This is a genomic window from Brevibacterium salitolerans (assembly GCF_039531405.1).
Classification (GTDB): Bacteria; Actinomycetota; Actinomycetes; order Actinomycetales; family Brevibacteriaceae; genus Brevibacterium; species Brevibacterium salitolerans.
This window is the reverse complement of record NZ_BAAAPZ010000004.1, coordinates 187,575-245,245: the sequence shown is the minus strand read 5'-3', so window position 1 is coordinate 245,245 and position 57,671 is coordinate 187,575. Positions and strand designations below refer to the sequence as shown.

Below are 57,671 nucleotides of genomic sequence, written 5' to 3'. Positions count from 1 at the left end.
CTGGCTCCGCGTGGCGAACCGTCCGTGTGAGCGCACTGCGATGGTGCGACCGGAGCCGTCCGCCACATGGGCGAAGAGCTGCAGGGCATGGGACCAGCCGGCGAGCTGCTCCTGAGTGGTGACTCCGCCCGTCTGCGTGAAGAGGGGGCGCCTGGCGTGGGCGAGGTCGCGCGGATGCGCAGAGACGACGAGGGCATGGTCCGCCCCGTGAAGCACTCGTTCCCGGCTGAGGCAGCGCAGCAGGAAGGACAGGCGGTCATGGCGATGTCTGCCGGGTGAGTGCGAATCCGGTTCGGGCAGAACTGTGCTGCGCGAGCCGTCCTCGCACACACCGGGGTTGCGTGTCCCGACCTGAACCGGTTGGAGCGCTCTGTCATCCGGAGGCCTGGATGATTCCGGGGGCGGATGCGTCGCTGTCGGCATCCTCTCTGGCGGTGTTCTCTCTGGTGGTCCTTCGGTTCCGCCGGGAGTGCCGGTGCTCCTGCGGCCGCCGTCCTGCGGTTCGCCGGGGCAGGCCGTGCGTCCCAGCGTCTTCTCCCACAGCACGGTTGTGGCCGAACCGGACTCGGATTCCCCGGCTTCCTCGAAGAGCGCGAACGCCGCGTGAGAGATGCGGGGGCTGATGGGGACGGGCCAGCCGTCTTCGCGCATGAGGAACAGCGGGTCGTCCTCCACGAGTGCGCCTTCACCCTGAGCGCCGCCGCTCACCGTTGTCCAGCCCTCTGCATCCACCGTCACGTCCGTGCGCTCCCACACGGCCTCCTCGGGGGAGGCGGGCCGCGGAGACGGTCCAGCGTGGCGGGCGGCCTCGGCCGCATCCGCAGGAGGAGCGGCCGCGGGTTCGTCTGCAGAGGGAGGGCTCGCGGAGGCAGAGGCCGCGGAGGCGTCGGTTGCGGTGCCGGCAGTGCAGGTTCCGTTCTCGTCCTGAGCGGTATCCGTGTCTGTGAGGGAGGATTCAGGCGCGCGGGTGTCCTCAGGCTCGCCGGTGTTCGCAGACATGCGGGTGTTCCCCGGTGCGCGGGGATGAGGCCTGAGGGTCACCTCTGCGTCCGTATCACGCATGCGTGCGTAGAGCAGTGAGTACAGGGTGGTCCCCGTGGGGCAGTCGAGCAGACCGGACAGTCGCCAGTCGCCGTTGACCTTCTGATTGACCGTGACGTGGTATCTGTGCGGTTCCGGGGTGAACTGCGGCGGAGTGCCGTCCGGATCGACGGTCTGGACGATGCGGCCCACGAGCTTGGGGATGTCAGCCAGCCGCAGTCCGGGCGCGAGTTCGACGAGCGTCTGCTCGATCTGCTCCTCGTACCTGTCCTTCACCTGAGGCGGAAGGTCCTCCACGGCATCGCAGAGGGTGCGTGCCTCATCCGTGGAGATGCGCCCTTCTGCGTAGTTCTCCGCGATCCGGGGATGCGCAGGTGCCTGCTTCTCGCCCAGCAGGGTGATGCGCTCACCCAGCTGCCTGCTCAGCCGTGCACGTCTCCGGGCTTCGTGCACCGATATGCGGAATTCGCCCTGCAGGAGTGCTTCCGTGGTGCGATAGCCGTGGTCCGTGCTGGTCCCGCTGCGGTCGAATGCGGCCAGGATGTCAGCGCTCATTGCGTCGATGCGTCTCCGGGCCAGTTCGAGCGCACGCAGTGCTGAGAGCTGCTCCTGCGGTGTCAGGGGGGTCGCGTCGATCTGCTCCTGTGTGCCTTCCGCGGCCTCGAGAAGTGTGAGGACTGCGGTGCCCGCGCCCTCCCGGGCGATGAGGGAGCCCCTGTCGTGGTCTGTGAATGGCGCTCTGAACACGGGATTCTCATATCCCTCCGGCGGATTGTCACCGGGCAGAGGCCCCTGTGGAACGTGGTCGACCGTCACTGCTTTCACCTCCCTGCGCGACGCTGCGTATGGAGCTGGAACGTGCTGTGCGTGTACGAACAGCATACACGTTCTAATCAGTGTGCGATAGAGGTGGGAGTAATGAGTTTGTGTGTGATTCTTTGAGCATATTCCGTAGCCTGATGCAGAATGCTGTCATAGCATGACGGTGAAGGCAGTCGCGCGCCTTTGCGGGCGGGAGCGCGTGGGGGAACGGCACAGACTTGCTGCGCGATGTCGAGTGCCGTGCCGCATGCGCTGCATCGGAGACCGCTCGGCGCGCCGGCCCCGTCCGCCCGGCCCAGCCTGCTCAGTCCAGCCGGCCCCGCCAACCCGGCCCGGCCCTGTCGGCTCAGCCCGGCCCGCCACGCCAGCCCGGTCCACGCAGCTCAGCGTGCCCGCCCAGCCGGCCCGACCCACACAGCTCAGCGCGCCGGCTCCGCCCAGCCGACCGCGCCGGCCCGACCTCTCAGTGCAAGCCGAGCACCACCGTCGCGATCGTGAAGTAGAGGATGAGGCCGGTGGCATCGCAGAAGGTGGAGATGAAGGGGTTGGAGAAGACCGCAGGATCCGCCCCCACCTTCTTGGCGACGATGGGCATGAGGCCGCCCACGCAGGCCGCCATGACGCAGATGGACAGCAGCGTCAGCCCCATGACGGTGCCGATGGGCCAGCCGTAGACCAGCCCCGCGACCACGAAGCCCAGAGAGCCCAGCACCGATCCCAGCACGAGGCCCACCCGGAGCTCCCGCCAGATCACCTTGCCGAGGTCCCGGACCCGCACCTCGCCCACGGCCAGCGCCCGGGTGACGGTGGTGGCGGCCTGATTGCCGGTGTTCCCGCCGGTGCCGGTGAGGAGGGGGATGAAGAGGGCGAGGATCACCACCTGGTCGAGCTTGGACTCGAAGACCTCCAGCACCTGCACGGTGAGGATCGCGGAGACGGCGAGTACGAGCAGCCAGACGATGCGGCTGCGCACGATCCGGAGGATGGAGCTGGAGAGGTAGGAGCGGTCCAGGGGCTCCGCACCACCGGAGCGCGCGGCGTCCTCGGCGTCCTCCTCGTCCATGATGTCGAGGACGTCGTCCATCGTGAGGATGCCCAGCAGGCGGTCCTCCTCGTCCGTCACCGGCATCGCTATGAGCCGGTGCGAGAGGAACTCGCGGGCCGCCTCCTCACGATCCGTGAGCGCATGGACGCTGGTCGCCTCGCGAGTGAGCGCGCTCAGCGGCAGATCCGGGTCCGCCGCCAGGAGCGAGCGGAGGGAGACGACGCCCTCGAGCACCTTTCCAGGGCCCACGACCGGCAGGAGGTAGACGGTCTCCGGCTCGTCGATGCGGGCACGGACGGATTCCAGCGCGGTGCGGGCGTCCCAGTCGTTCCGCAGACTGAGCACCTCCGGGGACATGTACCGGCCGATCGCCTCCTTGGGGTACCCCAGGACGGTGGCAGTCATCTCCCGCTCGTCCGGGTCGAGACCCAGCATGAGCTTCTTCGCCAGCGAGGCGGGCAGCTCCCCGAACACCTCGGCGCGATCGTCCGGGTCGAGCTCCTCGATGATCGCCGCGATCTCCGGCCCCCGGAGTGTGCGGATCAGTTCAGCCTGATAGCCGGGAGGCAGCGCCTCGAAGACCGCGAGCGAGGTGTCCTTGCGGAGCGCCCGGAACAGGACCGCGGCGCGCACCGGGGGGACCGCGCCGATCACGCGGGTGAGTTCGGGCCGCGGGGTGCTCTCCGCCAGGTGCGCGATCTCGTCGAGGCTGTGGGCGTTGAGCGGCCCTTCGAGCAGGGCCTCGAGCTGGTCGGCCGGGGTGCTGACCTGTGTGTTCTCGGCCATCGGATCCTGCCTCCTCGACTCGTGCGGACATCCCGGACGAGCCTAGCCGGTGCGGGGCCCGGGGGAGCGGCCGGTGGGACCGTGCGGTTCCGTCGCGGTGCTGCCGGACGGGGCCGAGGCGTCTGCGCCGGAGATGGTCTTCGCTCCGGCCCCGGCCTCGGGTGCGGTTCCAACACCGGCTTTGGGAACGGTTCCAACCCCGGCCTCGGCTCCTGCCCCAGCGCTGCCCCCGGCCCCGGTCAGATCCTGGCGGGTGCTCCCGTAGTAGGTGGACAGGCCGCGGTACTGCGGGGTGAGGAAGGCGAGCAGCACCACCACCAGCATGATGAGGCCGGCACCCACGAACATGAGTGCCATGCCGCGTGCGTTGCCCGCACCCAGCAGCCAGCCCAGCGCCTCCCTGCCTGCCGGGGAGTCGACCCAGGGGATGACCGTCTGCTGCGCGATGATGCCCACGAAGAAGGCGCTGACGGGGCTGGCGGCGGTCTCGACGCTCTGCGCCAGCCCGAACACCCGGCCCTGGCGGTGGAACGGGACCACGCGCTGGAGGATGGTCTGTTCGGCGGCCTCGGCGGCGGGCATGAGCGCCATGAAGACGAACATGCCCACGGCGAACAGCCACCACCACTCGCGCAGCGTGAAGGTCATGCCGATGCCGGCGACGAGCAGGTTGAGGAGCAGGAGCGTCCGCACCGGGTTCCCGCCGAGGCCGGTCCTGGCGACCACGCCGCCGCCCACCACGAACCCCAGGCTGGTCACACCCAGCACGATGCCCCAGACCTGCGGTGAGAAGAGCTCGAGGCCGTACGGATCCATGAGCGCCATGAACGTGCCGCCGACGAAGTTGTTGAAGCACGCGAACAGGATCAGCGCGGTGAGGCCCGGGATCGCGCGGATCGTGCGTATGGAGCCGGCGAGGTCCATCTTGGAGACCTTCCGGTGACCGGCAGGGGATGTGGGCGCGAGCGGAGCCGCGGGACTCGCCTGGGCCGCGGGGCTCACCTGGGCCGCGGCCGAGGCGCCGGCAGCGCTCGCCTCAATGGCACCTGGCGAAGCGGCACCTGGCCCGGCGGCACCAGCACCTGTTCCACCCGCACCGGCCTCGGCATCCCTGCCGGCGGCACCGCCCTCAGCAGGCCCGGCCCCCGTGGCTCCTGGCGGAGCAGTACCGGCACCCGCCTCGCGAGCATCCGCTCCACCGGACCCGGCGCCGGCTTCCGTAGCACCTGCCTGGCCAGTACCGGCACCCGCCTCGCGGGCACCCGCCTCACCGGCACCGGCCTCACCCGCACCGGCCTCGGCCGCGATGGCCTCCTGGGCCTCGGCGGCGGTGACGATCCTGTCCTCGGGGATGCGGATGGGCAGGAGATGCAGGAAGGCGAGTGCGGTGAGTCCCGTGGCGATCCACAGGGTGGGCCCCATGCCCAGGAAGCCGATGCTGAGGCCGGAGAACACGCTGGTGACGAAGAAGGCGAGGCCCTGGACCATTCCCACGAGGCCGTTGGCCCTGTCGCGCTCGCCCTCCGGCACCAGCAGGGTGACGGTGGTGGAGAGCGCGATGTTGCGCATCTGCTCCACGACGGAACCGGCGAGGATGATGACGGCGAAGAGCCAGAAGGCGGGGCTGGAGAGGCTGACGAGCGCGGAGCGGTCGGAGACCAGCCACACGCCGCAGGCCAGGAGATAGGCGAGCAGCGTGGCGACCGCGGCCATCACCATGACCTTCTTCTTGCGGTTGTGGTCCACGATCGTCCCGAAGACCAGTGAGAACACGGAGACGAATCCCATGTACCCCGCGCCGATCACGGCGGAGACCGCCACGTTGCGGGTCTCCAGATAGACCCAGAACGTCAGCGCGAACCAGAGGTAGGACGTGGTCATGTTCGCCAGAGCGGTGTTGACGACGACGTGGTGGAAGGGCTTCACGGCAGTCCTCGGGTGAAGGCGCGTCCTGATCAGTGCGGCATGAGCGGCGAGGCGGGTCGCCGGCGCAGGAGAGCGAGGGGAGGGGCCCGCGGGCGTCATCGCCTGTGCGGGGTGGGCACGATCATACCCGGAGGAGCAGTGGTTCCGCTCTCGTGGAGTCATGCTTCTGTGCAGGCGTGCCCGCACTGGCGCGCTCCCGCGCTGGTGTGCGCCCGCACTGGTTGGTGTGCGCCCGTGGAGGCACGCCACCGTGGCGGCATGAAGGCGGCCTCGCACGCGGAACGTGTCCGCGCCCGAGGCCGCCTTCATGCCTGAGGCAGTGCCCTCCCGCCCGAGGCCGGCCCACCTTCTCCCGAGCCGGTCTCACTCCAGTGCTCCGGAAGCAGCCCCTGCTTCAGCCCCTCCCGCCCGAGGCCGACTCAGCTCTGGTGCTGTGTCTCCGGGCCTGCGGCGGACTCCTGGGCGAGCTTCGCACGGCGGTTCCCGAAGCTCAGGATGACGGAGCCGATCACGGCGGCGACGAAGGAGCCGCCCAGCACGCCGATCTTCACGTGCTCGTCCGCCACGCTCGCCGCACCGAAGGCGAGTTCGCCCACGAGGAGAGAGACCGTGAAGCCGATGCCGGCCACGAAGGACATGCCCGTGAGGTCCGCCCAGCGCAGCTCCGAGTCGAGCCGCATGGAGGGAAGCCGGCTGAGGAGGAAGGTGGCGCCGAGGATGCCGATGGGCTTGCCCAGCACCAGTCCCAGGACGATGCCCAGCGTGATGGGGTCCGCGAAGGCGCTGCGCAGGCCCTCGAGCCCGCCCACTGTGACGCCGGCGGAGAAGAAGGCGAAGATCGGCACGGCGACGAGCGTGGAGATGATGCCCACCTGGTCCGCGAAGTGGGCGGCGAGGCCCTCGTACTCCGGTATTCCGTGCTTGTCGGTACCGACCCGGACGCGCGTGCGGGGCGTGGGGCGCACCGGGACCGTGAAGCCCAGCATCACACCCGCGACGGTGGCGTGGATGCCGGCGGCGTGCACCAGGCCCCAGGTGAGGATGCCCAGTGGCACGAGGATCCACCAGGAGCGCACGCCGCGCTGCACGAGGACGGCGAAGATCGCGAGCGGGACGAAGGCGAGGGCGAACCACAGGAGGTGGAGGTCCGAGGAGTAGAAGATCGCGATGATCGTGATGGCGATGAGGTCGTCGACGATCGCCAGGGTGAGGAGGAAGACGCGCAGCGCCGGCGGGAGGAAGCGGCCCACGACGGCCAGCACCGCGACCGCGAAGGCGATGTCCGTCGCGGTGGGGATGGCCCAGCCGTGCAGGGCCTCGCCGCCGGAGCGCAGGTTGATCACCGTGAAGATGATCGCGGGGACGGCCACGCCTCCCACGGCGGCGGTGATGGGAAGTGCCGCCCGCAGGGGGTTCCGCAGCCGTCCCGCGACGAACTCCTCCTTGAGCTCGAGGCCCACGACGAAGAAGAAGATCGCGAGGAGCCCGTCGGCCGCCCAGGTGCCCACGCTGAGGTCGAGGTGGAGGGCGGACGGGCCGAACACCGTGTCACGGATCCCGGTGTACCAGTCCGCCAGCGGAGTGTTCGCGAGGATCAGCGCCGCTGCGGTGGCCGCCAGCAGGAGTGCGCCGCCGAACGCGTCGGAGTTGAGCGTCTTGCGCACGCCCAGCCACATCTGCGGCGGGGCGTAGCGGACAGGGTTCGACCGGCCCGCGGACTGTGCTGCGGGACCGCCCGCGGGGTCTGAGGGACTGGGCGCCGGAGTGTTCTGCGGCTGTGAAGCTGAGGGGTTCGACACGGGTGAGCCTTTGCGAGAGCTGAGCACGGAATGAGGGATGTGATCCTGGCGCGGTGCATCCGGCACGCCGCTCGGTCGCTGAGAAGCGGTGCGGACACGCGGAGCGGCGGCTGCCGGCGTCGTCGGCGTGAGAGGTTCTCCGCGGCCGGGCCGGTGAGGACGCGGGCGGAACACGCCGGACGGGTGCGCCGGGACGGAGGGACTGCGCCTCAGTGCGCTCTCGGGGGGCAGCCTGCGATCTCGCCGTGGGCGTTGGTGCCCCAGGAGCTGATCCACCCGTTGGTGCCCGGGTGCCGCAGCTGCAGCAGCGGGCGCATGGCGGCCGCCGAGGCGAGCATGCGCGGCAGCCGCTCATGGCGCGGGAGGTTCACAGGCATGGGCCGAGTCTAGGTGACGGCGGTCTCGTTCGCGAAGCGGTGCGGACTCACTCGTCCAGCCTGTGCTCGCGGTCCGCCAGCGCCTCGACCTCCTCGGGGCTGTGGCTCACGAGGACGCAGGTGCGATCCGCGAGGAGTTCGGCGAGGAGCCCGCGCACCAGGGGTGCCGACTGCCTGTCCAGGGCGGCGCCCGGTTCGTCGAGGAGGACCACCTCCGGGTCCGAGGCCAGCGCCCGGGCGATCGCCACGCGCGCCTTCTGCCCGCCGGACAGCGAGGCCGGCCGCATACGGGAGAGGTGCGCGATGCCCAGCTCCCCCAGCAGCGCGTGCGCCCGTTCCCTCGCCTCCGCACCGGTGATACCCGCGTTCCGCAGGCCGAAGGCGACGTTCCCCGCCGCCGTCATGTGCGGGAACAGCCGCGGCTCCTGCATGAGCAGGGTGATGGCCCGCCTGTGCGGAGGCAGGGCCACGGGTCTCTCGCCCTCCCGCAGCAGCGCGCCCGAGGCGGTGAGGAGCCGCGGGCGCTCGCCCGCCGGGCGCGGTGTCGCATCAGCCGGCGGATGCAGCTCGACCCGGGCGTGCGCGGGGACGAGGAGGCCGGCGAGGACCGCAAGTGTCGTGGACTTCCCGGAGCCGTTGGGGCCGGTGAGGGCGAGGGTCTCCCCGCGTCGCACGGCGAGTGAGACGCTGACGCCGCGCTCCGGCACGCTGAACTCGGCGCGGAGGTGGACTCCGTCCGGCCGTCGTCCGGCCGCTGTGTCCTCATGCTCCATGGTCACGTGCGGCCTGCCGTCCCTTGTCGTGTGATCTCCGGCTCTGAGGCAGCGAGTACACCGTGACCACCACCAGCAGGGCGATCGCGACGAGCAGCATGGAGATCGCGGCGGCGGCGTCCGGGTCCGTCTCGCGGGCGAGGTAGATCTCCAGCGGCAGCGTGCGGGTGGTGCCGGCGAGGGAGCCGGCGAAGGTGAGGGTGGCGCCGAACTCGCCCAGCGCACGGGCGAAGGCCAGCACCGCCGCCGAGGCGATCGCGGGGGCCAGCAGGGGCAGGGTCACCGTGGCGAAGGTGCGCCAGGGGCCCGCTCCCAGCACTGCCGCCGCCGTCTCGTAGTCGGTCCCGTGCGTGCGGACCGCACCCTCGACGCTCATCACCGCGAAGGGGAGTGAGACGAAGGTCTGGGCGCAGATCACCGCGGTGGTGGTGAAGGCGATGTCGATGCCGGTGGCCTCCATGGGGGTGGCCAGGAGCCCGGTCCGCCCGAACGTGGCGAGCAGCGCGAGGCCGCCCACCACCGGGGGCAGCACGACGGGCAGCAGGACGAGCGCGCGGAGCACACGGTGGCCCGGGAACGAACGGCGTGCCAGCAGCATGCCCAGCGGGACGCCCAGGAGGACGCAGATCGCTGCGGCTGCGGCCGCCGTCTGGGCGGAGAGGCGCAGTGCGGTGAGCGAATCCTCACGGGTGATGAGTGCGAGGAATTCGCCCCAGGGCACGCGGGCGGCCAGGCCCGCCACGGGCACGAGGATCACCAGTGCGCCCAGGGCCGCCAGCGGCAGGAGGGCGGACGGCACGCCCGGTCGATGCTCACGGGAGCGGGTGCGTGCGCGGGAGCGGATGTGGGTGGGGGCCGAAGGGGGTCCGGGGATCACTGCGCTCCTCTCCGTCGGGATGGGCCGGGGTCCGGCTGTGCGGTGTGCGGGATGTGGTGCTCAGAGTGCGGGGTGCTGGGTGCTCAGGGAGCGGTGAAGCCGGCCTCCTCGAAGATCCTCCAGCCCTCCTCGGAGAGCACGAAGTCGACGAACTCCTGCGCGAGCGCGGGTGAGGCGGAATCCGCGACCGGCGCGATCGGGTAGGTGTTGACGGCGTCCTGGGCCTCCGGGAAGGCGATCCCCTCGACGGCGTCCGAGCCGGCCGCGTCCGTCCGATAGACGAGGCCCGCGTCCGCCTGCCCGCCGGCGACCTTTCCCAGGACATCGGTGACCTGCGGTTCCTCGCTCACGGGGCTGAGCCGGACGCCGGAGGCCTCCTCCACCTTCTCCGTGGCGGCGCCGCAGGGCACCTGCGGCGCGCAGACCACGACGTCCAGGTCCGGGTTGGCCAGATCCGTGAGTGAGGAGACGCCCTCCGGGTTGCCCTCCGGCACCGCGATCTCCAGCACGTTCGTCACGAACGGCGTCGGCTCTCCCGTGAGCAGCGAGTCGTCGACGAGCTGCTGCATCGTCCGCTCATCCGCGGTGGCGACGACATCCGCCGGAGCGCCCTCCGTGATCTGCGCGACGAGGTCGGAGGAGCCCGCGAAGCTCAGCTGCACGTCCACGCCGTCGTGCTGCTCGGAGAAGGCGTCCGTGAGCTGCTCGAAGGTGTCCGTGAGCGAGGCCGCGGCGAAGACCGTGAGGGTGCGGGGCTCCTCGGCCTCCCCGCCCTCCGAGTCCCCGCCTCCGGAGCTGTCCGGGCCGGAGGCGCAGCCGGCCGGCGCGATGAGGAGGCCGGCGGCGAGAGCCGCCGCAGCGATGCGGACGGTGCGGCGAGGGGGCCGGTGGGAGAAGTGCATGAACGTGCTCCTGGTGGGCGGAGTGGCACAGCGGCCGGGGGCAGGGGGCGGAGGCCGATCAGTCCCGGCGAGCGGCCTCGACGATGACCTGAGTGGCCTTGATGACGGCCGTCGCGCGTGAGCCGACCTGAAGATCGAGCTCCTCCCGGGCCTCGGCGGTCATGAGGGACACCACCCGGTTCGGTCCGCACTGCAGCTCGACCTGGGCGACCAGTCCGGAGACCTCGACGCGGGTGACGATGCCGGTGAAGCGGTTGCGGGCGCTGCGCAGCACGGGGTCGTCGTCGTTCTCCGGAGCACGCTGCTTCGCTCTCTCTGCGAGTGAGCGTCCCGTGACCACCTGCACTCCGGCACTGTCGACATCGGCCTGCAGGATCCCGTCGGCGGCCCAGCGGCGGATGGTGTCATCGCTGACCCCGACGAGCCTGGCTGCTTCAGCGATCCGAAAATGCGTCATGAAACTCACATTACACCCGCATGTGCGGGTGGGGACGTCTGCGATGTGCGGATCTGAGGGTCTCGTCCTGTGGCTCGCGGGCGCATCGCCCTGGGCGGGTGCCTCCTCACGCGAGTGATGGGAGCCCACTCCTCGAGAGGCAGCCTCCTCGCGTGAGCGGCGGCCTCACCTCTAGGGCAGCGGCCTCACCACTCGAGAGGCAGCCTCACCATTCGAGAGGCAGGAAGAGGACCCGCTCTCCTGTCCGGACGGAATGCGCGGGCAGCACGATCCATCCCTGTGCACGGGTGAGGCCGCGCATCATGTTCGGCCCGGAGTGTGTGCAGGGCTCCCAGGCGGGTTCGTCCGTGCCGTCGCGAACGGAGGCTGCGTGAGGGCGGGCAGGGACGAGGCGTTCGGCCTTCTGCCGGGGGGAGCCGGCGGCGAGCGGCACGGTGAGGGGCACCTCGGCGGGGGCGCCCCTCATGCCGCGGATCAGCGCACGCCCGGCCACACGCATGGCCGCCATGGCCGCCAGGGGGTTGCCCGGGAGGCCGAGCACCGGGACGGTCCGCCCGTCGGCGCGCACGAGCGCGGCGAGGAGGGTGGGGTGGCCCGGTCGCATGTCCAGCTCCGGGAAGACGATCCGGCCGCCGGTGGACTTCGCGAGCGCGGTGAGCGTCGACCGGATGTGGTCTGCGGCCGAGCGTCCGGTCCCGCCCGTCGTGACGATGAGGTCCGGCGCTTCAGGCGGGTGTGCGTCCGCTGCTGTGGTCATCTCCTCAGAGGTGTGCGCGTTCTCCGCCGTATGCGTGGCCTCCGCCGGGTCCGCGTCCTCAGCAGCGTGGCAGGAGCCTGTGTCCGTGCCGGGTGCGAGCATGTGCGTGAGCGCGTCCCAGGTGTGCGCCGGGTCATCGCCGATCCGGCTCTGGCTCACGATCTGCGCGCCGGAGAGGCCGAGGAGGTGGGGCAGCTGGACGGAGAAGACGTCGCGCACCGTGCCGCGCGCGGGCAGGCCGGCTGAGATGACCTCGTCCCCCGTGTAGAGCAGTGCGGCCCGGGGCGCGGGCAGGACGGGGACGACGTCGTGCCCGCAGACGGCGGCCATCGCGAGTAGGGGAGGGGTGAGGGCGGTGCCGGCAGGGGCGAGGAGATCGCCGGCAGAGGCCTCGTTCCCGGCGGGGCGGATGTGCCTGCCCGGCTCCAGCTCGGAGAGCGGAGCGTCGGGCGCGAGGCCGAGGCGCGCTGACCCGTGCGCTGCGCCGGGCGCTGACCCGTGCGCTGGCGTGGGTGCCGTGCCGCCGGCCGGCGCAGGTTCCGTGCCGTGAGCTGACTCAGGTGCCGCGCCGTGTGCCGAGGAGGCGGTGACCTGGGCGTACTCGCTGCGGATGATGCCGGTGGTGCCGTGGGGCACTGCGCGACCAGTCACCACCGGGCAGGCGCGGCCGGGTGCGAGGACGTGGTCCACTCCGGTCCAGTCCTCGAGGAGCCACGTCTGTGGGGGAGCGGCGGCGGTGGGAGAGGCGGCGTAGGCGTAGCCGTCCATGGCGGAGGAGGGGTAGTGCGGCACCGGGATGGAGGTGCGCAGCTCCTGCGCGAGGATCCGGCCTGCGGCGTCGTGCAGGGGCAGCCACTCCATGCCGTCCGTCATGTCCGCGGCGTCTCGACGACGGCGGGTTGCGAGGGCCTCGCGGCCGAGCGCGTGGGCGAGCGCCATCGCGGTGCGCCAGTCGGGTCGCTCGGCCTGCACGGGTGGTGTGACGTGAACAGGCGACGCAGCCGGAGGAGCAGGGGGCTCGGAGTTCATCGCAGTGACAGTCCGCTCGGCGGCTCAGCCGCCGGCGAAGGGCGGGAGCACGTCCACGCGCATGCCGGGGCGCACCCGGTCCTCGTCGGAGGCCAGGGCCGTGCCGTCGGCGAGGAGGGTGCTCTGGGCGAGGACCTGTTCGAGGCTCGGCTCACCTGCAGGAGGCTCCGGGTGGAGCGAGACGAGCAGTGCGGCGAACTGCTCGCGGGTGGCCTCCTCGAAGGGAAGGATCACCCGCTCCTCCTTGACCTGTCCCGCGGCGGCGCGGGCGGCCGCGAAGTAGCGGACCTCCACGGATCCGCCGGGACCGCGCTTCGCTGCGGACATGCGACTCATGGGCGGGTCTCCTCTCCTGAGCGGTGCTGTGCTGAACGGTGCTCGCCATTCTGCCCTGCGGTGGGAACCGGCGGGAACTCGGGCGCTGCTTCGGCAGAATGCGGGGGAACTGTGCCCTGCCTGCGGGCGGTGGTGGAACTGTGCCCGGCGGTCATAGGCGGCGAGACCGCGCACTGCGGGGACCGCGCACTGCGGGGACCGCGCACTGCGGCGGGAACCGGCAGCACCTCCGACTCATCCCCCGATCGCGCTCATGCTCCGCTCCGGCTGCACGTAGTCCTCGCTGTCCAGACCCACGTGGTCCATGCCGTGCGCCTTGGGCTTGAGCCACATCGCCTGCTGCCAGAGCCGGCCGATCTCCTCGTCGCTCGCGCCCGTCCGCAGCGCGGCGGCCAGATCGAACTCCTCGTGGGAGAAGAGACAGGAGCGGACCCTCCCCTCTGCTGTCACCCGGGTGCGGGTGCATGCCGCGCAGAACGGCTCGGTCACGGAGGCGATGACGCCCACGCGGCCCAGCGGCTGCGCCGTGCCGGCCCCTGGTTCAGCAGCGCGGGCCCTTGGTTCCGCGGCACCCGCAGGCCGGGCCGTGCCGGGCCCCGGCCCGGCACCTCGGGCGAACACCCGCCAGCGTTCGGCAGGCGCACCCGCACGCGGCTCGTCGTCCGGCACCAGGTCCCAGTGCTCTGCCAGCTGTGCCCGCACCTCGGCGGCGGTGACCATGCCCTCCCGGGTCCAGCCGTGGTCCCCGTCCAGCGGCATCTGCTCGATGAAGCGCAGCTGCAGACCGCGTTCCAGGCAGAAGGCGAGCAGCTCCGGCGCCTGATCGTCGTTGACGCCGCGCATGAGCACCGCGTTGATCTTCACGGGGTGGAGGCCGGCGGCCAGCGCGGCCTCCACTCCGGCGAGCACATCGGCGAGCCGGTTCCGCCGCGCCATCGCGGCGAAGGTGTCCGCGTCGATGGTGTCGAGGGAGACGTTGATGCGGGTCAGCCCCGCGTCGCGGAGCGCCTGCGCGCGGCGGGTGAGGCCGATCCCGTTGGTCGTCAGCGCGATGGGCAGCTCCGGGTGCCGCGCGCGCACCCCCGCGATGAGGGACTCGAGGTCCGGCCGGATGAGCGGTTCGCCGCCGGTGAGCCGGAGGTCGCGCACGCCGTGGACGTCCACGGCGATGTCGACGAGGCGGATGACCTCCTCCGCGGTGAGGAGGGAGGACTGCGGCATCCAGTCCATGCCCTCGGCCGGCATGCAGTAGGTGCAGCGCAGATTGCACTTGTCCGTCAGGGAGATGCGGAGGTCCGTGCCGCGCCGGCCGAACCGGTCGTGGAGCCCGGGGGCGGTGGGTGCCGAGGCGGCGCGTCGTCCCAGTTCAGCACGGGTGCGGTCTGCGGCTCGGGTGAGCTGCGCGGCATCGCCGGACATGGCGGCACCGGCCGCATCGCCGGCATCTGCGGCGCCCGGCTCCGCGGTCCTGAGCGTGGGCATTCCGAGTGAGACCTCCATCCCCTCGAGTGTACGGGGGCTGTGGGTGTGTGGGGAGGGGCAGGCGGACGCAGGCGGGGCGGACGCGGGGAGGCATCGGGAGCAGTCGGCAGAGCCGCACGATCCCGCCGGCCCGGTGGTCAGGTCGTCTGCTCCCGGATGTGACCGGCGTGACAAGGCGTTGTGTCTTCCGTATGGTCGAGCCCGCACCTGCCCCCTACGACAGAACTGTTGGCTATGGACCTCACCTTCAAGATCATCGCCGTCGCGATCTACTTCGCGGCCATGATCGTCATCGGCCTCTACGCGTACCGCAAGACGACCGACGGCGACGACTACATGCTCGGTGGGAGGCAGCTGCACCCCTTCACCGCGGCCCTGTCCGCCGGTGCCTCCGACATGTCCGGCTGGCTCATGATGGGCCTCCCCGGCGCCCTCTACCTCTCCGGCATGGTCGAGGCGTGGATGGCCATCGGCCTCACGGTGGGCGCAGCGGTGAACTGGTGGCTGGTCGCACCGCGCCTGCGCCAGTACACGCAGATCGCACGGAACTCGATCACCGTGCCCAGCTTCTTCGAGAACCGCCTGTTTGACCGCACCCGCCTCCTGCGCATCGCCGCCGGTGTGGTCATCCTCGTGTTCTTCACGTTCTACGTCTCCTCCGGCATGGTGGCCGGCGGTGTCTTCTTCCAGTCCACCTTCGGCGGCTCCTACGTGGTGGGCATGCTGCTGGTGGGCGGCGTGACCGTGCTCTACACGCTGTTCGGCGGCTTCCTCGGTGCCAGCTACACGGACGTGGTGCAGGGACTCATCATGCTGGTGTCCCTCATCATCGTCCCCGTCGTCGCGTGCTTCGCCGTGGGCGGTCCGGCGGAGATGTTCTCCAGCGTCGCGCAGGTGAACCCGGACTTCGCGAGCATGACCACCGGCACCAGTGCCATCGCGATCATCTCCGGTCTGGCCTGGGGCGTGGGCTACTTCGGCCAGCCGCACATCATCGTGCGCTTCATGGCGCTGCGGTCCTCACGTGACGCCAAGTACGGTATGGGTGTGGGCGTGGGCTGGATGGCCCTGTGCGTGCTGGGCGCGATCTTCACCGCCATCGCCGGTGTGGCCTACTTCCAGCAGAACCCGGACATGTCGCTCTCCGATCCGGAGGCCGTGTTCCTCGACCTCGCGCAGATCATGTTCCACCCGCTGCTGGGCGGCTTCGTCCTCGCCGCGGTCCTGGCCGCGATCATGTCGACGGTGTCCTCCCAGCTCATCGTCACGAGCTCGGCGCTCGTGGAGGACCTGGTGGGCGTGTCCGGGAAGAAGTTCAGCGCGAACACCGAGCTGTGGCTGGGCCGCACCGGCGTCCTCGTCGTCGCAGTGGTCGCCGGTGCCCTCGCGGTGCAGCGCAATGACACGATCCTCGACCTCGTGGGCTTCGCGTGGGCCGGGTTCGGCGCCGCTTTCGGGCCCATCGTCCTGCTCTCGCTCTTCTGGCGCCGGCTCACCGCGATGGGTGCGCTCGTGGGCATGGTCGCGGGTGCGGTCGTCGCCTTCGTCTGGGGCCAGTGGCAGCCGGACGTGGCGCTGGGCTGGCTGCCCGAACACCTCTACGAGATCGTTCCCGGCTTCCTCGTCTGCCTGCTGCTCGCGGTGCTCGTCAGCCTCGTGACGCCGCAGCCGCCGGCGCAGGCGATGGAGGAGTTCGAGCGGACCGTCCGCGCCGTGAAGCACGGCGAGGAGACGGAGGAGGCGCCGGTCGCCTCAGGTACGGCAGGCACCGCCGGCGCTGCTCGGGGAGGAGCTGCCGCGCCCGAGGCCGGCTGAGGTTCCGGGGCGGCAAGGGCGCCGCGGCCGACTGGGCAGCGCACGAAGGCGGTACGGGAACTCCCGTACCGCCCTCGTGTGCTGGGTACAGTGACCGGCATGACGACTGAGCCTGCCGCCTTCGCCGACTGGGCCTCGGCCCGCACCCTCAGCGAGCACATCGCCGTGCTCGCCCGTGCGCTGTCCACCCGGAGCCTGGGCTGTGAGAGCGTGCCCGTGCAGGCGGCGCTGGGCCGTGTGCTCGCCTCCGACCTGCGCGCACCGCTGAGCCTGCCCGCGTTCGACAACTCGCAGATGGACGGGTTCGCCCTCGCGTCCGCACAGACCCCCGGGCGCTTCACCGTGGAGGGGATGATCCCGGCGGGTGCAGGTGCAGATGCTTCTCGTTCCCCCTCCGTGTCCTCGCCGAGCTCCTCCCTGCCCCTCGTCGTCCCGATCATGACGGGTGCCCCGGTGCCCCCGGGCGCGGATGCGGTGGTGCCCGTGGAGGAGACGGAGGGCTTCGACGCGCCCAGCATCACGGTGGACGCGGTGGAGGCCGGAAGGTTCGTGCGTCCGGCGGGCAGTGACATCGAGGTAGGTGAGACGGCGCTGCCGGCAGACACGGTCCTTCACCCGGCTGCTCTGGGGCTGGTCTCCGCGCTGGGTCTCACCGAGGTGAGGGTGCGCCGGCGGCCTCGCGTGCTGCTCGTGACCGGCGGCGATGAGGTGGTGGCACCGGGCGGCGAGTTGCGCGCCGGACAGATCTTCGACGCGAACACCACCCTGCTCCGCGCGGTCCTCGCGGAGAGCGGCGCACAGGAGGCCGGCAGCCTCACCGTGGACGACACGGTCGACGATTTCCGCACCGCGCTCGCCCGCGCCGTGCGCGAGTGCGCGCCGGATCTCATCCTCACGAGCGGGGGCATCAGCGCCGGCCGGTTCGAGGTGGTGCGTCAGGCCTTTGCACCTGGTGCGCAGGTGGGCGAGGGCGTCACTGCAGATGAGGGTATCGACGCACAGGTGGGCTTCGGTTCGGTGGCGATGCAGCCCGGCGGTCCGCAGGGTGTGGGCGTGGTGCATGCAGCGGATGCCGTCATCCCCGTGGTGTGCTTCCCCGGCAACCCCGTGAGCACGTGGACCAGCGCGCAGCTGCTGCTGCGCCGGGCTTTCAAGGACGCGTGGGGAGTGGGCCGGCCGCTGCCGCAGGTGCAGGCCATGCTCACCGAGGACATCCCCTCGCTGCCTGGCAAGACGCAGGTGCGCCGGGTGCGCCTGTCGCAGGAAGGTGCGCAGCTGCAGGTGCGGGCGCTGCCCGGGACCAGTTCCCACCTGCTGGCCCGTGCCGTGGACGCGAACGCCTTCCTCCTGGTCCCGGCCGGCCGCGGCACGATCCCCGCCGGTGAGGAGCTCACGGCAGTCGTACTGCAGGAGGAGTGACCCGCTGCGCTGCCGCGGCCATCGGGGAGGGGCGGCCCGCGGCCCACAACGACGACGCCCGCTTTCCGTCCTGGACACCCGTCTGTTCGCGGAGAGAAGCGGGTGTCCAGGAAGGAAAGCGGGCGTCATGCAGGCGGGACCCGGGGGAGAACCTCAGCCCGTGAAGAGGCCTGCGGCGGTGGTGGCGGTCTGGATGACGCCGTACGCCAGCGCCCCCACGACGATCACCGCGAGCACCACCGCGACGACGGTGTGCGCCCGCCCGGCGGCAGCGGCGGCCGTGCCGTTCTCGCGAGTCGCGGAGGCCTCGGCGGCGGATTCCCGGTCCGCTTCCGCCTTGGCGGCCACGACCTCCGGGTCCTCGAAGTGGTCCGGGTTCATCCTGTGGATGAGGAGGTTCGCGATGAGGCCCACCGCCAGCACTCCCACCATGATGAAGAGCGAGAGGCGATAGAGGTCGAAGCCCTCCTGCCCGGCAGCGCGCTGGGACTCCACCACGGAGTTGACGATGAGCGGACCGGCGATGCCCGCCGCGGACCAGGCGGTGAGGAGGCGACCGTGGATGGCGCCCACCTGGTACACCCCGAACAGGTCCTTGAGGTAGGCCGGGATCGTGGCGAACCCGCCGCCGTAGAACGAGAGGATGACGAGGGCGGAGATCACGAACAGCGCCAGCGACTGCGAGCCCATCGTGGCCAGGAGCAGGTACAGGAGCAGGCCCACGCCCAGGTAGAGGATGTAGGTGTTCTTGCGGCCGATGTAGTCCGAGACCGTGGACCAGACGAAGCGCCCGCCCATGTTGAAGATGGAGAGCAGGCCCACGAACCCGCCTGCGGCCACGGCGGTGATGGCGAACGAGGACTGGATCATGGGCGAGGCGGACTCGAGGATGCCGATGCCGGCCGTGACATTGGTGAAGAGGACGACCCACAGCAGCCAGAACTGCGGTGTGCGCATGGCCTGCTTCACGGAGACGTCGCCCTTCGACTGCATGGGCTTGGCGGTGGCCTGGGCGGGATCGAAGCCGGCCGGGCGCCAGTCCGGGTGGGGGAGGCGGATGACGTAGGCGCCCAGCGCGATCACCACGAGGTAGATGACGGCGAGGGTGAGGAAGGTCTGCGAGACGCCGTCGGCCAGATTCTCCTCACCGCCGCCGAAGAACGCCATGAGCGCGTTCGAGGCCGGGCTGGCGATGAGCGCACCGCCGCCGAACCCCATGATCGCCAGACCCGTGGCCAGGCCCGGACGGTCCGGGAACCACTTCATGAGCGTGGAGACGGGGGAGATGTAGCCGATCCCCAGTCCGATGCCGCCGATGAAGCCGTAGCCGGCGTAGACCAGCCAGAGCTGGCCGGTCGCGATGCCGAGCGTGGCGACGAAGAAGCCCACGACCCAGAAGGCGCCGGCGGTCACCATCGACTTCCGCGGCCCCACCTTCTCCACCCAGGGACCTGCGATGGCGGACGAGATGCCGAGCATGGCGATGGCGAGCGAGAAGATCCAGCCGATCGCCACATCGCCTCCCTCGCCCATCCGGAAGTGCTCCGCCAGCGGGTTCTTGAAGACGGAGAACGCGTAGGCCTGGCCGATGCTGAGGTGGATCGCCAGGGCCGCCGGCGGGATGAGCCAGCGGTTGAATGTCACCGGTGCGATGATCGCGTCGCGGTCGAGAACGGACATGGAGGGTGGCTCCTCGGGTTCGGTGTGCGGGCTTCTCCGCGGATGTTCGGAATCGCGGAGGACTCTACCCGCACGTGTGCCGTTCGCCTAGGGGGCTCGGCCCGGCGGGATCCGAGGGCTGCGCTCCGCGGAATCCCAGGGCTCCGCCCGGCGGGGTCCGAGGGCTGCGCAGGACGGAATCGAGGGAACCCGCCTTGGGTCTCCCGCCGGACGCGCCCACCGGCGTGAGCATGCGCGGGCCCGCACGGCGGACCATGCGGATCCGCCGGGGGAATCCGTGCGGAGGATGGGGCTGATCGCGCCGCGGCCGTGGGCGGTGAGACTGCTAATCTGAGACGCATGGTGAGGTTCAGTCCTTTGGAGTGGCCGGTCTTCCGGCAGCTGCGCTCCGGCGACGTCACGGGCCGCGGCCCGGCGGTGACGTCCGCGAAGACGCGGGCGACGGCGCCGCGCACCACGACGGCGGACCGGGTCGTGCAGTCGGTGTGCCCGTACTGTGCAGTGGGATGCGGCCAGAACGTCTTCGTGCGCGACGAGAAGGTCGTGCAGATCGAGGGGGACAAGGACTCGCCCGTCTCGCGAGGCCGTCTCTGCCCCAAGGGCTCCGCGAGTGAGCAGCTCGTCAACGCCTCCGGCCGTGCCACGGAGATGCTCTACCGCGCGCCGCGGTCCACACAGTGGCAGAAGCTCGACCTCGACACCGCCATGGACATGATCGCGGAGCGCTTCGTCGAAGCTCGCCGGAAGCACTGGCAGGACACGGACGAGGCGGGGCGGAGGCTCAACCGCACCATGGGCATCGTGAGCCTGGGCGGCGCCACCATCGACAACGAGGAGAACTACCTCCTCAAGAAGCTCTTCACCGCAGCCGGCGCCATACAGATCGAGAACCAGGCGCGCATTTGACACTCCGCCACGGTTCCCAGTCTGGGAACCTCATTCGGGCGGGGCGGCGCGACGCAGTCTCTCCAGGACATGGCGAATGCGGACTGCATCGTCATCCAGGGCTCCAACATGGCCGAGTGCCACCCTGTGGGCTTCCAGTGGGTCACTGAGGCCAAGGCTCGGGGAGCTCGGGTCATCCACGTGGACCCCCGCTTCACGCGCACCACCGCGCTCGCGGACAAGCACGTCCCCATCCGGGCGGGCTCCGACGTGGTGCTCCTGGGCGCGCTCATCAGCCGTGTGCTGGACGAGGGCCTCTACTTCGAGGAGTACGTGCGCGCCTACACGAACGCCGCGACGCTCGTGAGCGAGGACTTCCTCGACTCCGAGGACCTCGACGGGCTGTTCTCCGGCTACGACCCGGAGACCCACAGCTACGACGATGCGACGTGGGGCTATCAGCGCGACGCGGACGGCAGGCCCGTGCGGGACGAGACGCTCACGCACCCGCGCTCGGTCTTCCAGATCCTCAAGCGGCACTACTCGCGCTACACGGCGGAGATGGTCGAGGAGGTCTGCGGGATCTCGCGTGAGGACTTCGAGTACCTGCTCGCCTCCATCACGGAGAACTCCGGCCGTGAGCGCACCACCTGCTGGGCCTACGCGGTGGGCTGGACCCAGCACACCCTGGGTGCCCAGTTCATCCGCACCTCGGCGATCCTGCAGCTGCTGCTGGGCAACATGGGACGGCCGGGCGGAGGAGTCATGGCCCTGCGCGGCCATGCGACGATCCAGGGCGCCTCGGACATCCCCACGCTGTTCAACCTGCTCCCGGGATACATCCCCATGCCGGTGGCCGGGAAGCACGACACCTACGAGCAGTGGATCCAGGCGGTGGGCACGCCGGAGCAGCACAAGGGCTACTGGGCAAACGGCGAGTCCTATGCGGTGAGCCTGCTCAAGGCCTGGTGGGGTGACGCCGCGACCCGGGAGAACGACTGGGCCTACGACTACCTGCCGCGGATCAACGGCGCGCACGGCACCTACCAGTCCATGATGCTCATGCTCGAGGACAAGGTGGACGGGTTCTTCGTGTTCGGGCAGAACCCGGCCGTGGGCAGTGCGAACGGCCGCATGCAGCGGCTGGCCATGAGCCATCTCAAGTGGCTGGTGGTGCGCGACTTCCAGCAGATCGAGACGGCGACCTGGTGGAAGGACGGCCCGGAGATCGAGTCCGGTGAGCTGCGCACGGAGGACATCGAGACCGAGGTCTTCTTCATGCCCGCGGCCAACCACACGGAGAAGGCCGGCAGCTTCACGCAGACGCAGCGGATGGTGCAGTGGCGCCACCAGGCCGTGCGGCCGCCCGGCGACGCGCGCAGCGATCTCGAGTTCCTCAACGACCTGGGTCTGCGCGTGCGCGCCCTGCTGCAGGACTCCGACGATCCGCGCGACCGTCCGCTGCTGGACCTCACCTGGGACTATCCGGTGGATGAGCACGGGGAGCCGGACGCCGAGGCCGTGCTCAAGGAGATCAACGGCTACCGCGTGCCCGAGGCCGGTGCGACAGCCGGATCTGAGGCCGCTCGTGCAGATGACGCCGGTGCTGCGGAGAGCGCGGGTCCGTCCCGGAACGCACTGGTCGACGGTGAGCCGCTGAACGGCTTCACGGAGATGAGGGCGGACGGCAGCACTGCCGGCGGCTGCTGGATCTACTCCGGCGTGTACGCCGGCGGGGTGAACCAGGCCGCGCGCAGGAAGCCGGGCCAGGAGCAGGACGAGACGGCCGCCGAATGGGGCTGGGCCTGGCCGGCGAACCGCCGCATCCTCTACAACCGCGCCTCCGCGGACCTCGAGGGGAAGCCGTGGTCGGAGCGGAAGAAGCTCATCTGGTGGGACGAGGACGCCGGCCGCTGGGTGGGCAACGACGTGCCGGACTTCCCGGTCGACCGTGCGCCGTCCGCGCGTTCCGGTGTGGCCGCGGGCGGGCCTGCGAACCTCGACGGCGACGACCCGTTCATCATGCAGGCCGACGGCAAGGGATGGCTGTTCGCACCCACCGGCATGGTCGACGGCCCGTTGCCCACGCACTACGAGCCGCAGGAGTCCGCGGTCCCCAACCTGCTGTACAAGCAGCAGAACAGCCCCTCCCGGCTGACCCTGCCCGCGCAGGACAACATGTCCGCACCGGGGCCGGGCGTCCCGGGCTCCGAGGTGTACCCCTACGTCTTCACGACGTACCGGCTCACCGAGCACCACACCGCCGGCGGCATGTCGCGGTGGCTGCCGTACCTGGCGGAGCTGCAGCCGGAGATGTTCTGCGAGGTCTCCCCGGAGCTCGCGGCGGAGGTGGGGCTCGAGCCCTACGGCTGGGCGACGATCGTCTCCCCGCGTGCCGCGATCGAGGCGCGGGTGCTGGTGACCCGGCGCATGACGCCCCTGACCATCGCGGGGCGGACCGTCCACCAGATCGGGCTGCCGTACCACTGGGGCGTGGGCGGAGAGGCAGTCGTCGAGGGCGACTCCACGAACGACCTGCTGGGCATCGCGATGGATCCCAACGTGAGCATCCAGGCGGCGAAGTACGTGGCCGGCACGATCATGCCCGGACGCCGGCCGCGCGGGCCGGAGCGGCTGGACCTCGTGGAGAAGCTGCGGAGCGAGGCGGGGCTCACGCTGGACTCCGGCAACCGGCATGCGACGGTGCCCGTGGAGGATCTGGAGCGGTCCGCCGAGGGCCTCCGTGCGGGTCTTCGGACGGACGCGGGCGTCGACGAGGACCCGGCCTCGGGCGCGGGCTCCGGGGACGGTGCTTCCCAGGAGGCCGCCTCCCACGACTCCGCGGCGATGTCCGCAGCCGCCTCCGGGGTGAGCGCCGAGGGTCATGAGGGCGCCGCGCTCCACATGGACGCCCATGAGCGCAGCGGCGCGGCGGACATCAGACCGGGCCGCGGGGCGGAGAACCCGGGCGGCCGGGCGGAGAACGGTGAGGCCGAGGACAGTGCCGGAACCGGAGCTGAGACCGCGGGCGGCGCTGATGCCGGAGCCAGTTCCGGTGATGGTGCTGATCCCGGTGCCGAGGACGACGAGCAGGGAGAGGACGAGCGCGGATGACGGAGCAGCTGACGGCGGCACCCGCTGGCGCGACTGCGCGCGGTGGGGCGGTGAACGGGGGAGACGACCCCATCGCCGCTGTGCACTGGGGTGCGCAGGCGCAGGAGCGCAAGGGCTTCTTCACCGACACCTCCATCTGCATCGGCTGCAAGGCGTGCGAGGTCGCCTGCAAGGAGTGGAACCGGAACCCGCAGGACGGCACGTTCGAGCTGCTGGGCTCCTCCTACGACAACACCGGCGGTCTGGGCGCCAACACCTGGCGGCACGTCGCCTTCATCGAGCAGGACGGCGAGAGGATCGCCCAGGCGCGCGAGTCCGGCCGCAGGCTGGTGGGGCTCGGCATGCCGACGGTGCGGCCACCGGACGGCGCGGCTCCGGACGGCACTGCGGTGGGCGGCACGCCTGCGGCCGCTGCGCGTGCAGGCGGGTGCGGGTCGCATTCCGCGCAGGCCGCGGGCGGCTGCGGCTCCGGGACGGGCGGCTGCGCATGCGGCGGGCCCGCCGGTGCGGCCTCGGCGGCAGGCCCGGCAGCGAGTCCGGGCGTCTCCGGCGGCGCTGACCAGAACCTCGGCGGCCCCCTGGGCGAGCTGCTCGACGATTCCGGGGCGGGCCCCGTGGGCCTGGCGGGTTCGCTGGCCTCGAACGGGCTGGCGGCGCACTCACCGGCCTCGGACGGCTCACCCGCACCGGCCTCGGGCGGGGTGGATGTGCTGGATCCGGGTGGCGAGGGCTCCCTCGCCGGTGTGGACACGACCCCGCCGGACACGGCTGACTTCCGCTGGCTCATGTCCTCCGACGTGTGCAAGCACTGCACGCATGCCGGCTGCCTCGACGTCTGCCCCACGGGCGCGCTGTTCCGCACGGAGTTCGGCACCGTGGTGGTGCAGAACGACGTGTGCAACGGCTGCGGCACGTGCGTGGCCGGCTGCCCGTTCGGCGTGATCGAGCGGCGCGACGACGGCACCATCAACACGCCCACGCAGCGTGATCGCAAGGCCGCGGAGATGGACGTGCCGGACGCCGGGACGGCCAACAAGTGCACCCTCTGCTACGACCGCCTCGTGGACGGGCAGACGCCGGCCTGCGCGCAGACCTGCCCGACGACGTCGATCAAGTTCGGCGACCGTGACGACATGGTCGACAAGGCGCGCACACGGGTGAAGCAGCTCCACGCGCAGGGGCTCACCGAGGCCCGTCTCTACGGTGCCAACCCGCACGACGGAGTGGGCGGCACGGGCTCCGTGTTCCTCCTGCTCGACGAGCCCGAGGTCTACGGTCTGCCGCCGGACCCGCGGGTCGCCACCAAGGATCTGCCGGGGATGTTCGCCACCGCCGGCATCGCCGCACTCGGCATGGTCGCAGCCGCCGGACTCGCTTTCCTGGGAGGGCGTCGCTGAATGAGCGTCTCCGAATTCGATGCGTACCGTCCGCCGGAGCCCGCCGGCGGGAGGAGGAAGCGCCGCCGAGGCGGGGGCCGGGGTCAGGGCTGGCGGAACCGCGGGGCCGAGGGCAACCGCGAGATGCCGATGGTCGAGGACGTCGAGTTCACCTCGTACTACGGCCGCCCCATCGTCAAGGCGCCGCCGTGGGGCGACGAGATCTCGACCTACCTGTTCCTGGGAGGCCTGGCCGGGGGGTCCACGCTGCTGGCGCTGGGCGCACAGCTCACGGACCGCCCCGTCATGCGGGTGTCCTCGCGGTTCATCGCGCTGGGAGCGACCATGCTGGGCGGTCTGGCGCTCGTGGAGGACCTGGGCCGTCCTGAGCGCTTCCTCAACATGATGCGCACGGTGAAGGTCACCTCGCCCATGAGCCTGGGCACGTGGATCCTGTCCGGGTTCGGCGTGGGTGCGGGGACGACCGCGGCGATCGAGGTGGACCGTCTCACGGGAGAGAGGCTCCCCCTGGGCCCGCTGCGCCCGGTGCTGCACGCGCTGGAGACCCCTGCCGCGGTGGAGTCCGCCGTGTTCGCGGCACCGCTGGCCGCCTACACGGGCGTGCTGCTGGGCGCGACGGCTGTGCCCACGTGGAACGCCGCTGGGCGGAACGGGCTGCCGCTCGTGTTCGTCTCCTCGGCCGCGATGGCCGCAGGAGGTGCTGCGCTGGTCGCCTCACCCGTGCGGGAGGCCGGCCCCGCCCGGCTCATGGCGCTCGCGGGCGCTGCCGGCGATGTCGCCGCGATGTCCGCGATGAAGAAGCGCATGCACCCGGCGGAGGTGGAGCCGATGGAGACCGGCGAGCCCGGCCGCAAGCTCCACCGTTCGGAGAAGCTGCTGGTGGCGGGTGCAGCGGGCGTCGCGGCCGTGGAGGCGGGAGTGCGGCTCCTGCGTCCGGGCCGGAAGACGCGTGCGGTGCTGCGCGCCGCGTCCGTGGTGAGCGGAGCGGCGCTGGCCGCGGCCTCGGCGTACACGCGGTTCGGGGTGCTGGAAGCGGGCCTCGAGTCCGTGAAGGATCCGCGTCACGTGGTCGAACCGCAGCGCGCCCGCCTGGAGGAGCGTCGTGCACGCGGCATCACGCACGACTCGATTACGACGGCGGAGTGAACAGAGCGGATGCCGTCCGCGGCACACGGTGCCGGACGGACTACCCGCTCTTGAGCTGGGCGCCTGTTGCCGAACCTGAACCGTTGCCCATGGGGCCGAGGTGAGGACGCGTTCCACGCGCTAGAGGAAAGACCAGGGGCCCTGGTTTTTCCTCTACTGCTGGGTTGCCCTGCTGCCGGTCCTGCTCGGCCACCAGCTGCTTCCGAGGAGCGGCGGCATTCTGCCGTCCGTGATCGGCTGCCGGTCCTGCATATGCTGGAGGCCCGGGCGCGAGTGTCCGCGCCTGCAGTCGAGCGAGGCGGGAACGCGCATGTCCGAAGATGAACTCCGGCCGGTAGATGCCTCCCGGAAGCCCGGCGAGCCTGTGATCGTAGAGGTGTGGGCGGGCAGGCTGATGTCAGGCACCTGGATGTTCCGGGTCCCCGGGGTCCTCGTGCCGCGTCCGGAGGAACCCCTCACCGATTCCGAGGGCGTGATCTGTGAGCTGGACGGCCCGTGTGGCAGCTGGGCCGGGCCCAGCGCTGCGGATGACCACTCGGTGCCGGCCTGGGGATTTGCGCGGAAGGCCGTGGCGATCGAGTCGGAGGCCCGGTATGTGGTGGGGACCCTGACCGGGGTCTCGGAAGATGAGATCGACATACGGCTGCAGTTCGATCTCCCGGACCGCATGGCTGAGGCGCTCCAGGCGGCTGCAGCGCGGGAGCGCCAAGGCCGCGAGCTGCTGGCCGAATCCGCACGCATACGCAGGGAGTGCGCCGGGGAGATGTACCGCGACGGCCTCACTCACGCTGAGATCGGGTTGGTGATGGGCATCTCCCCGCAACGGGTGCAGCAGCTGTCGCCGTCGAAGCGTGCGCTCGCAGAGGAGCAGACGCGTGAACGCACGCGGCTCGAACGCGTCCGTGTGGACGCCGCGCGGCGGAACTGGGCAGCCTCACGGAAAGGGGTGCGCAGTGACGATGCGGAGCTCGGGCGCGGGGCCTTCGATCCTTCCGCACGCGACTGCTGACCGCGTGCCGGTCGCGTTCGGCCGCTCTCAGCGCACTGTGAGGCCCTCGCCCGCCACCGTCTCGCCGATGACGGGGTAGCCCGGCACCTCGCCCACGACGAGGAGACCGCCGGAGGTCTGGGCGTCGGCGAGGAAGAGGAGATCGTCCTCGCCGACGCCGGCCCCAGCCGTGAGGTGCGGACGCACCCAGTCCAGATTCCGCCGCGTGCCGCCGGAGACGAAGCCGTCGCGCAGGGCCTCGGCGGCGCCCTCGACCATGGGAACGGCGGCACGGTCGATCACGGCCCCCACGCCCGAGGCACGCACCATCTTGTGGAGGTGGCCCAGCAGGCCGAAGCCGGTGACGTCCGTGGCCGCGCGAGCTCCCGCCTCGAGCGCGGCGAGGGAAGCGTTGCGGTTGAGCTGCGTCATCGTCGTGACTGCGGCCTCGAACACCTCCCCGGTGGCCTTGTGGCGGTTGTTGAGGAGGCCCACGCCCAGCGGCTTGGTGAGCGTGAGCGGGAGACCGGCCTCGGCGGCGTCATTGCGCAGCAGCCGGTGGGGTTCGGCCGTGCCGGTCACGGCCATGCCGTACTTGGGCTCCGGATCGTCGACCGAGTGCCCGCCGATCACGGGACACCCAGCCTCCTGTGCAACCGCGAGCCCGCCGCGCAGCACCTCGGTGAGGAGCTCCATGGGCAGGGTGTCGCGGGGCCATCCCACCAGATTGATCGCGACGACGGGTGTGCCGCCCATCGCGTAGACGTCGGAGAGGGCGTTCGCTGCGGCGATCCGCCCCCAGTCGTAGGCGTCGTCGACGACGGGGGTGAAGAAGTCGGCGGTGGAGAGGACCGCGAGGTCGTCGCGCACCTGCACCGCGGCGGCATCGTCGCCGTCGTCCAGTCCCACCAGCACCGAACCGTACTGCTGGCCGGTGAGCGCCGCGACGGCGTCCTCGAGCTCGCCCGGCGGGATCTTGCAGGCGCAGCCGCCGCCGTGGGCCAGGGTGGTGAGGCGGGGTGCGGGGGAGGAGTTCGCGGGCCGGTCTGCGGGGGCCGAGGCTGCGGCGGCGGGAACGGTGCTCATGCCGCCGAGTCTAGGAGGTGGAGCCGCAACGGGCTACGGTCTTCCGGCGAGCAGATTTCGGTCCCGCGATTCGTAGACTCGGAGGATGGAACCAGCTGACCCCGCCGCCTCGCGGCGACCGCCCAGGTACACCCCCGTCCTCCCGGCGCGGGCGGCTCTGCCGCTGAGGCCTCGGCGGGTGCTTGTGGCAGGGGTGTCCGGTGCCGGCAAGACCACGTTCGCTGGGCGCCTCGCGGCGCTCGCCGGGTTGCCGCACACGGAGATCGATGCGCTCTTCCACGGCCCGGACTGGACGCCGAGGCCGGAGTTCCAGGACGACGTCCGCGCTCTCGTCGCGCAGCCCGAGTGGGTGACCGAATGGCAGTACAGCGAGGTCCGTCCTCTGCTCGCGGCGCACGCCGATCTGCTGGTGTGGCTCGACCACCCCTTCTGGCGCGTGACGTTCCCCCGCGTGGTGCGCCGGACGGTGCGGCGCCGGCTCCTGCACGAGGAGCTGTGGAACGGCAACCGCGAGGGTTCGCTCGCGGGCGTGCTCACGGATCAGGAACACATCATCCGCTGGGCGGTGCGCACCCGCCGCAAGTATCGCGACCTCGTCCAGCGCGCGGCACGGAAGAACCCAGGACTGGTCATCGTGCGTCTGGGCACGCCCGCCGAGGCCGAGGCCTGGCTCACCGGTTCGTTCCGGGAGGCGGTCCGGCTGTGACGAAGTCTGGCCTGCAGCCGGCCCGTAGTGATGTTGAGCCCGTACCGGCTGACGTTTCGCACCTTTCAACCGTGTTCGCACGTGCCCGCATATGAACACAGTCAGAAGATGCGAAACGTCCGGTGCGCGCTCCCGGCTCAGAGCCCCAGCTCAGCTCCGCGGTCCGAGCTCCTCCGTGAAGCAGTCCTCGAGCGTCGGATGGGCGAATTCGTGGCCGACGGCGTCCAGGACGGTGGGGACCACGTGCTGTCCGGCCAGGGCGAGCTCGTCCGCGCCCTCGTCGCCCAGCAGCAGAGCGGGCCCCACGCGCGGGACGGAGAGCACGGCCGGCCGGTGCAGGTGGTGGCCCAGCGCAGCGGCGAACTCCTTCTGGGTGACGGCGCCCGGTGCCACGGCGTTGACCGGCCCGGAGAGCGCCGAGTCCGCCACAGCACGGGCATAGACGCGGACCAGATCGTCATGGCTGATCCAGGGGAACCACTGCTCGCCGGAGCCCAGCGGTCCGCCCGCCGCCGCGAGATAGAGGGGGAGCTGCAGTCTGAGCAGACCGCCGAGGCCGCTCATCACCAGGCCCGTGCGCACCGAGACCCGGCGCACCCCCGCAGCCTCCACGCGGGCGGCCTCGGCCTCCCAGCGGCGGCAGACCTCGGCGAGGAAGCCGCTGCCCGGCCCCGCCTCCTCCGTGACCGGAGCGCGCACGTCCGTCCCGTAGTAGCCCACGGCGGAGGCGCACACGAATGCCTCGGGCCGCTGCTCGGCGGGCAGGTCTGCGATGGTGTCGACCAGCAGCCGGGTCGAATCGATACGGGAGGACTCGATCTCGGCCTTGGCAGCCGGGGTGAGCCTGCCGCCTATGCTGCGGCCCGCCAGGTGCACCACCACGTCCGCCCAGGCGAGGTCCTCCGCGTTCAGGAGCCCCAGCGTCGGGTCCCAGGGGGATTCGGTGCGGAGGCGTGCGTCGAATGCGGAGGTGCTGGTGCCGTCGTCGCGGCCGAGTCCCGGACGCGGCTTCCTGCGGACCAGCGTCCGCACACGGTGACCGGCGGTGGTCAGCATCGCGGTGAGCTGCGTGCCGACCAGTCCGGAGGCGCCGGTGACCAGCACATTCAGTATGCGCTCGCCGCCGGTTGTGGGTGCGTCGAGCTGGTCGAGGAATGCGAGGTCGCTGCGGATGCGGTGGGTGCGCGCCGCGAAGGTCCGCTCGAGGGTGGTGCGGATGCGGTCGTCCACGCCCACCGCCTGCGCCGCCTGCGAGACGCCGGGGATGCGAGAGGCGAAGCGTCCGAACTCCTCGGCGAAGCGGTCGAAGCCCTGCGCCGCGCGGTTCCTCCGACTCTCCCGGTCGTCTCGTGCAGTCCGCTCGCCTCCTGCAGTCCAGGGCCGGTCCGCGTGCGGACCGTAGGTGCGGGGGACGTCCGCCGGCGGCTCCGCGGCCCCGGAATCTCCCGCAGCCGCCGCGTCCTCCGCATGCGGGGCGCCTGCGCCGCGGAGGGAGTAGTCGAGGGTGTCGTCGATCCGTGTGCCGCCCTCGGCGGAGCGGAACACATGACGGTGCTCCAGCCGGGAGAAGGGCGAGAGCGCACCCGGCACCAGACGGTCCCCGAAGCCCGCGATCGTCTCTGCGGCCGTCGTCGCCTCACCTGAGCCGCTCGCCGCGCCAGCGGTTTCGGTCCTGTCTGCGGTTTCGGTCCTGTCTGCGGCCTCGGCCGTGGTGCCGAAGGGCGGAAGGCCCTCGAGGGCGAAGTGCTCCGCCGTCCACGGGATCCGCACCGCGCCCGAGGTGCCGGGCGTGCCGATCCGCAGACGCGCGCGGCTGCCCGGGCGGCCCGGGTCACCCTCCTCGACCACCTCCTGCGCCCAGTGCGGGGAGAGGCGCGTGAGTGCGCCGGGCAGGCTGTGCCAGCGCACCACCTGGTCGAACGGGACGTCGAGGAACTCCTCGGAGTGGAAGCGGGTCATCGCGGGCACCTCCGTGCGGCGGCAGGGGCGGGTGGGCGTGGAAACTACTGTGACAGCAGACTAGGCGGCGGGCCGCCGTGTGTCTGCCCCGCCAGCGTGCCGTTGCCCTGCTGGTACGCCGTTGCCCTGCCGGGACGCCGTTGTCGCGCGCCGGGGCAGACGACCTTTCGCAGCTTGTAACGGTGTGCGCGTGCAGGCTCATGCGCACACCGTCACAAGCTGCGAAAGGTGCGGGCGGCGGGCGGCCGTTGTGGGAGGCGGGCGATGTGAGTGGCGGGCTCCCGGACCTCCGCTCCTGGTAGATTCTCCGGCGGAGGCGTCCGGGTCCTGGTGGGCCCCCCGGTCTTCAAAACCGGTGAAGCCCAGCATCTGGGCTTGGCGGGTTCGATTCCCGTCCGCCTCCGCCACACATCCGAGACAGGGGCCGCACAGCCGACTCCGGGATGCTGCGCCCCGGCGACGGGGAACCGGCTCCCGGGAAGCGGGAGTGAGGTCCCTGACAGCGACGCCCCCGGATGCGGGGGCCGGACCACTCGCAGGGGAGACCGAGATGGACGATGCAGTGCACCCCCTCGACGACCCCCGCCGGCGCATTCCGCGCACGGATGCGCTGCTGGCCCATCCCCGGGTGGCCGCAGCGGTCTCCTCGCTGAGCGCCGGTGTGGTGAAGAAGGTCATCCGCGCGGTCCAGGCGCGTGCTCGCCGGGGGGAGATCGCGCCCGAGGCCGTGGTGCCGGAGCTCCTCGCCTCCCTCGACTCCCGCCGTCCGGCCTCCCTCACCCCCGTGCTCAACGCCACGGGCGTCATCGTGCACACGAACCTGGGCCGCGCGCCGCTCTCGGAGTCCGCGCGCGCCGCCGTGGCAGAGGCCTCGGGGTACACGGACCTCGAGTTCGACCTGGCGACGGGGGCGCGTTCGCGGCGCGGTGCGGGTGCGCGGTCGGCGCTGCTGGAGGCGTGCCCGGCCGCAGAGGACGCGCTCGTCGTCAACAACGGCGCCGCCGCCCTGCTGCTGGCGGCGACCGCCTTCGCCGGGCACTCTGCGGGGGACCTCGAGGCGGTCTCCGTGCCGGATGGCGCGCCCTTCGCGCATGCGGCCGAAGGTATGACACCCGCTTCTCGCCCAGACACCCGCGTTTCGCTCCAGGAAAGTGGGTGTGTAGGCGAGAGGCGGGTGCCTACGCCGCCGCCCGCCGCATCATCGCCGCCCGGCCCGCGTGAGATCCTGCTCTCGCGCGGTGAGTTCGTGGAGATCGGCGCGGGCTTCCGGCTCAGCGACCTCATGGAGTCTGCCGGCGCGCGCATCCGCGAGGTCGGCACCACCAACCGCACGCACCTGGACGACTACGCGCGCGCCCTCACCCCGGCCACCGGCTGCATCCTCAAGGTGCACACCTCGAACTTCCGGGTGGAGGGCTTCACCGCCGAGGCCGATCTCTCAGCCCTCGCAGACCTCGCCCACGCGCACGGCGTGCCTCTGGTCGTGGACCTGGGCAGCGGCCTGCTGGAGCCGGAACCGCTCCTGCCGGACGAGCCGGACGCCGCCACCGCTCTGGCCGCCGGCGCCGACGTCGTCATCGCCTCCGGGGACAAGCTGCTGGGCGGCCCCCAGGCGGGCATCCTGCTGGGCCGCGCCCCGGTGATCGCCGCGCTGAGCCGCCATCCGCTGGCACGCGCGGTCCGCGCGGACAAGCTCGCGCTCGCCGCACTCGAGGCCACCCTCACCGCCGCCGGCGCTCCCGTCCGCAGCGCCCTGCACACGGATCCGGACGCCCTGCGCGCCCGAACTCAGCGCCTCGCGGAGACGCTTGCGCAGCGGCTGAGCGCCGGTCCTCACGCGCCGGCCGGGCAGGGCACAGGTGCATACGTGCCGGTCAGGCAGGGCACAGGTGCGCACGGGACACACGTGCTCGGCGCGGACGTGCAGCGCGCGGGGGCCGGGGCGACCCCTCAGCCGCAGCCCGCTGCGCCCGAGGCGGATGTTCCGGAGCAGCTGACGCTCGCCGTGGTGCCCCACGACGGTCGCGTGGGCGGGGGAGGCGGCACCGGCGTGCCTCTTCCGGGCTGGGCGCTCGCCCTGCCCGAGGCCGTCGCCGGACCTCTGCGCACGGGCACTCCCGCAGTGGTGGGTCGCGTGCACGAGGGCCGCTGCCTCATCGACCTCCGCTGCGTGCCGGAGCCGGAGGACGCCGGCCTGCTCGCGGCGCTCGAGGCTGCGCTCATCGAACTGCACGCCTCCGCGGGGGAGGCGGCGGCAGGTCCCGTTCACGGCTCCGCAGGCGACGGGAGCGCCGAACCGTGACCGCCCCCGGCTCCTCGCAGGTTCCCGCCTCGGGCCAGGGCCGTGCCACGGGCACTGTCCCAACCGCAGACCAGGGCCGTGCCACGGGCACTGTCCCAACCGCAGACCAGGGCCGTGCCACGGGCACAGCTCCCATCACGCGCTCCGCTCACGTCATCGCGACGGCGGGGCACGTGGACCACGGCAAGTCCACACTGGTGCGCGCCCTCACGGGCATCGAGCCGGACCGCTGGGACGAGGAGAAGCGCCGGGGGCTCACCATCGACCTCGGCTTCGCGTGGACGACGCTGCCCTCCGGCCGGGAGGTCAGCTTCGTCGATGTGCCCGGTCACGAACGCTTCCTCGGCAACATGCTCGCGGGGCTGGGGCCGGCGCCCGTCGTCCTGTTCGTCATCGCAGCGGACGAGGGGTGGATGCCGCAGTCCTCGGACCATCGCGATGCCGTCGCCGCGCTGGGGATCCGTCACGGTCTCATCGTCGTCACGCGCACGGATGCCGCGCCGGAGGCCGTGCCGGCCGTCGTCGAGCGCGCACGGGCGGAGTTCGCCGGCACCGGCCTGGCGGACGCTCCAGCCGTGGCCGTCTCCGCACTGCACGATGCAGCACCGCAGAACGCGAGGCGGTCTGCCCCCGCGCGCCCGGATGCGGAGCGGATCAGCACCGGCCTGGATGCGCTGCGGGAGCAGCTCGACGCCGTCCTCGCGGACATGCCGGCGCCGGACCCGCGTGCACGTGTGCGCCTCTGGATCGACCGGGCCTTCTCCGTCTCCGGCTCCGGCACGGTCGTCACCGGCACCCTCGATCAGGGCTCGCTTCGCGTGGGCGGGGAACTGGAGCTGGCCTCGGCGGCGGGGGCACGTGCGGGTGCTGCGGAGACGCGCACGGGCGGGACGGGGGCACGCACCGGCAGTGCGTCCTCGGGTGCCGAGGCCGGGCCGCGCGTGGGCATCCGCGGGCTGCAGACCCACAACGACAGTGCGGAGGCACTGCGCCCGGTCACCCGCGCGGCCGTCAATCTCCGAGGCGTCGCGGCGGAGGAGGTGCATCGCGGGGACGCGCTCGTGACTCCCGGTGCGTGGATGCTCGCCGGTGTGATCGACGTGCGCCGGCGCAGCGGTGAGGCACTCGACGAGGCTCCCCTCCACCTCACGGTGCATGTGGGGACCGCCGCGGTGCAGGCGCGGCTGCGGCCGTTCGACGCGGAGCACGCGCGGCTCACCCTCGAGCGCCCGCTGCCGCTGGCGGTGGGCGACCGCATGCTGCTGCGTTCCACGGGGGAGCGGGCGGTGCTGGGCGGTGTCGACGTCCTCGACGTGGATCCGCCGGAGCTGCACCGGCGCGGTGCGGCGCGCAGACGTGCGGCTGAGCTGGCGGAGCTGGACCCGGAAGGGGACGTCGCCGTGGAGGTCCGCCGCCGAGGTGCCGTGCCGGAATCCGTCCTCCTCGCCATGGGCATCGAGGTTCCCGCGGAGCTGCCGGCCGGCGTCGTGCGGCTGGGGGAGACGCTGCTGACGGACGAGAGCCGCATCCGGGAGTGGGCGCGGGCGCTTAAGGCCCTCGTTGAACGGGAGCACGAGGCGGATGCGCTGAGCCGCGGGGTGACGGGGAAGGCCGCGGCGGATTCGCTCGATCTGCCGGAGCTGGGCGCCGCGCGGTCCCTGCTGCTGGGTGCTGTGGTGCGAACAGCGGGACTGACGGTGGCGGACGGGCGGATCCGTGCGCGCGGTGCCGCAGCAGACCTGGGAGCCGCGGAGGGTGCCGTGCGCACGCTCGAGGCCGGGTGGCGGGACCGTCCGTTCCGCGCGCCCGAGGCCCACGAGCTGCGGGAGCTGGGGCTCGGCTCCCGCGAGCTCGCGGCGGCGGAGCAGCGGGGCCGGCTCCTCCGCCTGGGCGGTCGCTCAGGGCACGGTGGTGCCGGGACCAGCGGCGGGACGGCGAAGGAGGGCGAGGGCATCGTGCTCGGGCCCACCGCTCCGGCGCAGGCGATGCGACTGCTGGCCGGTCTGGAGCAGCCGTTCACCACCTCGCAGGCCAGGCAGGCGCTCGACACCACGCGGAGGACGGTGATCCCGCTGCTGGAGCATCTGGACGCGCGGGGCTGGACCCGCCGCCTGGACGCCGGCCACCGCGAAGTGGTGCGCTGAGGACTGAGCTCCGGGGAGGCTGCTGGTGCGCAGAGGAGGCCGTGCACTGAGGAGGCGGCGCGCTGAGGACAGTAGGATCCGGTCATGAGCTCCGCACCACAGCAGCAGCCTCACTATCCGCAGCAGCCATATGCGCCGCCGGTGCCCTCCGACTCGCCGTCGCATCCATACCCGCCGCAGCAGCCGTACCCGCAGCAGGTACCGCAGAGTCCGCAGCAGCACGCGGGCCGCAGGACCACCGCCGTGATCCTCTTCTACTCGACCTTCCTGCTGAGCCTGCTGATGGCCGTCTTCTATCAGTTCTTCACGATGCAGCTGGTGCAGGTGCTGCCCTCGGCCGCGGCGTTCGGCGCAGTCTCCCTCGTCATCCGGCTCGGTGCGGACGTGGTGCACCTGGCGCTTGCGATCACTGCTGTCTGGCTGCTTCCCGGTGCTTTCCAGCGCAGGCAGTGGATCGCCACGGCGATGATTGCGGCTGGTACTCTGCTCAGCGCTGTCTACGGGATCCTCAGCGGACCCCTGTTCGGGGTTCTCGCGCCCACCACGGATCCGGAGGTCTTCGTCCGGATCAGCGGAATGCTCTCGGCCCTGGTCGCCTTCGCGGGATCCTGTCTGCTGCTGCTCGCCTGGCTGCTCGTCCGGGACCGGACGCGGCCGGCCCACATCGTCGCGGTGGCCTGCCTCCTGCTCTTCCTGCTGCTGCGTCTGCTGATGGCCTGGACGCTGGGACCGGGCACGGCCAGCGCTGCACTCCGCATGGCTGGTGCCGTGCTGGGGGTCCTCATCCCCGGGCTCACGGCGGCCGTTCTGGGTGTGAGTGAGCTTGTGGGCAGGCGCAGAGGGACGGGATCCGCGGCACCGGACTTCCCCGCGTCGGGGCGGAGCCCGATGCCGGGACACGGCGTGGGACCGCAGTGAGGCCGGTAGCACGAAACCGCCGGTGAGGGACCGCCGGTGAAGGACCGGCCGGAACCGGCAGGGGACCGTCAGTGAGGCCGGCAGGGCGCGGCCCGTCGATGGGGGTCCGCCTGTTCGGCCCTGAGCTCGGGCCTCGACCTGCCCGTCCGCTCACCTGCCGCTTCCGGCGAGGAACCCGCGCAGCAGGGTCGCGGAGCCGTGTGCGTGTGCCCGTGCCAGAGCGGCGGCCTCGTCCGCATGGCCGCGCAGGATCGCATCGATGAGGAGTGCGTGCTGCTCGTTGGCGTGCTCGATGTTGGCGCTCATCATGGGGATGCGGTCGAGCAGCGCGTTCACCCGTGCGCGGTTCTCCGCCAGGACGGCCGTGAGGCTGGGGATTCCGGCAAGCTCGCTGATCGCGAGGTGCAGTCGCGAGTCATAGGCTCTGTACTGATCCATTGGCGCGCCCGAGCACGCGTGGAGCAGCTCGGCGAGGCCCCGGCGGTCCTCGGCGCTGAGCGTGGCCCGCGCGGCCAGCCGCGCGGCCTCCGTCTCCAGCAGCTCGCGGAAGCGCAGGGTGTCCTCCAGCTCCGCCTGCGGCACGGGGCCGTCGCTGGAGCCGTGCTCCGCGGGCAGGCGGAGCACTTCGGTGCCGCCGTAGCGGCCCCGCGTGACCCGGACGATCCCGGCCTCGCGGAGCTCATTCAGCGCGGTGCGCAGCGTGGCGCGAGAGACGCCGAGCTCCGCTGCCAGCTCCCGCTCCGGAGGCAGCTTGTCGCCCACGAGGTACGTGCCCAGCCCCAGTTCGCGCAGCAGTCTGGCCAGCGTGTCCTCGAAGGCGTTCCCCGCCCCGCCCTCACGCGCAGGTGCCTCGCTCTCGCGGCCAGGTTCCCCGGCCTCGCGCGCGGTGCCGTCGCGTGCGGCTTCGGCCGATCTGCGCTCCACCCCTTGACCCTCCATGTGAGTCACGTTACATTTGCGATACTCAATGGTCCATTATAAAACCATTGAACTGAGCATAGAGGAGCTCTCATGGCACGGAAGACCAGAGTCGAGTACAGCGAGGTGAGCGAGGACTTCCTCGCGCGCCGTTCGCTGCGCAAAGGAGCAGCGGGCTGGATCCTGCTGGCCGGGCTCGGAGTGGCCTACGTGATCAGCGGAGACTTCTCCGGCTGGAACCTGGGGTTGGCGCAGGGCGGCTGGGGCGGGCTGCTCATCGCCTTCCTGCTCATGGGGATCATGTACGTGTGCATGACCCTGGGCCTCGCGGAGATGTCCTCCGCTCTGCCCACCGCCGGTGCCGGCTATGGCTTCGCACGCCGAGGCCTGGGCCCGCTGGGCGGCTTCGCCACCGGCATGGCGATCCTCATCGAGTATTCGATGGCACCCGCGGCGATCTCCACCTTCATCGCCGGCTACGTCCAGGCGCTGGGCATCCTGCCCGCCGGGGTGCCCGCATGGACCATCTACCTGGTCGCCTACCTGATCTTCGTGGGCATCCACATCTGGGGCGTGGGTGAGGCGCTGCGGGTCATGTTCGTCATCACCGCGATCGCCGTCGTCGCGATCCTCGTGTTCGTGTTCAGCATGATCGGCCACTTCGACGCCGCCAACCTCTTTGACATCGCTCCGGTGGCCGAACGCATGGGATCGTCCGAGTTCCTGCCCTTCGGAGTCTCCGGCCTGCTCGCCAGCCTGGTGTTCGGCATCTGGTTCTTCCTTGCGGTGGAGGGCGTGCCCCTGGCGGCCGAGGAATCCGCCGATCCCAAGCGGGACATGCCGCGCGGCATCATGACCGCAATGTTCATCCTGCTGGTGTTCGGCGCCCTCGTGCTCGTCCTGGTCCCCGGCACCGCGGGCGCCCAAGCGATGGGCACCTCGGACAATCCGCTGCCCGAGGCCATGCGCCACGTCTACGGTGAGTCCTCGCTGCTGGCCGCGTTCGTCAACTGGGCGGGCCTGGCGGGTCTGGTGGCGAGCTTCTTCTCCATCATCTTCGCCTACTCCCGCCAGCTCTTCGCCCTCTCCCGCGCGGGCTACCTGCCCAAGTGGCTCTCCCTCACAGGCAAGCGCAAGACGCCCTACCTCGCGCTCATCATCCCGGGCACCATCGGATTCATCCTCGCTGTGGCCACCGGTGGTGCCGGCGGCATCCTCCTCAATGTCGCGGTGTTCGGTGCCACGGTGTCCTATGTTCTCCTCAACCTGTCCCACATCACGCTCCGCATCAGGGAGCCGAAGCTGGAGCGCGGCTATCGCACTCCGGGCGGAGCGGTGACCACCTCGATCGCCCTGGTGCTCGCCGTGGTCGCCGTGGTCGCCACGTTCGTGGTCGACGTGCTCGCCGCCGGGATCGCAGCAGGGGTGCTCCTGCTGGCGATCGCCTACTTCTGGATCTACTCCCGCCACCACCTGGTGGCGAGCGCCCCCGAGGAGGAGTTCGCCCAGCTCAAGGCCGCCGAGGACCAGCTCAAGTGACGGGCGCATCCCGCCCGTCCCATCCCGCTCTGTAAGGAAACCCACACATGACCCTCACCTCTCCCGTCACCTCGTCCGTCCTCTCCGATCCCGGTATCCCCACCTCCCCGACCAGCCGGCAGCGGGTGGCGACCGGTGCCAACCAGGCCCCCGCCCTCATGGTCGAGGACCTCCGCGCACTGGTGGACAGCGGCGAGGTGGACACCGTCGTCATGGCGGCGACGGACATCCAGGGACGGCTGCAGGGCAAGCGGCAGAGCGCCCGCTTCTTCCTCGACGAGCTCATGGAGCACGGGACGGAGGGCTGCAACTACCTGCTCGCCGTGGACGTGGACATGAACACCGTCGACGGCTACGACATGTCCTCGTGGGAGACCGGCTACGGCGACCTGGTCTTCTCACCGGACCTGTCCACGCTGCGCAGGCTGCCGTGGCAGCCCGGATCCGTGCTCGTCACCTGCGATCTGCTGTGGCCGGACGGCAGCCCGGTGGCGGCCTCGCCCCGGCAGATCCTGGCCCGGCAGGTGGAGCGGTTGCGGGAGCTGGGTCTGGAGGCGTTCGCCGGCACGGAGCTTGAGTTCATCGCGTTCGACACCAGCTACGAGGACGCGCAGCGCTCCGACTACCGCGAGGTGCGTCCCTCCAACCTCTACAACGTGGACTACTCGCTGCTGGGCACGGCACGCGTGGAGCCGCTGCTGCGCGACATCCGCAACTCCATGGCCGGTGCGGGCATGTACGTGGAGGGCGCCAAGGGTGAGTGCAATCTGGGTCAGCACGAGATCACCTTCCGCTACGCGGACGTCCTCACCACCTGCGACAACCATTCGATCTACAAGAACGGCGCCAAGGAGATCGCGGCCCAGCACGGTAAGTCGATCACTTTCATGGCGAAGTACAACCAGCGTGAGGGCAGCTCCTGCCACGTCCACCTGAGCCTGCGAGACACGGAGGGCGGTGCTGTGCTCCCCGGCGACAGCGAGCACGGGTTCTCCCCGATCATGGAGCGCTTCATCGCCGGTCAACTGGCGTGCCTGGAGGACTTCACCTACTTCTTCGCCCCCAACATCAACTCCTACAAGCGGTTCGTGGAGGGTTCGTTCGCCCCCACCGCCCTGGCCTGGGGCTTCGACAACCGCACCTGTGCTCTGCGAGTGGTGGGCGAAGGACCCTCCCTGCGTGTGGAGACACGGGTGGGCGGAGCGGACCTCAACCCCTATCTGGCGACGGCGGCGATCATCGCCGCGGGCATCCACGGCATCGAGAACGAGCTGGAGCTTCCGCCGGTCACGGAGGGCAGTGCCTATGCCGGGGACGCCCAGCGGCTGCCCACCACGCTGCGGGCGGCGCGGGAGCGGCTCGGCGCTTCGCAGACCGCGCGCGAGGCCTTCGGGGACGACGTGGTCCGCCACTACCTCAATGCCGCAGACGTGGAGCTCGCCGACTACGAATCCTCCGTGACCGACTGGGAGCGCCGACGTGGTTTCGAACGGCTCTGAGGCGGGCGCGGCCGCCGAGGCCCCTGCGAGTGCCGCACCCGCGGCGGCTGGCACCGCCCGCCGCCCCCTCATGGGGCTCACCACCTACATGCAGCAGGCGGCGTGGGGCGTGTGGGATGCCGAGGCCGTGATCCTGCCGGCGGAGTACGTCCAGATGGTGGTGGCCGCCGGTGGCGTGCCGGTGTTGCTGCCGCCCCACGGCACGGACCCCTCCGTGCTGGACGGCCTCGACGGGCTCATCCTCACGGGTGGTGCGGACGTGGGGCCCGAGCGCTACGGCGCCGTTCCCCACGAGCGCACGCAGGCGCAGCCCTGGCGCGACGACCACGAGTTCGCCCTCTTGACCGCTGCGCGGGAGCGCGGCATGCCGGTGCTCGGCATCTGCCGCGGCCTGCAGGTCATCAACGCGGCCTTCGGCGGCACCCTCCACCAGCACGTCCCGGAGGTGCTGGGCCACTCGGACTACCAGCCCGAACCCGGCGTCTACGGCGAGGTCACGACCCGGGTGGAGCCCGGCTCCCGGCTGGCGTTCGCGGTGGGGGAGCAGGTGAGCGCACCCTGCTACCACCACCAGTCCGTCGCCGAGGTGGGTGCAGGGCTCGTCGTCACGGCCCGGGCCGAGGACGGCACGGTGGAGGCGCTGGAGACCGCCTTGCCTTCGGCAGAAGCGCCTGCCGCGGGTGAGCCGGCGGACAGCGACCCCGCTGAGCCCTGGCTGCTGGCTGTCCAGTGGCATCCCGAGCACAACGTCCAGGATGTGCGCGTCGTCACGGCGGCCGTGGACGCGGCACGCACCTACGCTGAGCAGCGTGCCCGGACGGTGCGGCCTCCGGCCTCGGGCTCCCCTGCGCAGGAGTCCTCTCCCGCGGGAACACGACCGCCCGCACCCGCAGGATCGGGGCGGTCCGCACCTGCCGGACCGGGACAGCCTGCATCTGCAGGACCGCGGGCGGCCTCAGCTGCGGCCGCCCGCCCGAACCACAGCACACAGACCCACAGCACACAGGAAGGGGGCGCCACGTGAGCGTCAGCACAGTCCTCAATCCGGCCACCGGTGAGGCCCTCGCACAGATCGAGCGGACCGCACTGCCCGAGGTCGATGCCGCGATCGCACGCGCGCAGACCGCGTTCGAGGTGTGGCGGACGGTGGCACCGGGCGACCGGGTCCGGCTGCTGCGCCGTTTCGCCGCCGTCATTGACGCGCACGTGGACGAGCTCGCGCAGCTGGAGGTCGCCAACGCCGGTCACACGATCGGCAACGCGACGTGGGAGGCCGGCAACGTGCGCGATGTCGTCGAGTACTACGCGGCCGCACCGGAACGCAGCATCGGCAAGCAGATCCCCGTGCCCGGCGGCGTGGACATCACCTTCAAGGAGCCGCTGGGCGTGGTGGGCGTCATCGTCCCCTGGAACTTCCCCATGCCGATCGCCGGCTGGGGGTTCGCCCCTGCGCTCGCCGCCGGCAACACGGTGGTGCTCAAGCCGGCGGAGCTCACCCCGCTCACGGCGATCCGGATCGGGGAGCTCGCGCTCGAGGCCGGCCTACCCGAGGGCGTGCTCACGGTGATCCCGGGGAAGGGCTCCGTGGTGGGCGAGCGGTTCGTCACCCATCCGCTCGTGCGCAAGGTGGTCTTCACGGGCTCCACCGAGGTGGGCCGGGGGATCATGCGCGGCTGCGCGGAGCAGATCAAGAACGTGACGCTGGAGCTGGGCGGGAAGAACGCGAACATCGTGTTCGCGGACGCGGACCTGGAGAAGGCCGCCGCCGAGGCCCCGGGTGGGGTGTTCGACAACGCGGGCCAGGACTGCTGCTCGCGGTCGCGGCTGCTGGTCCAGTCGAGCGTGTACGACGACTTCATGGCGCGGCTGGAGACCGCAGTGAAGTCCTTCATCGTCACGGACCCCGCCGACCCGGCCGCGGACATGGGGCCGCTCATCTCCGCGGCGCATCGCGACTCCGTGGCCGCCTACGCGGAATCCGGGGAGGTCGCCTTCTCCGGCAGCGCGCCCGAGGGGCCGGGCTTCTGGTTCCCGCCCACCGTCATCACCCCCGGTGAGCTCACCGCCCGGGACTTCTCCGAGGAGATCTTCGGCCCGGTGCTGTCCGTGGTGCGGTTCGACACGGAGGCCGATGCCGTGAGGATCGCCAACAACACGGAGTACGGCCTCTCCGGGTCGATCTACACGGAGAACCTGAGCCGTGCCATGCGGGTCGCCCGCGCGGTGGAAGCCGGCAATCTGTCCGTGAACTCGCACGCCTCCGTGCGGTACTGGACGCCGTTCGGCGGATACAAGCAGTCCGGGCTGGGCCGTGAGCTCGGCCCGGATGCGCTCGACGCATTCACCGAGACGAAGAACGTGTTCTTCGCGACCGACGACTGATCGGCGGCGCGCAGCCGGGAGGGCATCACCCACCCGGCGGGCGGGCCTGCCCTGCACGACCGCCGGCCCCGGCCTCGGCGGCAATCCCGAACCCCCAGAAACGAAGGAAAGCAGCAGATGACAGAGAACAAACCCCTCGTCCCCGGTCGGTTCGCCGGGAAGACCTGCGTGATCACGGGAGGTGCGTCCGGGATCGGACTGGCCACCGGGCGCAGGCTCGCGGCGGAAGGCGCGAACGTCGTCGTGGGCGACCTCGACGAGGTGCGCGGCCCGGAGGTCGCGCAGGAGCTGGGTGGCCTCTTCGTCCGCGTGAACGTGGCCGACGAGGCGGAGGTGAAGAACCTCTTTCAGCGGGCGAAGGATGCCTACGGCAGCGTGGACGTGGCGTTCAACAACGCCGGCATCAACCCCACCGACGACGCCTCGATCCTGGACACCGGGCTCGAGGCCTGGCAGCGCGTCCAGACCGTCAACCTCACCTCCGTCTACCTGTGCAGCAAGTACGCGCTCGAGCACATGGTGGAGCAGAGGTCCGGCTCCATCATCAACACCGCCTCCTTCGTGGCGCTCATGGGCGCGGCGACCTCGCAGATCTCCTACTCCGCGTCGAAGGGCGGGGTGCTCTCCATGAGCCGGGAGCTGGGCGTGCAGTTCGCCAAGGACGGCATCCGCGTGAACGCACTGTGCCCCGGACCGGTGAACACTCCGCTGCTGCAGGAGCTGTTCGCCTCCGATCCGGTGCAGGCGCAGCGTCGGCTGGTCCACGTGCCGGGCGGACGGTTCGCTGAGCCGGAGGAGATCGCGGCGGCCGCGGCGTTCCTCGCCAGTGATGACGCCTCCTTCGTCAACGCGACCGCGTTCACTGTGGACGGGGGCATCAGTGCGGCCTATGTGACCCCGGAGTGAGTGGCGTGAGCGGTGTGGGTGGCGTGAGCGCGGAGCCCGGCCCAGCGCCGGGCCCAGCGCCCGCGCAGGGTTCGGTCGTGTCCGAGTCCGACGTGTCCGAGCGCCGGACGGGTGCGGCAGTCCGCCTCGCCGTCATCGAGCACGAGGCGGGCACGGACGCGCGCAGGCTGGGGGAGTGGCTCGAATCCGCCGGGGCACAGCTCACCGTGTTCCGGCCGTACCTCGCAGACGCGCAGGGAGGAGCGGGATCCGAGCGAGACGTGCATTCCCAGGGAGACGCGGGCTCGCCGGGCCACGTGGTGCCTGGACTCGCTCCGGTCCCCGCGTCCGATCCTCAGGCTGGCCCAGGTGGCGCGGCGGCCTCCGTGTCGGGGCGCCTGCCCGGTCCGGAGGAGTTCGACGGCCTGGTGGTGCTGGGTGGCTCCATGGGTCCTGCGGATGACGAGGACCACCCCTGGATGCCGGGGACCCGCGAGCTGCTCGCGGCCTCGGCGGAGGGGGCCTTCCCGGCCCTCGCGGTGTGCCTGGGCGGGGAGCAGCTGTGCCTCGCCGCCGGCGCGGGGGTGCGTGAGAGGGAGGTGCCGCAGATTGGGGTGGGCACTGCGGTGACTCGGCCCGAGGCCCGCACGGATCCGCTCTTCTCCCAGCTCCCAGCGGAGTTCCCCGTCCTCCTCTGGCACGGCATCGAGATGACGCTGCCGGATGGTGCCGTGCACCTGATCGAAGGCACGGACGCGCCTGTTCAGGCGTTCCGGTGCGGCGAGGCCTGGGGCACCCAGTTCCATCCCGAGTCCACGGGCGAGCAGCTGCGGGTGTGGGGGACGCTAGGCGGCGCGCCGTCGTACCCGGGCGGGCGCAGCCTCGAGGACGTGGTGGCCGAGGCCGCCTCGGAGCAGGAGGCTGTGGCGGAGACGATGGAACCGCTGGCACACGCATTCGTCGCGTACGTGCGTCAGTTCGACCGGATGGGGATGAGCAGGCCCGCTGACTGCGGCTGAGCCGTTGCAGCAGGCGAGACGCCCTGTCATTCCTCGTAGATATATGGAATAGTGAATTCCTATAAGTAAGGGTGCGTGTGCGCCGGGGATGAGGCTGTCCCGCGGCGGGCGCGTCCCGCCAGCTGCGAGGAGGAGACAGCATGAAGCTCTGGACATCCGGACCCAAGGGGAGCGAGACCCCGGTCGTCACCGTGGACGGCAAGGACTTCGACGCCTCGGCGGTCACCGGGGAGTTCGGCCCGGCGTTCTTCGCCGCGGGCGGCCTCGACACGCTGCAGGAGAAGGCCGCCGCCGGTGAGCTGCCGGAGTTCACCGCCGAATCCGGTGCTCGCCTCGGCGCCCCGCTGGGCCGCCCGCAGGCGCTCATCTGCATCGGCCAGAACTACGCCGCCCACGCCGCGGAGTCCGGTTCCCAGCCGCCGGAGAGGCCCATCATCTTCTTCAAGCACCCCAACACGATCGCGGGCCCCGACGACACCGCATTCATCCCGCGGGGCTCGGACAAGACGGACTGGGAGGTGGAGCTGGGCCTCGTCATCGGCAGGCAGGCCTCCTACCTGTCCAGCCGTGAGGAGGCCGCCGAGGCCATCGCCGGCTACGTCATCGCCAACGACCTCTCCGAGCGCACCTTCCAGATCGAGCACTCCGGGGGCCAGTGGTCCAAGGGCAAGGTCGCACCCGGCTTCTCGCCGCTGGGCCCGTACTTCGTGACGGCCGACGAGTTCGACCCGCACAATGCGAACCTGCGCAGCTGGGTCAACGGCGAGCCTCGCCAGGACTCGAACACCGCGGACATGATCTTCTCCGTCGAGGACATCGTCCTGGACCTCAGCCAGTACATGCAGCTGGAGCCCGGCGACATCATCCTCACCGGCACCCCAGAGGGCGTGGCGCTGTCCGGTCGCTTCCCCTATCTCAAGGCCGGCGACGTCGTCGAGATCGAGATCGAGGGCCTCGGCCGCCAGCGCCAGGAGTTCGTCCAGGCCTGAGCCCTCCGGTCTCGGGCCCGTCCCTTCCCACCCCAGTCTCCAAGGAGTACAGCTTTGGCATCTGCATCTGAACCTTCCGGCGAGCTGTCCGGCCTGGTCGCCGTCGTCACCGGCGGCGCCTCGGGGATCGGCGAGGCCACGGCGGCCCTGCTGGCCCGTCGCGGGGCCGAGGTCGCCGTCCTGGACCTCACCGTCGACTCCGTCACCGGGCACTTCGCCCAGCGGGTCGACATCGGCGACGACGCCTCCGTGCGTGCGGGCATCGAGGCGGTCGCGGAGAGGTTCGGCCGCATCGACATCCTCGTGAACAACGCCGGGATCGGCGCGCAGGGCACCGTCGCGGACAACGACGACGAGGAGTGGCACCGCGTCCTCAACGTCAACGTCGTGGGCATTGCCCGTGTCACCCGTGCCGCACTGCCGCACCTGCGGAAGTCCGAGAGCGCGGCGGTCGTCAACACCTGCTCGATCGCCGCGACCGCCGGCCTGCCGGACCGCGTCCTCTACTCCGCGTCCAAGGGCGCCGTGTACTCGATGACGCTCGCCATGGCCGCCGACCACCTCCGTGAGGGCATCCGCGTCAACTGCGTGAACCCCGGCACCGCCGACACCCCCTGGGTGGGGCGCCTGCTGGACGCGGCTGCGGATCCGGAGCACGAGCGCGCGCAGCTCAGCGCCCGCCAGCCCTCCGGGCGGCTGGTCTCCTCGGACGAGGTCGCCTCGGCGATCGTCTACCTGGCCTCTCCTGCGGCCGCGGCGATCTCCGGGTCCTCACTCGCCGTGGACGGCGGGATGCAGGGGCTCCGCCTCCGCTCCGAGTGAGCTCCACGACGCGCCTGTCCGCCGGGCAGGCGCGTCGTTGACCCCCAAGACATCCTATGTTTGGATGAGTTTTAACGTCTTGCGGCCTGAACCTCGCAGCCGAAAGCGTCCATACATAGGATCTCTATGGGAGATGAGAATTGAGCACCATCACAGACATCAGCGTCTTCGACGTGCGGTTCCCCACCTCGCGCCATCTGGACGGTTCGGATGCGATGAACCCGGACCCGGACTACTCCGCCGCCTACCTGGTGGTCCGCACGGATGCCGAGGACGGACTGGAGGGGCACGGCTTCGTCTTCACCATCGGCCGCGGCAATGACATCGAGTCGGCCGCGATCGAGGCGCTCGCCGCACGCCTGCGCGGCCGGGACGCGGAGCCGATCCTCGATGACATGGGCGAGTTCTGGCGCGAGCTCGTCCACGACTCCCAGCTGCGCTGGCTGGGGCCGGAGAAGGGCGTCATGCACATGGCCATCGGTGCGGTGGTCAACGCCTTCTGGGACCTCAAGGCCAAGCGGGCCGGGCTGCCGTTGTGGGAGCTGCTCGCGCGTATGAGCCCGGAGGAGATCCTCGACCTCACGGATCTGCGCTACCTCAGCGACGTGATGACGCGGGAGGACGCGCTCGCGATCCTGCGCCGGTCCGCGGTCGGCCGTGAGGAGCGCATCGCCCGGCTGAAGGCCGAAGGCTACGGTGCGTACACGACGACGCCCGGCTGGCTGGGCTACAGCGACGAGAAGCTCGCCCGGCTCTGCCGGGAGGCGATCGCGGACGGCTTCAGCCAGATCAAGCTCAAGGTGGGCGCGGACCGCGAGGACGACGTCCGACGTCTGCGGATCGCCCGGGAGGTGTGCGGCGAGGGCTACCCCATCGCAGTGGACGCCAATCAGCGCTGGGACGTCGCCGAGGCCGTGGACTGGATCGGCGAGCTCGCGCCGTTCGATCTGCGCTGGGTCGAGGAGCCCACGAGCCCGGACGACGTGCTCGGCCACGCGAAGATCCAGCGGGGCATCCATCCCACCCCCGTGGCGACGGGTGAGCACTGCCAGAACCGCATCGTGTTCAAGCAGATGCTGGATGCGGATGCGCTGCGCGTGCTCCAGATCGACGCCTGCCGTGTGGCCGGCGTGAATGAGAACATCGCGATCCTGCTGCTCGCAGCGCACAAGGGCGTCCCGGTCTGTCCGCACGCCGGGGGAGTGGGACTGTGCGAGATCGTGCAGCACCTGTCGATGTTCGACTTCGTCGCCGTCTCCGGTGAGATGGACGGCCGCGTCATCGAGTTCGTCGACCATCTGCACGAGCACTTCGTCGAGCCCGTGGACGTGCACGACGGCCGCTACTGGCCGCCGCAGCTGCCCGGCGCCGGAGCGCAGATGCACCAGGCGAGCATCGACGCCCACCTCTACCCGGACGGCCCGGTGTGGGCCGAAGCCGTCTGAGACAACTGTCTGCGGGTTCTCATCGGAGAGGACCCGGGGGCCGCCTCCGCTCACTGAGCTCGTGACTCCGGGCCTGATGCGGGCGGGGAGCGGCAGAGAAAGGAAGTGAAAATGAGCGTCAGCGCAACTGACTCCACCTCCCGCTCCCTCCCAGGGGCACGGGACCACGCCTCTGAACCCATTCCCGGCAAGGTCTATCTCATCGCGGTCCTCGCAGGGTTCTCCGGTCTGCTGTATGGATACGATTCCGGAGCGATCTCCGGCGCGCTGCCCCCGCTGACCGCAGATTTCGGGCTCAGCGCCCAACAGCAGGGGCTCATCACCTCGCTGCTGCTCTGGGGCGCACTTCCGGCGATCGTCGGAGCCACTCTCGCTGCGCGCAGATACGACCGCCGGCACATTCTCATCGTCGGCGCGATCATCTTCGTCGTGGGTTCTCTCGCCAATGCCTTCGCCCCCTCTCCGGAGTTCCTCATGGGAGCACGGTTCTTCCTGGGCTTCGCCGTGGGCATTGCGAACATGTTCGGGCTCATCTATCTCTCGGAACTGGCTCCCACCCGGATCCGCGGCATGCTGACCGGCATGTACCAGCTGACTGTGAACGTGGGAATCCTCTGCGCGTACATCGTGGGGGACCTCTTCCAGGACGCCGGATCATGGGAATGGATTCTGGGTGTGGGAGCGATCCCCGCTGTGGTCTTCCTCATCGGCATGGTCCTCGCACCGGCGAGCCCGCGCTGGCTCATGATGCGCGGGCGGGACCAGGAGGCGCTGCGCGTCCTCGGGTCCCTGCGCGGCGGCTCCGACTACGCGGAGAGGGAGGCTGCCGAGATCCGCGAGAGCCTCGAACGGCAGAAGAGCGGCTTCTCCGCGCTCTTCAGCACCGCTCGACGCCCTATGCTCGTGCTCGCTGTGCTGACATTCTTCCAGGTGTTCACCGGCATCAACGCCGTCGTCTACTACGCCCCGATCATCTTCGAGGACGTGCAGTCGATGGGGGCGAATGCCGGAATGATCGCCAACTACGGCGTGGGCATCGCTCTGGTGGTGTCCACGGCCGTTGCTCTGCCGATCATCGACCGCCTGGGACGGGTCAAGCTCCTCGCGATCTCCATGGCTGGTCAGGCCATTGCAATGGTGGTTCTGTGGCTGCTGCCGGACGCAGGGGCGGTCACGATTGCGGCTGTGTTCGTGTACACCTTCGCATTCGGGATCGGGCTCGGTCCCGTCTTCTGGCTCTACGTTCCGGAGGTTCTGCCGCTGCAGGTCCGCGCAATCGGCGTGGGGGTCATCACCTTCCTCCAGTACACTCTCAACGCGATCTTCGCTGCGGCCTTTCCCGTGGCGCTCGAACGCTGGGGCGCCACAGTCTTCCTTGTGTTCGCGCTGCTGAGCATCGTCGCCTTCGTCTATGTCATCAGACGGGTGCCGGAGACCAGCGGTCGATCGCTGGAAGAGATCGAAGCCTTCTGGCGGAAGGGGTGAGGCGCCGTGCTCAGAACTGAGATCATCCATCCGGATCTGCTGGCTGCGCTCGCGCGTGCCGGTCATGGAGCCCAGGTGCTCATCGCAGACGGCAACTATCCGCACAGCACCGGGGTCCCGGCAACGGCAGAGCGCATCCACCTCAACCTCGCGCCGGGTATGCTCACTGTCTCCCAGGTGCTCACCCCGCTCGCTGCGACCGTCCCCATCGAGTTCGCCGAGATCATGCTGACCTCTGAAGGCGAAGAAGCGCCGATCGTCGCCGAATACCGAGCGCTTCTGCCCGGGGTCCCATTCGCCGGCTGCGAACGGTTCGAGTTCTATGATCGCGCGAGGACGTCCGATGTCGCCGTTGTCATCGCCACAGGAGAGCAGCGGCAGTACGCGAATCTCCTGCTCACGATCGGAGTGCGGACTCCGTGAGGCGAATTGATTCCCATCTTCACCTGTGGGACCGCCGCCGTTTCGACTACGGCTGGATGGCTGGTCGCGCTCTGCCGGAGACCTCGCTCCCCACGGAGTTCGCCGAGGTGTGGGGAGGTGCACGTGCCGCTGAGGCCGGGCCTGCGCCGGAATCAGGCGCGGCCGGTGGGTCTCTGAATGCGGCTGCGGTCGTCATCGAGGCGGGCGTGGACGCCGGCCTCCGCACTGCGGAGAGGAAATGGATCGGAGGGCTCATCCGGGAGCATCCGTTCCTGCTGGGGTTTGTGGCTGCGGCGGACCTAGCGGCAGCGGGGGAGGCGCAGGTGGAGGCTTGCGCAGAGGACTCGGCGGTCGTCGGCATCCGCGACAACTTCGAGGGACTGCCCGCCGGTGCGCTCACAGAGCGAAGCGCCGCTGCTGAGGCCAGGTTCCGCGGGCTCCTCCGTGCGCGCGATGCGGGCCTGTCTGTGGACCTCTGTGTGCGGGCGGCTCAGCTGTCGGAGATGCACGCGCTCCTGGAACGCATTGCTGCGGTGCGAGGGGACCTCGATGGATTCGTCCTCGACCATCTGGGAAAGCCTCTTCCGGAGCAGTGGGCCGATGGTGGAGACGGCCGACAGAGTCCCCATCCCGACCGGCTCCAGTGGCAGGAAGACATTGCTGCTCTCGCAGCGCTCCCTGGTCTCAGGCTCAAGGTCTCCGGACTGGGCGGACAGCTCTCCGGCACCGCTTCGGAAGCGGAACTCGAACGCCTGGTGCTGGAGTACGCAGTGCCTGCAGTGAGGGCATTCGGAGCGGAACGGAGCATGGTCGGCAGCGATCATCCCGTCTCCACTCTCCCGTGCGGGATCACTCAGGAGCAGTGGGTCCGAACGGTGGAGCGGACGCTCCGTGGGGAGTTCGGGGAGGCCGCAGAACAGACGTTGGGCGCTGTCGCAGAACACCATTACGGCCTCGGCAGCGAGGACCGGAGCACACGAGGAGAACGTCGATGGTGAAGCACAATTCCACGGTGGAGCGGATCGCCGGCGGGATGCGCCTGGGTTTCGGCGGCGCACCCGTGGGCAATCTCTACCGAGCGGTTGACGATGCGACCGCGCACGCGGCGGTGGAAGCGGCCTGGGAGCACGGGATCCGCTACTTCGACACGGCGCCTCACTACGGCCTCGGCCTCTCCGAGCGGCGAATGGGCGAGGTGCTCGCCGCGAAGCCGCGCGAGGAGTTCGTTCTCTCCACCAAGGTGGGGCGACTCCTCCGCCCGGCCGAGGTTCCCCGTCCGCAGGACGAGGAGGGCTTCGCCGTACCGGGGGATGTCGTGCGGGTGCGCGACTACTCCGGCGACGGTGTGCGGCGTTCGCTGGAGGAATCCCTCACGCGTCTGGGGCTCGACCGGATTGACGTCGTCTTCATCCATGATCCGGACGAGTACTGGCAGGAGGCCATTGCCGGGGCCGTCCCCGAACTGGAGCGTATGCGGTCCGAAGGAATCATCGGCGCTTGGGGTGCGGGGATGAACCAGTGGCAGATGCTGCACCGCTTCGTCATGGAGACGGACATCGATCTCGTCATGCTGGCAGGGCGGTACACGCTGCTCGACCAGGGCGCGCGGGGCGACCTGATCCCAGCTGCGGAGGCGCGGGGCGTGGGGATCATCGACGTCGGCGTGTTCAACTCCGGCATCCTCGCAAGCGCTTCTCCTGACCCCGCCGCCACGTTCGACTACGCTCCGGCAGAGGCGGAGGTTCTCGCCCGGGCGCGGGCGCTCGCACTGTTGGCCGAGGAGCATGGCACCACTCTGCCTGCGGCCGCTGTGGCTTTCCCCCTGCGGGACCCGGCGATCACGGCGATCGCTCTCGGCATGCGCACGGCCGAACAGGCTGTGGAGGATGCAGACCTCTTCGCAGCTGTCGTTCCCGAGGGATTCTGGGCGGAGGCGGTGGAACGCGGTCTGCTGGCCGTGGATCCGGCGAGCGGCGAGACACCGCGATCGTCCTGAGATCGTCATCGCCGGGATGCAGCCGGCGGCCGCGGCAGTGCCTCAGGGTGCGGTGCGGAGCCAGTCCTCGACCCCGGCGATATGGACCGTCATCGCAGCACGCGCGCGGTCGGGGTCATGCGCGCGCAGGGCGCGGGCGATCGCGCGATGCTCGTCCAGGGTGCGCGCGATCGCATCGGCCTGGGTGAGTCCGCGCCAGATCCGAGCGCGGCGGGTGCCCACGGACACGGCATCGAGGATCCCTGCGAGATAGTCGTTACCCGCGGCCCGCGCGATGAGCCGATGGAACTCGAGGTCCTGCGCGACCAGGGCGTCGATGTCATCCGTCTCCACGACTGCGGCCTCGAGCTCCTCCAGCTGCGCTTCCGTGATGTGCTGCGCGGCGAGGCTGGAGGTTTCCGCCTCGAGAACGCGGCGGACGTAGAGGATCTCCTCGACGGAGGAGGAGGCGTGGAAGTCGACGACGAAAGCGATGGCCTCGCTCAGCTGAGGCGCGGAGAGCCGTGAGACGAAGGTGCCGTTCCCGCGGCGCACCTCGAGCACGTTGATGAGTTCAAGGGCTTTCACGGCCTCGCGCAGCGAGTTCCTCGACAGACCGAGACGCGCGGAGAGCTCATTCTCCGGAGGCAGGCGATCGCCCGGCGCGAGTTCGCCGGAGCTGATGAGATCCTTGATCCTGGAGAGAGCCTCGTCCGTCAATGCCATAGGAGGATCCTATAGAGGTGCTGCCGCGGCGGTCTCAGTGCGGTGGCGGCTTGAGACTGCGCAGCCAGCGTTCGGTGGAGGTGATGTGGGCGTGCATCGCAGCCCAAGCGCCCATGGAATCGTGCGTGCGGACAGCGTCGAGGACGGCCCGGTGGCCTATGACGCCCTCTGCGCGGGCTTCGGGATTGTCGACCAGGTCGTAGTGGCGACTGCGGGAGCGGATCACAGCGGTGATGGTGGCTGCGGACCTGTTGCCCGCGGTCTCGCAGATGAGCGCGTGGAACTGCTCGTCCAGCTTCTGCTCCTCCGGCGGGCTCTCCGCTCCCACCATCTCCTCGACGAGCGCCTCCAGCTGTGCCAACACCTCCCCTGAGGCCGCTGTCGCCGTCTGTGCGGCGGCCTCGGCCTCCAGCGTGCGTCTGATGCTCAGCAGTTCGAACAGACCGTCCAACGGAACCACGTCGACGGTGAACGCCAAGCCCTTGAGAAGCTCGCTCGGCTGCAGGCTGGAGACATAGGTGCCTGATCCGTGGCGGACCTCGATGAGTCCGTAGCCCTGCAGTTCACGCAGTGCCTCGCGCAGAGCGCCGCGGGAGACATCGAGTTGTTCGCAGAGACGGGGCTCCGGTGGCAGGCGCTGTCCCGGGACAAGTCGGCCCAGGGAGATCTCGGTCCGGAAATGGTCGATGACGGGTGAGTTCTGGGCCATGCCCCCAGAGTACCTTTCGGCGTTCTCCTCCATTCCAATTCTGGAAAAATCATCTGATGACTTGATGGAGAAGAGGGTGGAAATTGCCCTTTGACGTGGCTTCGGGCGTGCTGTAGCTTACAGACATCCGATGACTTGCGGAGGGGTGCGGCGTCGCTGCGAACCCCGCTCCCGGTCGAGCAAGGCGGGCGGCCCTCATACGATCGGTGGGCCCGCTCCGGCTCACACAGAAGACAGAGACCAGCACAGGAGTTCCATGGATCAGCAGAGCAGCCAGCAGGGCACCGAACACGCATGTCCGCAGCGGGCCCGCCTCGGCGATTTCGACACCGTGCCGGTGCAGAGCTGGGAGGAGCTCGATGCGCGGCCGCTGCCGCAGTGGTACGCCGGCGCGAAGTTCGGCATCTTCGTGCACTGGGGTGTCTTCTCCGTCCCCGCGTGGCGCACGCTCAACGACGAGCAGTTCGGCTCCTACGCCGAGTGGTACTACGCCAGCGTGTACGGCAAGTACCGCAATGCCGACTCCGACTTCCACGCGCGGATGTTCCCGGGCAGGGACTACCGCGACCTGGCCGCGGACTTCCGGGCCGAGCTCTTCGACCCCGGCGCCTGGGCCGAACTCTTCCGCCGGGCAGGTGCCGGATACGTCGTGCTGACATCCAAGCACCACGACGGCTACTGCCTCTGGCCCACGGAGAACGAGCACAAGGAGGACTGGAACTCCGGCGCCGTGGGGCCTCGGCGCGATCTGCTGGGCGACCTGGCCGAGGCCGTGCGCGCACAGGGGATGCGCATGGGGCTCTACTACTCGATCCCCGAATGGGAGACGCACCGCTCCCATCGGGTCGACGGAGAGCACTTCATCCCCGAGGCCGACGCCGAGCGGTACGGGATCCCGGAGGACGACTACCCGCGGGAGATCCTCCACCAGCAGTGGGTGGAGCTCAACGAGCGCTACGCTCCCGCCGTCATCTACACCGACGGTGGGGAATGGGATTTCAGCGAGGACTACACCCAGACCCGCCGCATGCTCTCCTGGCTCTACACGGAGTCCCCGAACGCCGGTGAGGTCGTCGTCAACGATCGCATGCATGTGGGCATGCCGGGGGTTCACGGCGATGTCTACAGCACCGAGTACCAGGACCTGGACGGGTACGGCACGGTGCACCCCTGGGAGGAGGGCAGGGGGGTCGGCGGCTCCTTCGGATTCAACCGGGCTGAGTCCGTCGAGGACTACGCCAGTGCTGCGGACCTGCTGGCGCTGCTGGCACAGACGGTCGCAGGCGGCGGCAACCTCCTGCTCAATGTCGGCCCCACCGCCGACGGCCGGATCCCCCCGCTGCAGCAGGAGCGCCTGCTGCAGATCGGCGCCTGGCTGGAGACCAACGGCGAGGCGATCTACGAGACCACCCCCGTCACGGATCTGCGGCCGGAGGCACCCGGGGTGTTCGCCACCGCCCGCGGCGATGCCCGGTACGTGATCGTCACCGGCAGGCCGGAGGCGCCGATCCGCCTCTCGCTCGACCCCGGCACGGAAGTCGCAGGCTGGGAGCTGCTGGGCGCCGACGAGCAGCTCGCGGGGCAGCTGCTGGACATCCGCCCGCAGGCGGGGGCCCTCGAGCTCGTCCTGCGCCCCGCGGCGCGCTGGACCGGAGTTGCGACGGAGGCGCTTCCGCTCGTCATCCGCCTGCGCACGATCCCGGCCTGAAGCCCACAACGGAACAACGAACACAGGGAAGTGTCATGGAGAAGAAGCGAGCGGCGAAGGCGCCGCGGCCGGTGAAGGCTCCCACTCTGGCGCTGGCGATCTCGCCGCTGGTCGTCATGTTCGTCGTCATCGTGGGCGGCGTCGTGTGGCTGGACATCAGGGTCGAGGTCCTGCTGCTGATCTCGGCGGCCTATGCGACGGCCGTCGCGATGGCGCTGGGGCACAGGTGGCAGGAGATCCAGGACCGCTGGGTCGCCGAGTTCTCGAAGGCGTTCCCGGCGATCCTCATCGTGCTGTGCGTGGGCATCGTGATCGGCACCTGGGTGGCCAGCGGCACGATCCCGCTGCTGGTCCACTTCGGCATCACGGTCATCAGCCCCACCTTCATCATCGTCACCGCCTTCCTGGTCACGGTCGTCCTCTCCGTGAGCACCGGAACCTCATGGGGCTCGGTGGGCACGGTGGGCGCGGCGCTGATGGGCGTGGCCGCCGCGATGGGCGCGCCGCTGCCGGCAGTCGCGGGGGCGATCGTCTCCGGCGCGTACTTCGGCGACAAGCTCTCACCGCTCTCGGACAGCACCAACCTCTCCGCCGTGGCCGCGGGAGTGAACCTGTACAAGCACATCGCCCATCTCCTGTGGACCACCGGCCCCGGCTTCCTCGTGTGCGTCATCGTCTACACGATCGCGGGCTTCATGACGGCGGGCGACGGCTCGGCCCGCGCGGACGGCATGGACGAGTTCCTGCACCAGCTGGAGGTCCTCTTCCGCATCGGCATGCCGTTCGGGCTGCTGCTGCTCATCCCGGTGGTCGTCATCGTCGTGGGCTCGCTCATGCGTCTGCCCACTGTGCCCGTCATGCTGGTCTCGGCGGTGTCGGCTGCGGTGCTCGCCGTGTGGGGTCAGGGGTTCTCACTCAAAGACGCCGCACTGGCATCGATGTCCGGCTTCACCATGGAGATGTTCGCATCCAGCGGCAATGCCCGGATGGACCTCGCACAGGCGACGGAGGCGATCCCGAGCCTCCTGGAGCGCGGTGGGATGGAGTCGATGACGACTATCTTCCTCGTCGTCGTGTGCGCCTTCGCCTTCGTGGCCGCGTTGAGCGTCTCCGGTGCCCTCGACGTGGTGATGAGTGCGCTCATGAAGGTCGTGCGCACGAACGGCCAGCTGATCCTCGTGACGACAGTGGGAGGGGTCATCCTCATCGCCGCGACGGGCACTTCGACGGTGTCGTTCCTGATCCTCGGAGGCCTGCTGCGCGCCGAGTACATCAGGCGAGGTCTGGAGGCGAGGAATCTGGGCCGGACCATGGAGGATTCGGTGACGGTGGTCGAGCCGATCATCCCCTGGACCCTCGCCGGCGTGTACATGGCGACGGCGCTGGGGGTGCCGACGTTGGAGTACGCCCCGTGGGCGATCCTCTGCTACTCCGGAGTCTTCTTCGCTCTGCTGTGGGGCTTCACGGGCTTCGCGGTCTCGAAGATCACCCCGAAGAGCGACGACTGGCGAGACTACCAGCAGGTGCTGCGCGAGGAGGGCGGAGCGGACGTCGCGGCCTCGTCGACTGGAAGCGCGAACAGCGGAGTCCTGCCCGCTGAGGCTGCCGGGGACCCCTCGCGAGAGTGAGGGGACAGCTGCACGCTGTTCGGCCTCGGCCGTGCACTCGGGTCTGAGATGGGCCTCAGGCGGGGGCCGACCGGGTGCGGCGTGGACCCTTCCCCTCAGTTGAGAGCGTCGACGAGGGCGGTCACGTCTCCGGCTTCTTCCGCGGGGAGGGACGGCGTCGTCGTGATGAGGGTGAGCGTGACATTGCCCTTGCTCAGCTCGGCGAGGTCTCCGCTCTCCGGCGCGTCTTCCGCATGGCCCAGGCTCACCTCGTACGTGTCTCCGTCCTGGTGCTCATAGGTGGTGACGTAGCCCGAACCCTGTGCGGTCTCCGCGTAGACCACCTCGGGGTCCTCCGGAGCCTCGGCGGGGTCCGGGTAGTTCATGTTGAGGACGTATCCGGGTTCCAGTGAGCCGGCTCCCTGCTCGATGATGTCGAGGAGCAGCTGCGCGGCGGCCTCGTAGTCTGCCTGATCCTCGGAGGAGGCGTCGAGGCTCGTGGCGATCGCGGGGACCCCGTAGGAGCCCGAGGCGATCGAGGCGGCGCCGAAGGTGCCGGAGGAGCGGATGTCCGTGCCGGCGTTGGCCCCCGCGTTGATGCCGGAGACCACGAGGTCCGGTGCCTCCTCCATGACCTCCTTGAGGCCGAACGAAGCCGCCGTCGCCGGGGTTCCGCTCGCGGAGTGGATCTGCGGATCGTCCGTGGGCTGGGTGACCTCGAGGGTGCCGGTGATGTCCACGGACCCTCCCTTGCCGCTCTGATTCTCCGCCGGTGCCACGAGCGTGACGGAGTGCCCGGCGCCGGTGAGTGCCTCGTAGGCCGCGGTGATGCCGGGGGCGTCCCAGCCGTCGTCATTGGTCAGGAGGATGTCGAGGGGCTCTCCGCCGCCCGCCGCAGGCGCGGCTGCTTCCGCCCCGTCCGTCTGGGCGTCGGCGGGATCCGCCTCCGCGGGAGCGGCGCATCCGGCGAGGACGAGTGTCCCCGCTGCTGCGAGGGCGAGGAACGGGCGGGATGTCTGCATGAGGTGCTCTTCTCTGAGGAGGCGGAGGGTGCGTCTCTGCACTCGCGTGTGCCCGGTGCGGCGCTGAACAGGGCGTATGCGAATGAGCGAACATTCGACAGACTAGAAGCGAATTGACGATGTGGTCAAGATCACTTTCGGAGGTGGTGTGCGCGCGTCGTCGGAGCCCGCTGGGGCCTTGGGGTGCGACGGCAGTTCTGCTGATCGGCGAGCAGGCCGCTGCCGGGCTCTGCCGAGGTTCCGGCACCGGCCTGCGCGCGGGGGATCTGGCCGCGCGGTGAATCTGACACGGAGCGGTCGCGCGGCGGTTCCGTGTCGGATTGGAGGGGGTCGTAATCTGACACGCACGGAGCATGCGGGCGATTCGTGTCAGATTGAGGGGGTGCCTGATCTGACGGGGTCTCGCCGGCGGCGCGCGGCGGGCGCCGAGCGTCAGGGGGGGCTTCGGCCCCGCCCTCAGCCCAGGCTCAGCCAGTTCCGGCGGGTGAGCTCGGCCGCGCGGTCCGCATCGCCTGCGGCCAGCGCCTCGATGATCGCCTCGTGCTGTGCG

The 57,671-nt window shown here is 70.6% G+C and carries 44 protein-coding genes, 1 tRNA gene and 1 pseudogene (2 of these 46 cut by a window edge); 26 read left to right on the top strand and 20 right to left on the bottom strand.

What is annotated here, in order from left to right:
• The 12 genes from ABD240_RS06705 to ABD240_RS06650 form a co-directional block, all read right to left on the bottom strand.
• Nucleotides 1-1,788 carry the 5' portion of an HNH endonuclease signature motif containing protein gene (locus ABD240_RS06705; RefSeq protein ID WP_344336451.1) on the bottom strand. It extends 312 nt beyond the left edge of the window, so 1,788 of the gene's 2,100 nt are visible here — the first part of the coding sequence; the start codon lies at nt 1,786-1,788; its stop codon lies beyond the left edge, outside the window.
• Between the two features lie 538 nt (nt 1,789-2,326).
• Entirely contained in the window at nt 2,327-3,694 is a 1,368-nt protein-coding gene (gene mgtE, locus ABD240_RS06700) for a magnesium transporter (protein ID WP_291794047.1), read from the bottom strand.
• A 42-nt stretch (nt 3,695-3,736) separates the two neighbouring features.
• Entirely contained in the window at nt 3,737-5,620 is a 1,884-nt protein-coding gene (locus ABD240_RS06695; protein ID WP_344336447.1) for an MFS transporter, read from the bottom strand.
• 419 nt (nt 5,621-6,039) lie between these two features.
• On the bottom strand, nt 6,040-7,296 hold the full coding sequence (nhaA, locus tag ABD240_RS06690; RefSeq protein ID WP_291795569.1) for a Na+/H+ antiporter NhaA: 1,257 nt from the start codon (nt 7,294-7,296) through the stop codon (nt 6,040-6,042).
• 332 nt (nt 7,297-7,628) lie between these two features.
• Nucleotides 7,629-7,796 carry a hypothetical protein gene (locus ABD240_RS06685; RefSeq protein WP_291795566.1) on the bottom strand — a complete coding sequence of 56 codons (168 nt, stop codon included), beginning with the start codon at nt 7,794-7,796 and terminating at the stop codon, nt 7,629-7,631.
• Nucleotides 7,797-7,843: 47 nt separating this feature from the next.
• Entirely contained in the window at nt 7,844-8,569 is a 726-nt protein-coding gene (locus ABD240_RS06680; protein WP_344336675.1) for an ATP-binding cassette domain-containing protein, read from the bottom strand.
• Nucleotides 8,559-9,446, bottom strand: a complete 888-nt coding sequence (locus ABD240_RS06675) for an ABC transporter permease (protein ID WP_425546997.1) — start codon at nt 9,444-9,446, stop codon at nt 8,559-8,561. The genes ABD240_RS06680 and ABD240_RS06675 overlap by 11 nt, the downstream gene beginning before the upstream one ends.
• Before the next feature lie 83 nt (nt 9,447-9,529).
• Nucleotides 9,530-10,348, bottom strand: coding sequence for a molybdate ABC transporter substrate-binding protein (modA, locus tag ABD240_RS06670; protein ID WP_291794700.1), 819 nt, complete (start codon nt 10,346-10,348; stop codon nt 9,530-9,532).
• A 58-nt stretch (nt 10,349-10,406) separates the two neighbouring features.
• Nucleotides 10,407-10,805 (bottom strand): TOBE domain-containing protein, encoded by a 399-nt coding sequence (locus tag ABD240_RS06665; protein WP_344336445.1) that lies wholly within the window; start codon nt 10,803-10,805, stop codon nt 10,407-10,409.
• Nucleotides 10,806-11,010: 205 nt separating this feature from the next.
• Nucleotides 11,011-12,534: a molybdopterin-binding protein gene (locus ABD240_RS06660; protein WP_344336443.1), complete on the bottom strand. Its 1,524-nt coding sequence runs from the start codon at nt 12,532-12,534 to the stop codon at nt 11,011-11,013.
• 81 nt (nt 12,535-12,615) lie between these two features.
• Nucleotides 12,616-12,927, bottom strand: a complete 312-nt coding sequence (locus ABD240_RS06655) for a MoaD/ThiS family protein (RefSeq protein WP_291794697.1) — start codon at nt 12,925-12,927, stop codon at nt 12,616-12,618.
• Nucleotides 12,928-13,161: 234 nt separating this feature from the next.
• Nucleotides 13,162-14,427, bottom strand: a complete 1,266-nt coding sequence (locus tag ABD240_RS06650) for a GTP 3',8-cyclase MoaA (RefSeq protein ID WP_344336440.1) — start codon at nt 14,425-14,427, stop codon at nt 13,162-13,164.
• A gap of 216 nt (nt 14,428-14,643) precedes the next feature.
• On the opposite strand from ABD240_RS06650, the gene putP reads away from it, so the two are divergent.
• Nucleotides 14,644-16,224 (top strand): sodium/proline symporter PutP, encoded by a 1,581-nt coding sequence (gene putP / locus ABD240_RS06645; RefSeq protein WP_344336437.1) that lies wholly within the window; start codon nt 14,644-14,646, stop codon nt 16,222-16,224.
• A gap of 99 nt (nt 16,225-16,323) precedes the next feature.
• Nucleotides 16,324-17,643: a molybdopterin molybdotransferase MoeA gene (locus ABD240_RS06640; RefSeq protein WP_344336435.1), complete on the top strand. Its 1,320-nt coding sequence runs from the start codon at nt 16,324-16,326 to the stop codon at nt 17,641-17,643.
• Between the two features lie 153 nt (nt 17,644-17,796).
• On the opposite strand, the gene ABD240_RS06635 is transcribed toward ABD240_RS06640, so the two are convergent.
• Nucleotides 17,797-19,323: an L-lactate MFS transporter gene (locus tag ABD240_RS06635; protein ID WP_344336432.1), complete on the bottom strand. Its 1,527-nt coding sequence runs from the start codon at nt 19,321-19,323 to the stop codon at nt 17,797-17,799.
• Nucleotides 19,324-19,662: 339 nt separating this feature from the next.
• On the opposite strand from ABD240_RS06635, the pseudogene fdnG reads away from it, so the two are divergent.
• The 4 genes and pseudogenes from fdnG to ABD240_RS06615 all read left to right on the top strand — a co-directional run.
• A pseudogene (gene fdnG / locus ABD240_RS06630) lies at nt 19,663-22,902 on the top strand (formate dehydrogenase-N subunit alpha); the annotation flags it as partial.
• A 416-nt stretch (nt 22,903-23,318) separates the two neighbouring features.
• Nucleotides 23,319-24,719, top strand: a complete 1,401-nt coding sequence (locus ABD240_RS06625) for a 4Fe-4S dicluster domain-containing protein (RefSeq protein ID WP_344336430.1) — start codon at nt 23,319-23,321, stop codon at nt 24,717-24,719.
• Complete coding sequence (nrfD, locus tag ABD240_RS06620; protein ID WP_344336428.1) at nt 24,720-25,865, top strand: NrfD/PsrC family molybdoenzyme membrane anchor subunit; 1,146 nt, start codon at nt 24,720-24,722, stop codon at nt 25,863-25,865. It begins immediately after the preceding gene.
• Nucleotides 25,866-26,175: 310 nt separating this feature from the next.
• A complete protein-coding gene (locus tag ABD240_RS06615; RefSeq protein WP_344336427.1) occupies nt 26,176-26,874 on the top strand; it encodes a hypothetical protein in 699 nt (232 codons plus the stop codon).
• A gap of 27 nt (nt 26,875-26,901) precedes the next feature.
• Here ABD240_RS06615 and selD read toward each other — a convergent pair whose 3' ends face one another.
• Nucleotides 26,902-27,939, bottom strand: coding sequence for a selenide, water dikinase SelD (gene selD / locus ABD240_RS06610; RefSeq protein ID WP_344336426.1), 1,038 nt, complete (start codon nt 27,937-27,939; stop codon nt 26,902-26,904).
• An 85-nt stretch (nt 27,940-28,024) separates the two neighbouring features.
• Here selD and ABD240_RS06605 point away from each other — a divergent pair, with 85 nt between their 5' ends.
• Nucleotides 28,025-28,645 (top strand): P-loop NTPase family protein, encoded by a 621-nt coding sequence (locus tag ABD240_RS06605; protein WP_291795173.1) that lies wholly within the window; start codon nt 28,025-28,027, stop codon nt 28,643-28,645.
• A 150-nt stretch (nt 28,646-28,795) separates the two neighbouring features.
• Here ABD240_RS06605 and ABD240_RS06600 read toward each other — a convergent pair whose 3' ends face one another.
• Nucleotides 28,796-30,604 (bottom strand): TIGR01777 family oxidoreductase, encoded by a 1,809-nt coding sequence (locus ABD240_RS06600; RefSeq protein WP_344336424.1) that lies wholly within the window; start codon nt 30,602-30,604, stop codon nt 28,796-28,798.
• 312 nt (nt 30,605-30,916) lie between these two features.
• Between ABD240_RS06600 and ABD240_RS06595 the strand changes: the two genes are divergently transcribed.
• The 4 genes from ABD240_RS06595 (at nt 30,917) to ABD240_RS06580 (ending at nt 35,968) form a co-directional block, all read left to right on the top strand.
• Nucleotides 30,917-31,011 (top strand) — tRNA-Sec (locus ABD240_RS06595).
• Nucleotides 31,012-31,154: 143 nt separating this feature from the next.
• The gene (locus ABD240_RS06590) at nt 31,155-32,906 is read left to right on the top strand and encodes an L-seryl-tRNA(Sec) selenium transferase (RefSeq protein ID WP_344336423.1); all 1,752 of its coding nucleotides are present in this window, start codon (nt 31,155-31,157) and stop codon (nt 32,904-32,906) included.
• A 134-nt stretch (nt 32,907-33,040) separates the two neighbouring features.
• The gene (gene selB, locus ABD240_RS06585; protein ID WP_344336672.1) at nt 33,041-35,050 is read left to right on the top strand and encodes a selenocysteine-specific translation elongation factor; all 2,010 of its coding nucleotides are present in this window, start codon (nt 33,041-33,043) and stop codon (nt 35,048-35,050) included.
• 84 nt (nt 35,051-35,134) lie between these two features.
• Nucleotides 35,135-35,968, top strand: coding sequence for a hypothetical protein (locus ABD240_RS06580; protein ID WP_344336422.1), 834 nt, complete (start codon nt 35,135-35,137; stop codon nt 35,966-35,968).
• 150 nt (nt 35,969-36,118) lie between these two features.
• Here ABD240_RS06580 and ABD240_RS06575 read toward each other — a convergent pair whose 3' ends face one another.
• Complete coding sequence (locus tag ABD240_RS06575; protein ID WP_291795580.1) at nt 36,119-36,907, bottom strand: FadR/GntR family transcriptional regulator; 789 nt, start codon at nt 36,905-36,907, stop codon at nt 36,119-36,121.
• Between the two features lie 72 nt (nt 36,908-36,979).
• Between ABD240_RS06575 and eat the strand changes: the two genes are divergently transcribed.
• The 13 genes from eat to ABD240_RS06510 all read left to right on the top strand — a co-directional run bounded on the left by eat (nt 36,980) and on the right by ABD240_RS06510 (nt 51,370).
• Entirely contained in the window at nt 36,980-38,425 is a 1,446-nt protein-coding gene (gene eat / locus ABD240_RS06570) for an ethanolamine permease (RefSeq protein WP_291795583.1), read from the top strand.
• Nucleotides 38,426-38,583: 158 nt separating this feature from the next.
• Nucleotides 38,584-39,924 (top strand): glutamine synthetase family protein, encoded by a 1,341-nt coding sequence (locus ABD240_RS06565; RefSeq protein WP_291791725.1) that lies wholly within the window; start codon nt 38,584-38,586, stop codon nt 39,922-39,924.
• Nucleotides 39,905-40,948 (top strand): gamma-glutamyl-gamma-aminobutyrate hydrolase family protein, encoded by a 1,044-nt coding sequence (locus ABD240_RS06560; RefSeq protein WP_344336417.1) that lies wholly within the window; start codon nt 39,905-39,907, stop codon nt 40,946-40,948. Before ABD240_RS06565 ends, ABD240_RS06560 begins: the two co-directional genes overlap by 20 nt.
• Complete coding sequence (locus tag ABD240_RS06555; protein WP_344336414.1) at nt 40,945-42,306, top strand: aldehyde dehydrogenase family protein; 1,362 nt, start codon at nt 40,945-40,947, stop codon at nt 42,304-42,306. The genes ABD240_RS06560 and ABD240_RS06555 overlap by 4 nt, the downstream gene beginning before the upstream one ends.
• A 117-nt stretch (nt 42,307-42,423) precedes the next feature.
• Entirely contained in the window at nt 42,424-43,212 is a 789-nt protein-coding gene (locus ABD240_RS06550) for a 3-oxoacyl-ACP reductase (protein ID WP_291791716.1), read from the top strand.
• Between the two features lie 77 nt (nt 43,213-43,289).
• On the top strand, nt 43,290-44,210 hold the full coding sequence (locus ABD240_RS06545) for a type 1 glutamine amidotransferase (RefSeq protein ID WP_344336411.1): 921 nt from the start codon (nt 43,290-43,292) through the stop codon (nt 44,208-44,210).
• A gap of 140 nt (nt 44,211-44,350) precedes the next feature.
• Complete coding sequence (locus ABD240_RS06540) at nt 44,351-45,199, top strand: fumarylacetoacetate hydrolase family protein (protein WP_291791709.1); 849 nt, start codon at nt 44,351-44,353, stop codon at nt 45,197-45,199.
• Between the two features lie 54 nt (nt 45,200-45,253).
• A complete protein-coding gene (locus ABD240_RS06535) occupies nt 45,254-46,021 on the top strand; it encodes an SDR family NAD(P)-dependent oxidoreductase (protein WP_344336407.1) in 768 nt (255 codons plus the stop codon).
• A 140-nt stretch (nt 46,022-46,161) separates the two neighbouring features.
• Nucleotides 46,162-47,466 carry an enolase C-terminal domain-like protein gene (locus ABD240_RS06530; protein WP_344336404.1) on the top strand — a complete coding sequence of 435 codons (1,305 nt, stop codon included), beginning with the start codon at nt 46,162-46,164 and terminating at the stop codon, nt 47,464-47,466.
• Between the two features lie 111 nt (nt 47,467-47,577).
• Nucleotides 47,578-48,951, top strand: coding sequence for a sugar porter family MFS transporter (locus ABD240_RS06525; RefSeq protein WP_344336402.1), 1,374 nt, complete (start codon nt 47,578-47,580; stop codon nt 48,949-48,951).
• 6 nt (nt 48,952-48,957) lie between these two features.
• Nucleotides 48,958-49,374 (top strand): RbsD/FucU family protein, encoded by a 417-nt coding sequence (locus ABD240_RS06520; protein ID WP_344336399.1) that lies wholly within the window; start codon nt 48,958-48,960, stop codon nt 49,372-49,374.
• Complete coding sequence (locus ABD240_RS06515; protein ID WP_344336396.1) at nt 49,371-50,372, top strand: amidohydrolase family protein; 1,002 nt, start codon at nt 49,371-49,373, stop codon at nt 50,370-50,372. The genes ABD240_RS06520 and ABD240_RS06515 overlap by 4 nt, the downstream gene beginning before the upstream one ends.
• Entirely contained in the window at nt 50,366-51,370 is a 1,005-nt protein-coding gene (locus ABD240_RS06510; RefSeq protein WP_344336394.1) for an aldo/keto reductase, read from the top strand. Before ABD240_RS06515 ends, ABD240_RS06510 begins: the two co-directional genes overlap by 7 nt.
• 42 nt (nt 51,371-51,412) lie before the next feature.
• On the opposite strand, the gene ABD240_RS06505 is transcribed toward ABD240_RS06510, so the two are convergent.
• Together ABD240_RS06505 and ABD240_RS06500 are read right to left on the bottom strand one after the other, a co-directional pair.
• Nucleotides 51,413-52,075, bottom strand: coding sequence for a FadR/GntR family transcriptional regulator (locus ABD240_RS06505; RefSeq protein WP_291791690.1), 663 nt, complete (start codon nt 52,073-52,075; stop codon nt 51,413-51,415).
• 34 nt (nt 52,076-52,109) lie between these two features.
• Nucleotides 52,110-52,784 (bottom strand): FadR/GntR family transcriptional regulator, encoded by a 675-nt coding sequence (locus ABD240_RS06500; RefSeq protein ID WP_291791687.1) that lies wholly within the window; start codon nt 52,782-52,784, stop codon nt 52,110-52,112.
• A gap of 256 nt (nt 52,785-53,040) precedes the next feature.
• On the opposite strand from ABD240_RS06500, the gene ABD240_RS06495 reads away from it, so the two are divergent.
• A complete protein-coding gene (locus tag ABD240_RS06495; RefSeq protein WP_344336389.1) occupies nt 53,041-54,492 on the top strand; it encodes an alpha-L-fucosidase in 1,452 nt (483 codons plus the stop codon).
• A gap of 35 nt (nt 54,493-54,527) precedes the next feature.
• On the top strand, nt 54,528-56,120 hold the full coding sequence (gene nhaC, locus ABD240_RS06490; protein WP_344336386.1) for a Na+/H+ antiporter NhaC: 1,593 nt from the start codon (nt 54,528-54,530) through the stop codon (nt 56,118-56,120).
• Between the two features lie 95 nt (nt 56,121-56,215).
• Here the strand turns inward: nhaC and surE are convergent, their stop codons facing one another.
• On the bottom strand, nt 56,216-57,121 hold the full coding sequence (gene surE / locus ABD240_RS06485) for a 5'/3'-nucleotidase SurE (RefSeq protein WP_344336383.1): 906 nt from the start codon (nt 57,119-57,121) through the stop codon (nt 56,216-56,218).
• A 456-nt stretch (nt 57,122-57,577) separates the two neighbouring features.
• Nucleotides 57,578-57,671, bottom strand: partial view of a GntR family transcriptional regulator gene (locus tag ABD240_RS06480; RefSeq protein ID WP_291791675.1) — the 3' portion only. It continues 602 nt past the right edge of the window; only the last 94 of its 696 coding nucleotides appear in the window; the start codon falls outside the window, past its right edge; the stop codon is at nt 57,578-57,580.

Bases quoted from the DNA above. Each gene is read 5' to 3' on its own strand.
- putP (WP_344336437.1), top strand. From the start codon at position 14,644: ATGGACCTCACCTTCAAGATCATCGCCGTCGCGATCTACTTCGCGGCC.
- ABD240_RS06600 (WP_344336424.1), bottom strand. From the start codon at position 30,604: ATGACCCGCTTCCACTCCGAGGAGTTCCTCGACGTCCCGTTCGACCAG.
- nhaC (WP_344336386.1), top strand. From the start codon at position 54,528: ATGGAGAAGAAGCGAGCGGCGAAGGCGCCGCGGCCGGTGAAGGCTCCC.
- ABD240_RS06510 (WP_344336394.1), top strand. From the start codon at position 50,366: ATGGTGAAGCACAATTCCACGGTGGAGCGGATCGCCGGCGGGATGCGC.
- ABD240_RS06565 (WP_291791725.1), top strand. From the start codon at position 38,584: ATGGTCGAGGACCTCCGCGCACTGGTGGACAGCGGCGAGGTGGACACC.
- ABD240_RS06495 (WP_344336389.1), top strand. From the start codon at position 53,041: ATGGATCAGCAGAGCAGCCAGCAGGGCACCGAACACGCATGTCCGCAG.
- ABD240_RS06550 (WP_291791716.1), top strand. From the start codon at position 42,424: ATGACAGAGAACAAACCCCTCGTCCCCGGTCGGTTCGCCGGGAAGACC.
- eat (WP_291795583.1), top strand. From the start codon at position 36,980: ATGGCACGGAAGACCAGAGTCGAGTACAGCGAGGTGAGCGAGGACTTC.
- ABD240_RS06580 (WP_344336422.1), top strand. From the start codon at position 35,135: ATGAGCTCCGCACCACAGCAGCAGCCTCACTATCCGCAGCAGCCATAT.
- ABD240_RS06590 (WP_344336423.1), top strand. From the start codon at position 31,155: ATGGACGATGCAGTGCACCCCCTCGACGACCCCCGCCGGCGCATTCCG.
- selD (WP_344336426.1), bottom strand. From the start codon at position 27,939: ATGAGCACCGTTCCCGCCGCCGCAGCCTCGGCCCCCGCAGACCGGCCC.
- nhaA (WP_291795569.1), bottom strand. From the start codon at position 7,296: ATGTGGCTGGGCGTGCGCAAGACGCTCAACTCCGACGCGTTCGGCGGC.
- ABD240_RS06575 (WP_291795580.1), bottom strand. From the start codon at position 36,907: ATGGAGGGTCAAGGGGTGGAGCGCAGATCGGCCGAAGCCGCACGCGAC.
- ABD240_RS06650 (WP_344336440.1), bottom strand. From the start codon at position 14,427: ATGGAGGTCTCACTCGGAATGCCCACGCTCAGGACCGCGGAGCCGGGC.
- ABD240_RS06540 (WP_291791709.1), top strand. From the start codon at position 44,351: ATGAAGCTCTGGACATCCGGACCCAAGGGGAGCGAGACCCCGGTCGTC.
- ABD240_RS06615 (WP_344336427.1), top strand. From the start codon at position 26,176: ATGTCCGAAGATGAACTCCGGCCGGTAGATGCCTCCCGGAAGCCCGGC.
- ABD240_RS06640 (WP_344336435.1), top strand. From the start codon at position 16,324: ATGACGACTGAGCCTGCCGCCTTCGCCGACTGGGCCTCGGCCCGCACC.
- ABD240_RS06665 (WP_344336445.1), bottom strand. From the start codon at position 10,805: ATGACGCATTTTCGGATCGCTGAAGCAGCCAGGCTCGTCGGGGTCAGC.
- ABD240_RS06635 (WP_344336432.1), bottom strand. From the start codon at position 19,323: ATGTCCGTTCTCGACCGCGACGCGATCATCGCACCGGTGACATTCAAC.
- ABD240_RS06625 (WP_344336430.1), top strand. From the start codon at position 23,319: ATGACGGAGCAGCTGACGGCGGCACCCGCTGGCGCGACTGCGCGCGGT.
- modA (WP_291794700.1), bottom strand. From the start codon at position 10,348: ATGCACTTCTCCCACCGGCCCCCTCGCCGCACCGTCCGCATCGCTGCG.
- surE (WP_344336383.1), bottom strand. From the start codon at position 57,121: ATGCAGACATCCCGCCCGTTCCTCGCCCTCGCAGCAGCGGGGACACTC.
- ABD240_RS06685 (WP_291795566.1), bottom strand. From the start codon at position 7,796: ATGCCTGTGAACCTCCCGCGCCATGAGCGGCTGCCGCGCATGCTCGCC.
- ABD240_RS06605 (WP_291795173.1), top strand. From the start codon at position 28,025: ATGGAACCAGCTGACCCCGCCGCCTCGCGGCGACCGCCCAGGTACACC.
- ABD240_RS06655 (WP_291794697.1), bottom strand. From the start codon at position 12,927: ATGAGTCGCATGTCCGCAGCGAAGCGCGGTCCCGGCGGATCCGTGGAG.
- mgtE (WP_291794047.1), bottom strand. From the start codon at position 3,694: ATGGCCGAGAACACACAGGTCAGCACCCCGGCCGACCAGCTCGAGGCC.
- ABD240_RS06680 (WP_344336675.1), bottom strand. From the start codon at position 8,569: ATGGAGCATGAGGACACAGCGGCCGGACGACGGCCGGACGGAGTCCAC.
- nrfD (WP_344336428.1), top strand. From the start codon at position 24,720: ATGAGCGTCTCCGAATTCGATGCGTACCGTCCGCCGGAGCCCGCCGGC.
- ABD240_RS06500 (WP_291791687.1), bottom strand. From the start codon at position 52,784: ATGGCCCAGAACTCACCCGTCATCGACCATTTCCGGACCGAGATCTCC.
- ABD240_RS06505 (WP_291791690.1), bottom strand. From the start codon at position 52,075: ATGGCATTGACGGACGAGGCTCTCTCCAGGATCAAGGATCTCATCAGC.
- ABD240_RS06525 (WP_344336402.1), top strand. From the start codon at position 47,578: ATGAGCGTCAGCGCAACTGACTCCACCTCCCGCTCCCTCCCAGGGGCA.